Source organism: Streptomyces sp. NPDC002795, from assembly GCF_042888725.1.
In the GTDB taxonomy this organism is placed as follows: domain Bacteria; phylum Actinomycetota; class Actinomycetes; order Streptomycetales; family Streptomycetaceae; genus Streptomyces.
Window position 1 is genome coordinate 788,667 of record NZ_JBIAQB010000002.1, and the last position, 50,024, is coordinate 838,690.

47 protein-coding genes (1 of these 47 only partly in view) are annotated in these 50,024 nt (G+C 71.4%); 21 read left to right on the plus strand and 26 right to left on the minus strand.

Annotated elements, in window-relative coordinates; translation table 11 throughout:
• Both ACFYWS_RS08260 and ACFYWS_RS08265 read left to right on the plus strand, forming a co-directional pair.
• Nucleotides 1-301: the end of an ABC transporter ATP-binding protein gene (locus ACFYWS_RS08260; protein ID WP_389271131.1), read on the plus strand. Its footprint begins 587 nt before the window's first position; 301 of the gene's 888 nt are visible here — the last part of the coding sequence; its start codon lies beyond the left edge, outside the window; its stop codon occupies nucleotides 299-301.
• Complete coding sequence (locus ACFYWS_RS08265; RefSeq protein WP_389271134.1) at nucleotides 298-1,869, plus strand: transporter; 1,572 nt, start codon at nucleotides 298-300, stop codon at nucleotides 1,867-1,869. The genes ACFYWS_RS08260 and ACFYWS_RS08265 overlap by 4 nt, the downstream gene beginning before the upstream one ends.
• Before the next feature lie 317 nt (nucleotides 1,870-2,186).
• On the opposite strand, the gene ACFYWS_RS08270 is transcribed toward ACFYWS_RS08265, so the two are convergent.
• A complete protein-coding gene (locus tag ACFYWS_RS08270) occupies nucleotides 2,187-2,717 on the minus strand; it encodes a DinB family protein (protein WP_389271137.1) in 531 nt (176 codons plus the stop codon).
• A gap of 138 nt (nucleotides 2,718-2,855) precedes the next feature.
• Here ACFYWS_RS08270 and ACFYWS_RS08275 point away from each other — a divergent pair, with 138 nt between their 5' ends.
• The gene (locus tag ACFYWS_RS08275) at nucleotides 2,856-4,232 is read left to right on the plus strand and encodes a PAS domain-containing protein (RefSeq protein ID WP_389271140.1); all 1,377 of its coding nucleotides are present in this window, start codon (nucleotides 2,856-2,858) and stop codon (nucleotides 4,230-4,232) included.
• A 17-nt stretch (nucleotides 4,233-4,249) separates the two neighbouring features.
• Here ACFYWS_RS08275 and ACFYWS_RS08280 read toward each other — a convergent pair whose 3' ends face one another.
• Nucleotides 4,250-5,014 carry an SIS domain-containing protein gene (locus tag ACFYWS_RS08280; protein WP_389271143.1) on the minus strand — a complete coding sequence of 255 codons (765 nt, stop codon included), beginning with the start codon at nucleotides 5,012-5,014 and terminating at the stop codon, nucleotides 4,250-4,252.
• Between the two features lie 255 nt (nucleotides 5,015-5,269).
• Here ACFYWS_RS08280 and ACFYWS_RS08285 point away from each other — a divergent pair, with 255 nt between their 5' ends.
• Together ACFYWS_RS08285 and ACFYWS_RS08290 are read left to right on the plus strand one after the other, a co-directional pair.
• On the plus strand, nucleotides 5,270-5,962 hold the full coding sequence (locus ACFYWS_RS08285; protein ID WP_389271146.1) for a metal-dependent transcriptional regulator: 693 nt from the start codon (nucleotides 5,270-5,272) through the stop codon (nucleotides 5,960-5,962).
• A 514-nt stretch (nucleotides 5,963-6,476) separates the two neighbouring features.
• On the plus strand, nucleotides 6,477-7,340 hold the full coding sequence (locus ACFYWS_RS08290) for an alpha/beta fold hydrolase (protein ID WP_389271149.1): 864 nt from the start codon (nucleotides 6,477-6,479) through the stop codon (nucleotides 7,338-7,340).
• A gap of 79 nt (nucleotides 7,341-7,419) precedes the next feature.
• Here the strand turns inward: ACFYWS_RS08290 and pdxH are convergent, their stop codons facing one another.
• On the minus strand, nucleotides 7,420-8,061 hold the full coding sequence (gene pdxH, locus ACFYWS_RS08295; RefSeq protein WP_389271802.1) for a pyridoxamine 5'-phosphate oxidase: 642 nt from the start codon (nucleotides 8,059-8,061) through the stop codon (nucleotides 7,420-7,422).
• Between the two features lie 257 nt (nucleotides 8,062-8,318).
• Here pdxH and ACFYWS_RS08300 point away from each other — a divergent pair, with 257 nt between their 5' ends.
• Nucleotides 8,319-9,431, plus strand: coding sequence for a citrate synthase 2 (locus ACFYWS_RS08300; protein ID WP_389271152.1), 1,113 nt, complete (start codon nucleotides 8,319-8,321; stop codon nucleotides 9,429-9,431).
• Between the two features lie 305 nt (nucleotides 9,432-9,736).
• On the opposite strand, the gene ACFYWS_RS08305 is transcribed toward ACFYWS_RS08300, so the two are convergent.
• The 11 genes from ACFYWS_RS08305 to ACFYWS_RS08355 form a co-directional block, all read right to left on the minus strand.
• Nucleotides 9,737-10,315 carry a TetR/AcrR family transcriptional regulator gene (locus ACFYWS_RS08305; RefSeq protein WP_389271155.1) on the minus strand — a complete coding sequence of 193 codons (579 nt, stop codon included), beginning with the start codon at nucleotides 10,313-10,315 and terminating at the stop codon, nucleotides 9,737-9,739.
• Nucleotides 10,303-11,046: an enoyl-CoA hydratase family protein gene (locus tag ACFYWS_RS08310; protein WP_389271158.1), complete on the minus strand. Its 744-nt coding sequence runs from the start codon at nucleotides 11,044-11,046 to the stop codon at nucleotides 10,303-10,305. Before ACFYWS_RS08310 ends, ACFYWS_RS08305 begins: the two co-directional genes overlap by 13 nt.
• Nucleotides 11,046-12,608, minus strand: a complete 1,563-nt coding sequence (locus ACFYWS_RS08315) for a 4-coumarate--CoA ligase family protein (RefSeq protein WP_389271805.1) — start codon at nucleotides 12,606-12,608, stop codon at nucleotides 11,046-11,048. The genes ACFYWS_RS08310 and ACFYWS_RS08315 overlap by 1 nt, the downstream gene beginning before the upstream one ends.
• Nucleotides 12,609-12,654: 46 nt before the next feature.
• Nucleotides 12,655-13,833, minus strand: coding sequence for an acyl-CoA dehydrogenase family protein (locus ACFYWS_RS08320; RefSeq protein WP_389271161.1), 1,179 nt, complete (start codon nucleotides 13,831-13,833; stop codon nucleotides 12,655-12,657).
• Nucleotides 13,830-15,692 carry an acetyl/propionyl/methylcrotonyl-CoA carboxylase subunit alpha gene (locus ACFYWS_RS08325; protein ID WP_389271807.1) on the minus strand — a complete coding sequence of 621 codons (1,863 nt, stop codon included), beginning with the start codon at nucleotides 15,690-15,692 and terminating at the stop codon, nucleotides 13,830-13,832. The genes ACFYWS_RS08320 and ACFYWS_RS08325 overlap by 4 nt, the downstream gene beginning before the upstream one ends.
• Nucleotides 15,693-15,709: 17 nt before the next feature.
• Nucleotides 15,710-17,308: an acyl-CoA carboxylase subunit beta gene (locus ACFYWS_RS08330; protein ID WP_389271163.1), complete on the minus strand. Its 1,599-nt coding sequence runs from the start codon at nucleotides 17,306-17,308 to the stop codon at nucleotides 15,710-15,712.
• Nucleotides 17,305-18,981, minus strand: coding sequence for an acyclic terpene utilization AtuA family protein (locus tag ACFYWS_RS08335; RefSeq protein WP_389271810.1), 1,677 nt, complete (start codon nucleotides 18,979-18,981; stop codon nucleotides 17,305-17,307). The genes ACFYWS_RS08330 and ACFYWS_RS08335 overlap by 4 nt, the downstream gene beginning before the upstream one ends.
• A gap of 59 nt (nucleotides 18,982-19,040) precedes the next feature.
• Nucleotides 19,041-19,856: a TIGR03084 family metal-binding protein gene (locus tag ACFYWS_RS08340; RefSeq protein ID WP_389271166.1), complete on the minus strand. Its 816-nt coding sequence runs from the start codon at nucleotides 19,854-19,856 to the stop codon at nucleotides 19,041-19,043.
• Between the two features lie 90 nt (nucleotides 19,857-19,946).
• On the minus strand, nucleotides 19,947-20,648 hold the full coding sequence (locus ACFYWS_RS08345) for a glyoxalase (protein WP_389271169.1): 702 nt from the start codon (nucleotides 20,646-20,648) through the stop codon (nucleotides 19,947-19,949).
• Nucleotides 20,649-20,653: 5 nt separating this feature from the next.
• A complete protein-coding gene (locus ACFYWS_RS08350) occupies nucleotides 20,654-21,175 on the minus strand; it encodes a helix-turn-helix transcriptional regulator (protein WP_389271172.1) in 522 nt (173 codons plus the stop codon).
• 10 nt (nucleotides 21,176-21,185) lie between these two features.
• Complete coding sequence (locus tag ACFYWS_RS08355; protein ID WP_389271175.1) at nucleotides 21,186-21,596, minus strand: VOC family protein; 411 nt, start codon at nucleotides 21,594-21,596, stop codon at nucleotides 21,186-21,188.
• A 292-nt stretch (nucleotides 21,597-21,888) separates the two neighbouring features.
• On the opposite strand from ACFYWS_RS08355, the gene ACFYWS_RS08360 reads away from it, so the two are divergent.
• On the plus strand, nucleotides 21,889-22,521 hold the full coding sequence (locus ACFYWS_RS08360) for a DUF4232 domain-containing protein (RefSeq protein WP_389271178.1): 633 nt from the start codon (nucleotides 21,889-21,891) through the stop codon (nucleotides 22,519-22,521).
• A 79-nt stretch (nucleotides 22,522-22,600) separates the two neighbouring features.
• Here the strand turns inward: ACFYWS_RS08360 and ACFYWS_RS08365 are convergent, their stop codons facing one another.
• Entirely contained in the window at nucleotides 22,601-23,557 is a 957-nt protein-coding gene (locus tag ACFYWS_RS08365) for a DMT family transporter (RefSeq protein ID WP_389271181.1), read from the minus strand.
• A gap of 207 nt (nucleotides 23,558-23,764) precedes the next feature.
• Here ACFYWS_RS08365 and serC point away from each other — a divergent pair, with 207 nt between their 5' ends.
• Complete coding sequence (gene serC, locus ACFYWS_RS08370) at nucleotides 23,765-24,883, plus strand: phosphoserine transaminase (protein ID WP_389271184.1); 1,119 nt, start codon at nucleotides 23,765-23,767, stop codon at nucleotides 24,881-24,883.
• Between the two features lie 96 nt (nucleotides 24,884-24,979).
• On the opposite strand, the gene ACFYWS_RS08375 is transcribed toward serC, so the two are convergent.
• Complete coding sequence (locus tag ACFYWS_RS08375; protein ID WP_389271187.1) at nucleotides 24,980-25,777, minus strand: ABC transporter permease; 798 nt, start codon at nucleotides 25,775-25,777, stop codon at nucleotides 24,980-24,982.
• Entirely contained in the window at nucleotides 25,777-26,727 is a 951-nt protein-coding gene (locus tag ACFYWS_RS08380) for an ATP-binding cassette domain-containing protein (protein WP_389271813.1), read from the minus strand. The genes ACFYWS_RS08375 and ACFYWS_RS08380 overlap by 1 nt, the downstream gene beginning before the upstream one ends.
• Nucleotides 26,728-26,831: 104 nt before the next feature.
• Between ACFYWS_RS08380 and ACFYWS_RS08385 the strand changes: the two genes are divergently transcribed.
• Together ACFYWS_RS08385 and ACFYWS_RS08390 are read left to right on the plus strand one after the other, a co-directional pair.
• On the plus strand, nucleotides 26,832-27,611 hold the full coding sequence (locus tag ACFYWS_RS08385) for a TetR/AcrR family transcriptional regulator (protein WP_389271190.1): 780 nt from the start codon (nucleotides 26,832-26,834) through the stop codon (nucleotides 27,609-27,611).
• Nucleotides 27,612-27,642: 31 nt separating this feature from the next.
• Entirely contained in the window at nucleotides 27,643-28,053 is a 411-nt protein-coding gene (locus tag ACFYWS_RS08390; protein ID WP_389271193.1) for a PPOX class F420-dependent oxidoreductase, read from the plus strand.
• A gap of 1 nt (nucleotide 28,054) precedes the next feature.
• Here ACFYWS_RS08390 and ACFYWS_RS08395 read toward each other — a convergent pair whose 3' ends face one another.
• Nucleotides 28,055-29,044: a WD40 repeat domain-containing protein gene (locus ACFYWS_RS08395; protein ID WP_389271196.1), complete on the minus strand. Its 990-nt coding sequence runs from the start codon at nucleotides 29,042-29,044 to the stop codon at nucleotides 28,055-28,057.
• Between the two features lie 68 nt (nucleotides 29,045-29,112).
• On the opposite strand from ACFYWS_RS08395, the gene ACFYWS_RS08400 reads away from it, so the two are divergent.
• Complete coding sequence (locus tag ACFYWS_RS08400) at nucleotides 29,113-29,805, plus strand: SGNH/GDSL hydrolase family protein (RefSeq protein WP_389271816.1); 693 nt, start codon at nucleotides 29,113-29,115, stop codon at nucleotides 29,803-29,805.
• A gap of 30 nt (nucleotides 29,806-29,835) precedes the next feature.
• Entirely contained in the window at nucleotides 29,836-30,825 is a 990-nt protein-coding gene (locus ACFYWS_RS08405; protein ID WP_389271199.1) for an aldo/keto reductase, read from the plus strand.
• A gap of 315 nt (nucleotides 30,826-31,140) precedes the next feature.
• Here ACFYWS_RS08405 and ACFYWS_RS08410 read toward each other — a convergent pair whose 3' ends face one another.
• Both ACFYWS_RS08410 and ACFYWS_RS08415 read right to left on the minus strand, forming a co-directional pair.
• On the minus strand, nucleotides 31,141-32,481 hold the full coding sequence (locus ACFYWS_RS08410; protein WP_389271202.1) for an MFS transporter: 1,341 nt from the start codon (nucleotides 32,479-32,481) through the stop codon (nucleotides 31,141-31,143).
• A 48-nt stretch (nucleotides 32,482-32,529) separates the two neighbouring features.
• A complete protein-coding gene (locus ACFYWS_RS08415) occupies nucleotides 32,530-32,967 on the minus strand; it encodes a MarR family winged helix-turn-helix transcriptional regulator (RefSeq protein WP_389271205.1) in 438 nt (145 codons plus the stop codon).
• Nucleotides 32,968-33,143: 176 nt separating this feature from the next.
• On the opposite strand from ACFYWS_RS08415, the gene ACFYWS_RS08420 reads away from it, so the two are divergent.
• Nucleotides 33,144-33,332 (plus strand): ribbon-helix-helix protein, CopG family, encoded by a 189-nt coding sequence (locus ACFYWS_RS08420; protein ID WP_266712647.1) that lies wholly within the window; start codon nucleotides 33,144-33,146, stop codon nucleotides 33,330-33,332.
• On the opposite strand, the gene ACFYWS_RS08425 is transcribed toward ACFYWS_RS08420, so the two are convergent.
• The gene (locus tag ACFYWS_RS08425) at nucleotides 33,325-34,779 is read right to left on the minus strand and encodes an NCS2 family permease (RefSeq protein ID WP_389271214.1); all 1,455 of its coding nucleotides are present in this window, start codon (nucleotides 34,777-34,779) and stop codon (nucleotides 33,325-33,327) included. The two genes, ACFYWS_RS08420 and ACFYWS_RS08425, sit on opposite strands and share 8 nt — an antisense overlap.
• A gap of 241 nt (nucleotides 34,780-35,020) precedes the next feature.
• Here ACFYWS_RS08425 and ACFYWS_RS08430 point away from each other — a divergent pair, with 241 nt between their 5' ends.
• Entirely contained in the window at nucleotides 35,021-35,314 is a 294-nt protein-coding gene (locus ACFYWS_RS08430) for a DUF2530 domain-containing protein (protein WP_389271217.1), read from the plus strand.
• A gap of 30 nt (nucleotides 35,315-35,344) precedes the next feature.
• A complete protein-coding gene (locus ACFYWS_RS08435; protein WP_389271220.1) occupies nucleotides 35,345-37,774 on the plus strand; it encodes an HAD-IC family P-type ATPase in 2,430 nt (809 codons plus the stop codon).
• A gap of 185 nt (nucleotides 37,775-37,959) precedes the next feature.
• Here ACFYWS_RS08435 and ACFYWS_RS08440 read toward each other — a convergent pair whose 3' ends face one another.
• Both ACFYWS_RS08440 and ACFYWS_RS08445 read right to left on the minus strand, forming a co-directional pair.
• Nucleotides 37,960-41,130 carry a sacsin N-terminal ATP-binding-like domain-containing protein gene (locus ACFYWS_RS08440; RefSeq protein ID WP_389271223.1) on the minus strand — a complete coding sequence of 1,057 codons (3,171 nt, stop codon included), beginning with the start codon at nucleotides 41,128-41,130 and terminating at the stop codon, nucleotides 37,960-37,962.
• 162 nt (nucleotides 41,131-41,292) lie between these two features.
• Entirely contained in the window at nucleotides 41,293-42,222 is a 930-nt protein-coding gene (locus ACFYWS_RS08445) for a DUF3027 domain-containing protein (protein WP_389271226.1), read from the minus strand.
• Nucleotides 42,223-42,524: 302 nt separating this feature from the next.
• Here ACFYWS_RS08445 and ACFYWS_RS08450 point away from each other — a divergent pair, with 302 nt between their 5' ends.
• The 4 genes from ACFYWS_RS08450 (at nucleotide 42,525) to ACFYWS_RS08465 (ending at nucleotide 46,024) form a co-directional block, all read left to right on the plus strand.
• On the plus strand, nucleotides 42,525-43,931 hold the full coding sequence (locus tag ACFYWS_RS08450; RefSeq protein WP_389271228.1) for an MFS transporter: 1,407 nt from the start codon (nucleotides 42,525-42,527) through the stop codon (nucleotides 43,929-43,931).
• A 79-nt stretch (nucleotides 43,932-44,010) separates the two neighbouring features.
• The gene (locus ACFYWS_RS08455; RefSeq protein WP_389271231.1) at nucleotides 44,011-44,487 is read left to right on the plus strand and encodes a DUF2771 domain-containing protein; all 477 of its coding nucleotides are present in this window, start codon (nucleotides 44,011-44,013) and stop codon (nucleotides 44,485-44,487) included.
• A complete protein-coding gene (locus ACFYWS_RS08460; protein ID WP_389271234.1) occupies nucleotides 44,457-45,155 on the plus strand; it encodes a futalosine hydrolase in 699 nt (232 codons plus the stop codon). The genes ACFYWS_RS08455 and ACFYWS_RS08460 overlap by 31 nt, the downstream gene beginning before the upstream one ends.
• Nucleotides 45,152-46,024 carry a 1,4-dihydroxy-6-naphthoate synthase gene (locus tag ACFYWS_RS08465; protein WP_389271238.1) on the plus strand — a complete coding sequence of 291 codons (873 nt, stop codon included), beginning with the start codon at nucleotides 45,152-45,154 and terminating at the stop codon, nucleotides 46,022-46,024. The genes ACFYWS_RS08460 and ACFYWS_RS08465 overlap by 4 nt, the downstream gene beginning before the upstream one ends.
• Before the next feature lie 4 nt (nucleotides 46,025-46,028).
• Here the strand turns inward: ACFYWS_RS08465 and ACFYWS_RS08470 are convergent, their stop codons facing one another.
• Nucleotides 46,029-46,412, minus strand: coding sequence for a cold-shock protein (locus ACFYWS_RS08470; protein ID WP_323179557.1), 384 nt, complete (start codon nucleotides 46,410-46,412; stop codon nucleotides 46,029-46,031).
• Between the two features lie 206 nt (nucleotides 46,413-46,618).
• On the opposite strand from ACFYWS_RS08470, the gene ACFYWS_RS08475 reads away from it, so the two are divergent.
• Nucleotides 46,619-46,879 carry a hypothetical protein gene (locus ACFYWS_RS08475; RefSeq protein ID WP_389271241.1) on the plus strand — a complete coding sequence of 87 codons (261 nt, stop codon included), beginning with the start codon at nucleotides 46,619-46,621 and terminating at the stop codon, nucleotides 46,877-46,879.
• Here the strand turns inward: ACFYWS_RS08475 and ACFYWS_RS08480 are convergent.
• Nucleotides 46,858-47,508 (minus strand): HAD family hydrolase, encoded by a 651-nt coding sequence (locus tag ACFYWS_RS08480; protein ID WP_389271244.1) that lies wholly within the window; start codon nucleotides 47,506-47,508, stop codon nucleotides 46,858-46,860. The two genes, ACFYWS_RS08475 and ACFYWS_RS08480, sit on opposite strands and share 22 nt — an antisense overlap.
• Nucleotides 47,509-47,565: 57 nt before the next feature.
• On the opposite strand from ACFYWS_RS08480, the gene ACFYWS_RS08485 reads away from it, so the two are divergent.
• The gene (locus ACFYWS_RS08485) at nucleotides 47,566-48,513 is read left to right on the plus strand and encodes an ABC transporter substrate-binding protein (protein WP_389271247.1); all 948 of its coding nucleotides are present in this window, start codon (nucleotides 47,566-47,568) and stop codon (nucleotides 48,511-48,513) included.
• 23 nt (nucleotides 48,514-48,536) lie between these two features.
• Here ACFYWS_RS08485 and ACFYWS_RS08490 read toward each other — a convergent pair whose 3' ends face one another.
• On the minus strand, nucleotides 48,537-49,601 hold the full coding sequence (locus ACFYWS_RS08490; RefSeq protein WP_389271250.1) for a hypothetical protein: 1,065 nt from the start codon (nucleotides 49,599-49,601) through the stop codon (nucleotides 48,537-48,539).
• Nucleotides 49,602-50,024 lie beyond the last annotated feature (423 nt).

Genomic DNA, 50,024 nt, shown 5'->3' on the forward strand with positions numbered 1-50,024 from the left:
CTCCCACGTCATGGAACTGGTCGAGTCGCTCTGCGACTGGGTCGCCGTCATGGCAGCGGGCCGCATCCGGGCACAGGGCCCGCTGGCGGAGGTCCGGGGCGAGGCGGCGTCCTTGCAGGAGGCGTTCCTGGAACTGGTGGGGGCGCAGGGGCGGGACAGTGGGGGAACTCTGGACTGGCTGGGCAACACCCGGGACCCGGCGCAGGCAAATCAAGCCCCGCCGGCGATTGAGGCGCGGGGTCCGGGGCAGAGCCCCGAGGCGTCAACCCCGCCGCAGCGCAACAAGCGGACCCACCCATGACCACCACCCTCGTCCAACTAAAACTCGCGCTACTGCGCAACGGCCTCCGCCAATCCCCCGGCCGCCGAGCCGCCTACATCGCCTCCCTCCTCGCGGCCACGCTCCTCGCCGCGATCCAACTCCTCGGCCTGATCCTCCTCCACGGCAACGCACACGCCGCAACCATCGGCATCCCCCTCACCACCCTCCTCGCCCTCGGCTGGGCATTCCTCCCGCTCTTCTTCCCCAGCGGCGACGAGACCCTCGACCCCACCCGCCTCGCGATGCTCCCGCTGCGCCCCGACCCACTCGTCCGCGGCCTCCTCGCGGCATCCCTGGTCGGCATCGGCCCGCTCTTCACGCTGTGCCTCGCGTTCGGCGCGGCGTACGCGGTGGCGCACGGAGCAGCCGCAGCAGTCGTCGCGGTGCTGGCGATCCCCCTCACCGTCCTCACCTGCGTCGCCCTCGCCCGCACCGTGGCAGCCGCCAACATCCGCCTGCTCACCAGCCGCAAGGGCCGCGACCTCGCCGTCCTGAGCGGGCTCGTCATCGCCGTCGGCGCACAGCTGGTCAACTTCGGGGTGCAGCGGCTCGGCGCGGCCGGCGGGGTCGACGCGCTCGACCCGGTGGCGAAGGTCCTGGGCTGGATCCCCCCGGCGTCGGCGATCGCGGCGGTCGACGCGACGAGCAAGGCGTCGTACGGCACGGCACTGGCCCAACTCGCCCTGTGCGCAGCGGCGCTCCTGGCACTCCTGACCCTGTGGCGCCGCGCCCTGACCCGCCTGATGACCGCGCCGGACGGCTCCACGATCGAGGCGGCGAGCCCCGGCCGCCGCCGCACGCGCACGGGTCCCCGGCTGCTCCCGGAGGGCCGCACCGGCACGGTCATGGAACGCAGCCTCCGCTACGTATGGCGCGACCCGAAAACCAAAGCGGCCTGGGTGACATCCCTGGCGATCGGCCTGATCGTCCCCGTCTTCAACGCCCTCCAGGGCACCGGCACCGTCTACTTCGCGTGCTTCGCCTCCGGGATGCTCGGCATCCAGATGTACAACCAGTTCGGCCAGGACACGTCGGCGTTCTGGATGGTGGCGATGACGATCGCGTCACCGAAGGACGCCTACACCGAACTACGCGCGCGTGCGTACGCCCTGCTCCTGATAACCCTCCCGTACGCCACGCTCGTCACTGTCATCACGACGGCGATGCTGGACGCCTGGCCCGACCTCCCCGAAGTCCTCGGCCTGTCCTACGCCCTGCTCGGCGCGATGCTCGCCACCGGCGCGTGGACCTCGGCGCGCTTCCCGTACTCGATCCCGCAGGAGGGCTACAAGAACGTCGCACCGGGCCAGGCGGGCCTGGCGTGGATCTCCATCTTCGGCGGCATGGTCGCGGCGGCCCTCCTGTGCACCCCGGTCCTGGCCCTCACCATCACCCTGCACGCGACGGACTCGGCGTCCTGGACGTGGATCCTGCTCCCGATCGGCGCGGCCTACGGAGCGGCGGCGACGTTCCTCGGCCTCCACCTTGCAGCCCCTCGCACGGCGGACCGCCTGCCGGAGATCCTGCTGGCGGTGAGCAAGGGCTGAGGCCCCTGCGGGCCCGGAAAACGCAGACGACCCGCGAGCCTGGTTCCTCCCGCCCCTGAGGACGGTCGGAAGCCGGCCGGACGTACCGGCGGCTCGCGGGTCGGGTGACTGCTTGGGATTGGGCCGGCTGCGCGCACGTATCGCGCACTGGTCCGGCGCCGAATTCGAAATGCGACGTCGGGCCGCTAGCCCGCAGTCACCTCACGCGTCCGGGATTCATACATCTGCCGAACCACCTCCCTTCGATGTGTCTCCCACTGTAGGAAGGTCCCTCGCGCCCTTCAACCGGTTTTACGCGACCTTGAGGAGGCCGGGGGTCACGCCCCCGCCGTCCCGTCGATCGCCTCCCGGAGGAGGTCCGCGTGGCCGTTGTGGCGGGCGTATTCCTCGATCATGTGGGTGAGGATCCAGCGGAGGGAGACCTTGGGGTCGCCGGTGAAGGCGGCTTCCTGGGGGGAGAGGGTGCCGGTCGCGTCGAGGGAGGCTGTCGCGGTGAGTTCGCGGGCGCGGGTGACCTCGGTGCGCCATTGGGCGAGGGCGTCGGGCAGGGTGCGGTCCTCGGTGAGGGTGAAGGCGTCCGGGCCCCCCGTGTCGTGGACCGGTGGAGTGGTGGGGGCGCCCGCGAAGACGCGTTGGAACCAGTTGCGTTCGACCTCGGCCAGGTGTTGGACCAGGCCGAGGAGGGTGAGTGCCGACGAGGGGATCGCGCGCGTGCGTGCCTGTGTGTCCGTCAGGTTCGCGCACTTGAGGGCCAGCGTCTCGCGGTGGAAGTCCAACCAGCCTTCGAGGGTGGTGCGTTCGTCGGAGGCCGGGGGTGGGACGGGGCGGCCGTCGGGCAGTGTCGTCATGCGTGCATGCTGGTTGTATGTGCTCTTCGGTTTCTCCGAACTTGCGTGAAGTCCGTGTGGGATGCGTCACGTTCGAGTTGAATGATCTGGAGCGGTACGAGGAATTCGTCGCGCCGACACAGCCTGCAGGGGGTCCAGGTGAGTGCTTCCCGGCGTAGTGGGACCACTGATGCGCTCGGGCCCGAGGAGGAGCCGGAGCCGGACGGGGCCGATCTGTTGGCCGCGTTGTTGGACGGCATGGACGCCGCGTTGTGCGCCTTCGACGCCGATGGGGTCGTGACCCATTGGAACCGGGAGGCCGAGCGGGTGCTCGGCTGGTCGGCCGAGGAGGCCGTGGGGCGGCAAGGGTTCGCGGGATGGGCCGTGCGGCCGGCGGACGCGGAGGAGGTGCAGGGGCGGCTGCTGGCCTCGATGCACGCTCCGGGGCGGCAGGTGAACGAGTTCGCGCTGCTCACCAAGGACGGCGGGCGGGTGCTCGTACGGACGCAGTCAGCTGCTGTGCGGGGCACCGACGGAAAGCCTGCCGGGGTGTACTGCGCCTTCAGTGAGGTGCACGCGCAGATCGATCTGGAGCGGTCCATCGCGCTGAGCGAGGCGCTGTTCGAGGACGCCGCGTGGGGTGTCGTGCTGGTCGACGCGGATCTGCGGCCCGCCGTGATGAACGGGTATGCCGCGCGGGCCATGGGGACCGGGCGCACCGCCGCGCTGGGCCGCCCGCTCGGGGATCTGGTCGGGCAGGGCGTGGAGGAGCTGGAGAGCGCGCTCGCCCATGTGCTCGCCGAGGGTGCGCCGCCGTCTCCTACGGAGGTGTGGGTGACGCTGCGGCGTCCCGGTGAGGGCGGCGGGCGTACGGAGCGCAGGTGCTGGCGCAGCGGCTTCGTACGGCTGGCGTCGCCGCTCGCGGAGGAGCCGGTGCCGCTGGGGGTCGGTTGGCTGTTCCAGGACGTGACCGAGGCCAAGCAGAACGAGCAGGAGGCGGCGCAGCTCCGTTTCCGGTCGCAGCAGTTGCACCGCGCGGCGCGGGCTGCCGCCGAGTGCGAGAACCCGGCCGAGGCGGCGACGGTGCATCTGGACTTCGCGCTGGCCGGGTTCGCGGATCACGCGGTGATCGACCTGGTGGCGAGCGAGGAGCCGCTGCGTCTCGTGCGGGCCGCGGCGACGCCGTCCGGAGCGCCGGGGCCGAGCCTACTGGTGTCGCGGGGTGCTCTTCCGGTGCGGTACGCGGCGGGGCATCCGGCGCTGCAGTGCGTGGAGCGGACGGGGGCGGTGCGGGCCGCGGCGGAGGGCGGCGCGGTGCGCGGGGACTGGGCCCTGGACCGGCAGTGGCCGGAGGGCACGGTGTTCGCGTTGTGCGTGGTGCTGCGCAGCCGGGGCCGGACGGTGGGTGTGGTGACGTTTCTGCGGGGCGCCAGCAGGGTCGGGTTCGAGCGCGGGGACGCCGTGTACGCGGAGAGTGTGGCGGTGCGGATCGCCGGTGCGGTGGATCTGGCGTGGGCGCTGGCGGCGGACCAGTAGGGCCGGGCCCGGCACCTTCAGCGCCGGTAGTAGATCCGGTCCCCGTACTCGGCGAAAACCTGCGCGTTCCACTCCAGGCCGCCGTCGACGTTCCCGGAGCGCAGCAGCGGGGGCTGGATGCCGCGGTCGGCGAGGGTCGCGGCGCAGGTCGCGAGGGTCGCCTGCATGAGGGCGCTGGCGGTGACCGTGGAGGCGGGCGCGAAGGGGGTGTCGACGCCTTCGTGGGTGAGCTCGGCGTCACCGATCGCGATCTTGGAGTCGAGGACGACGTCGCAGTGGTCGCGCAGGTAGCTGCCGGAGACGTGGCGGGAGGTGGGGGCGTCGGGGCCGGTCGCGTACGACAGGGAGGTGACGCCGATGACCTTGATGCCTGCCGCGCGGGCGCTGAGGGCCATCTCCACGGGGAGCGCGTTGCGCCCGGAAAGGGAGATGATGATCAGCGCGTCGCCCGCGCGCGCGGGGCTGGCCTCCAGGACCGCCGCCGCGAGCCCGTCGACCCGTTCGAGGGCGGAGCCGAGCGTCGCGGGCATGACGTCGATGCCGACGGTGCCGGGCACCGACAGCAGGTTCATCAGGGCGAGGCCGCCGGCGCGGTAGACGACGTCCTGGGCGGCGAGACCGGAGTGGCCGGCGCCGAAGGCGAAGAGGCGGCCCCCGTCGGCGACGGTGTCGGCGAGGAGGGTGCCGGCGGCGGCGATGTTGTCGGCTTCCTCGTCCCGGATCCTGGTGAGGAGCCCGATGGAGGCGTCGAGGTACTGCTCGGCCGGCCTGCTCTCGCTCATCGGCGTGCCCCCTGGGTCCTGGTGGGTCGGGTCGGATCTCGGTGGTGCGTGGCGCGTTCGCGGATCACGGTGCGGTCTGGACCAGTGCTCTGTCAATACGGTTCGCGGCCCCTCCTGGCCCGGCGTTTCCCTGGCGCGTCACGGTTGTCAGCGGTATGCGTCAGAATTGAGTTCTGGGTTCCAGGGCCAGCGCACACGCTGCGCGGTCAGCCAGCGGAGCTGTCGCGAAGCTAGAGAGCTACACGAGGGGCACGTATGTCCGGACTGATCGACACCACGGAGATGTACCTCCGCACCATCCTCGAGCTGGAGGAGGAAGGTGTGGTCCCCATGCGCGCCCGGATCGCCGAGCGGCTCGACCAGAGCGGGCCGACGGTGAGCCAGACCGTCGCCCGCATGGAGCGGGACGGCCTGGTCGCGGTGGCCGCCGACCGCCATCTGGAGCTGACCGACGAGGGCCGGCGGCTCGCGACGCGCGTGATGCGCAAGCACCGGCTCGCGGAGTGTCTGCTCGTGGACGTGATCGGCCTGGAGTGGGAGCAGGTGCACGCGGAGGCCTGCCGCTGGGAGCACGTGATGAGTGAGGCGGTGGAGCGCCGCGTGCTTGAGCTGCTCCGCCACCCGACGGAGTCGCCGTACGGGAACCCGATCCCGGGCCTGGAGGAGCTGGGCGAGAAGGACGGGGCGAACCCGTTCCTCGACGAGGGGATGGTGGCGCTGTCCGACCTCGACCCGGGCGCCGACGGCAAGACGGTGGTGGTGCGCCGCATCGGCGAGCCGATCCAGACGGACGCGCAGCTGATGTACACGCTGCGGCGGGCGGGTGTGCAGCCCGGTTCGGTGGTCAGCGTGACGCAGTCGCCGGGCGGCGTGCTCGTCGGCAGCAGTGGTGAGGCGGCGGAGCTGGAGGCGGAGATCGCCTCGCACGTCTTCGTGGCGAAGCGCTGAGCCGAGCGGCTGCCTGCGGGCCGGGCGTCAACTTCCGTGGCGTGCGGTTAAGTTGACTTGTATCCGCACATGCTGCACTTCCGCGCAGAAATCAAGATTCACTGTGCGGAACGGCAGCGATCGGACGCTCGCCGTGCAAGGCTGTCGCGTGAGGCATATGACCAGAGGGGGCCGCATGGACCGGCCGATCGGGGTGCGACGGGCCTGGGGGGCGCGGGAGGCGACGCCGAGCGCCGCGCCACATACAGAGGGCCCCGGCGCCGCAAGGCGCCGGGGCCTGTCCTCCCCTGTTCCGACCCGGAGCCCCGAGCTCCCAGGGTCGATCCCCTCGGACCGTTTTCCCCGAGCGGTCCGCCTCCCGCTGAAGAGATCCCCTCGACAGCGCCGGTCATTCCTTGAGTGCTGTCACTCAAATGAGGGGTGTTGTCCGAGAGCGCCGCGCTTTCGAAAACAGGTTCGATAGCGTGCGCGGGTACGCGACTGCAGGCGCGACCACGAGGGGGTGCCAGGGCCTATGGCACGACGCATCGACGTGACCGGAGCAGGCGGGGTCCACCTGGCTGCCTGGGAGTTCACCGACCCGCCCAAGACGGGCGAGGTCGGCCACAATCCCGGAGTGCTGCTGCTGCACGGGCTCATGGGGCGGGCGTCCCACTGGGCGGGGACGACGCGCTGGCTGGCCGATCGCCATCGCGCGGTCGCCCTCGACCAGCGCGGGCACGGACAGAGCGACAAGCCGCCGGAGGGCCCGTTCGACCGGGAGGCGTACGTCCTGGACGCGGAGGCGGCGCTCGTACAGCTGGGCTTTGAACCGGCCGTCCTCATCGGGCACTCCATGGGAGCGCTCACGGCGTGGCAGCTCGCCGCCCGCCGGCCCGATCTCGTCCGTGGCCTGGTCATCTGCGACATGCGGGCCTCCGCGCTCGGGGCGGCCTCCCAGCGGGAGTGGGAGGACTGGTTCAAGGCGTGGCCGCTGCCGTTCGCGACGCTCGCGGACGTACGGAAGTGGTTCGGGGAGGACGACCCCTGGGTCGAGCGGCCCAATCCGGCGCGCGGGGAGTTCTACGCCGAGGTGATGGCGGAGACGGCGGACGGCTGGCGGCCGGTGTTCTCGCGGCAGCAGATGCTTCAGGCGCGCTCCACGTGGGTGTACGACGCGCACTGGGAGGAGCTGGCGGCGGTCCAGTGCCCGGCGCTTGTGCTGCGCGGGCTCGATGGGGAGTTGGGGCGGGCGGAGGCGCAGGAGATGGTGCGGGTGTTGCCGCGGGGGGTGTACGCGGAGGTGGGTGACGCGGGGCATCTTGTGCATTACGACCAGCCGGAGGCGTGGCGCTCCGCGGTTGAGCCGTTTCTTGACGGGGTGTTGGCGGAGTTGTGACCGGTGGGGCGGGGTTGACGTTGCGGGGCTCTGCCCCGGGCCCCGCGGGCTCTCGTACGCAAAGCGGGGCTTGATTTGGTCACGGGCTCAGTCGCTCCACGAGCCAAGAACCCGGCACCGGGCCCCGCACGTATCGCAGGCGGTCGTGGAGGCGGTTTTCGCGGCCTTGCCAGAATTCGATGGTGTGGGGGGTGATCCGGTAGCCGCCCCAGTGCGGGGGGACCGGGACCTCGGTGCCCTGCGGGTAGCGGGCGGACAGGTCCGCGTAGTGGGCGTCGAGGTCCTCGCGGGAGGCGACCACGGACGATTGCGCGCTGGCCCACGCGCCCAGCTGGGAGCCGTGCGGGCGCGTGTGGAAGTACGCGTCCGTCTCGGTCCGCGACGTGCGCTCCGCCGTCCCGGCCACCAGGACCTGGCGCCCCATCGGGTGCCAGGGGAAGAGCAGCGCGACGTGCGGGTTCGCGGAGAGGTCCTGGGCCTTGCGGGAGTCGTAGTTGGTGTAGAAGACGAAGCCCGCGTCGTCGTACGACTTGAGCAGCACCGTGCGGGAGCTGGGGCGGCCCTCGGCGTCGGCGGTGGAGACGACCATGGCGTTGGGCTCGGACAGCGGGGAGCCGGGAGCCGCCGCCTGTTTGAACCAGCGCGTGAACTGTTCCATCGGGTGCGGGGCGAGGCCCCCCTCCAGCAGGCCGCCGTCCTGGGCGCGGTACTGCTCGCGCATGTCGGCGAGGTCGAGTTCGGGATCGTCGTGGGCGCTCACGGCGTCATCCTGCCGGACAGACGGGCACAGACGCACCCAGGACGAAACATGGCACTGAGTGCCGCGAGCCCTCGCCAACTGTGGCACGGAGGGTTATGTTCCAGGGGCCGAAACGGTTCAGCCCCCTGCCGTACGGGGCATCACGGGTGTACCCCCGTCCGGACCACGGGTGTTCCAGCACCCTGACCCACCGTCCACGCATCCAGAGGAGCCGCCCGATGTCCGACCTGACCCCCGGCTTTGTTCCAGGCCTCGAAGGTGTCGTCGCGTTCGAGACCGAGATCGCCGAACCGGACAAGGAAGGCGGCGCCCTGCGCTATCGCGGCGTCGACATCGAGGATCTGGTCGGCCACGTGTCGTTCGGGAACGTCTGGGGGCTGCTGGTCGACGGCGCCTTCAACCCGGGCCTGCCGCCGGCCGAGCCGTTCCCGATCCCCGTCCACTCCGGTGACATCCGCGTCGACGTGCAGTCGGCGCTCGCCATGCTCGCCCCCGTGTGGGGCCTGAAGCCGCTGCTCGACATCGACGAGCGGCAGGCCCGCGACGACCTCGCGCGCGCCGCCGTCATGGCCCTGTCGTACGTCGCGCAGTCCGCGCGCGGGCCGGGCCTGCCGATGGTGCCGCAGCGGGAGATCGACAAGGCGGACACCGTCGTCGAGCGGTTCATGAAGCGCTGGCGCGGGGAGCCGGACCCGAAGCATGTCGCGGCCGTCGACGCGTACTGGACGTCGGCCGCCGAACACGGCATGAACGCCTCTACGTTCACGGCCCGCGTCATCGCGTCCACCGGGGCGGATGTGGCGGCGGCGCTGTCCGGGGCGGTCGGGGCGATGTCCGGGCCGCTGCACGGCGGTGCGCCGTCCCGGGTCCTCGGCATGATCGAGGAGATCGAGCGGACCGGGGACGCGGAGGCGTATGTGCGCCGGGCGCTCGACAAGGGTGAGCGGCTGATGGGCTTCGGGCACCGGGTATACCGGGCGGAGGATCCGCGGGCGCGGGTGCTGCGGCGGACGGCGCGGGAGCTGGGGGCGCCGCGGTTCGAGGTGGCGGAGGCGCTTGAGAAGGCGGCGCTGGCGGAGCTGCACGCGCGGCGGCCGGATCGGGTGCTGGCCACGAACGTGGAGTTCTGGGCAGCGATCGTGCTGGACTTCGCGGAGGTGCCGGCGCACATGTTCACGTCGATGTTCACGTGTGCGAGGACCGCCGGTTGGAGCGCGCATGTTCTTGAGCAGAAACGTACGGGTCGGCTGGTCCGGCCTTCGGCGCGCTACACGGGGCCGGAGTCGCGTCCGCCGCGGGACATCGGGGGTTACGCGGACATCGCCCGGTAGTCCGTGGCACGCGGCGCCGTGGCCCAGCCCGTCGCCCCGACACGCGGCACCGGGGCGCCGCCTTGCCCACCCTGCCGCCCAAGGCGGCAGATTGCCCAAGGCCGTGACGGCATCGACCGCAACGGGCGGCACCCCGTGAGGAACGGGCCGGGCAAAGAGGGCCCGGTGGGGCGGTGCGGGTAGGTATTTCAAGCCCCTGCGGCGATTGAGCAGCGGGGCCCGGGGCGGAGCCCCGAGGCGTCGGCCACGGCTCCCGGGGCCAGGCCCCGGGGCGGAGCCCCGAGGCGTGGGATCGGGTGCCGGGGTCAGGCCAGGGCACGGTCCACCAGCACCGCCCACTCCGCCACCACCCGCACCCGCCGCGCCCTGTCATCCGTGAGGAGATTCGCGAGGCCGAGGCCACGGGCCATGTCGAGGAACCCCTGGACGACCTCCCGCGCCCCCGGCACCGACTCGTCCGCCCCCAGCAGCTCCACCGCGATCCGATGGGTCTCACGGCCGACGCGCGCCTCCAACTCGGTCACCCGGCCCCCCAGTTGCGGCTCGTTCGACGCGGCCACCCACAGATGCAGCGCCGCCCGGAACAACGGCCCCGTGTAGAGGTCGACGAGCGCCGCGACCGCCTCCGCCCGCCCCTGCGGACGCAGCGCACGCAGCGCGGTCGAGCGCTCCTCGGCCACGTACTCGACGGCCGCGGTGAACAGGTCCTCGCGGGTCGGGAAGTGGTGCTGGGCGGCGCCGCGCGAGACACCGGCGTGCTCGGCGACGACGGAGACCGTGGAACCGGCCCAGCCGTGCGCGGCGAGGCAGGCGACCGCGGACTCCAGGAGCCGTTGCCGCGTCACCCGCGAGCGGTCCTGCTTCGGCAGCGTCACAACACCCATGCGGCATCCCGTCGTTCGAGAAAGGCGGTCATGCCCTCGCGGGCCCGCGCGGAGCCGAACAGCCGCGCGGACAGCGCCGTCAGAGACTCCGCGTCCCGGTCGAAGGCCTCCAGGACCTTAACCGTGAGCAGCTTCTTCGTCTCGGCCAGGGCCTCGGGGGACGCCTTCCGCAAGCCGCCAAGGACCGGCTCCAACGCCTCGTCGACGTCGTCGTCCGCCATCGTGACCAGCCCGATCCGCGCCGCCTCCGCCGCGTCGAAGCGCTCGCCCGTCAGGTAGTAGCGGGCCACCGCGCGCGGATCGAGGCGCGGCAGCAGCGGCATGGAGATCACGGCGGGCGCGACCCCGATGCGTACCTCGGTGAAGGCGAAGGACGAGGCCGCGGAGGCCGCCGCCATGTCGCACGCGCCCAACAGGCCCAGGCCGCCCGCCCGTACGTGCCCGTCGACCCGCGCCAGCACCGGCTTGCCGAGCTCCACGAGCTGCCGCAGCAGTCCCACCAGCGCGTCCGGGTCCGGAGGGTCGCGCAGGTCGGCGCCCGCGCAGAAGGTGCCGCCGGTGTGGGTGAGGACGACGGCGCGTACGTCACGGTCCTTGTCCGCGTCCCGCAACCGGTCCCCCAGCTCGCCGACGAGGGCAGCGGAGAGCGCGTTTCTGTTGCCGGGCGAGTCGAGGGCGAGGGTGGTGACGCCGCGCTCGTGGGCGTGCGTCACCAGGTTCCCAACTGGCATCAGATCTCCCTGAGTTCGCGGCGCAGTATCTTCCCGGAGGCCGCGCGCGGCACCCCTTCGATGAACGCGACGCGGCGGATCTTCTTGTGCGGGGCGACACGTTCGGCGACGTACGCCAGCACGTCGACTTCGCCGAGTGCCGGGTCGGCGCGTACGACGAAGGCCTTGGGTACCTCGTTGCCGTCGTCGTCGAGGACGCCGATGACCGCCGCGTCGGCGATGCCCTGGTGGGTGAGCAGCACCGCCTCCAGGTCGGCGGGGGCGACCTGGAAGCCCTTGTACTTGATGAGTTCCTTGACCCGGTCGACGACGAACAGCCAGCCGTCCGCGTCGACGTGCCCGACGTCCCCGGTCCGCAGCCAGCCGTCGCAGTCGATCATGTCGGCGGTGGCGTCGGGGCGGCCGAGGTAGCCCTTCATGACCTGCGGCCCGCGGATCAGGACCTCTCCCGGCTCGCCCGGCGCCACGTCCTTCGCCGGGGCGTCGAGGGACACGATCCGCATCTCGGTCGAGGCGATGAGCCTGCCCACGGCGCCCGGCGGCGGGTTCTTCGCGTCGTACGGGACGACGTGCGTGCCGGGCGAGAGTTCCGTCATGCCGTAGGCCTGGCCGACGGGCGGCAGACCGAGGCGGCGCCCGCAGGCGCGGGCGAGTGCGCCGTCGAGGGGCGCGGCGGCGCTGATGACGTGCCGCAGCGACGACAGGTCGTAGCCCTCGACGGCCGGGTGCTTCGCGAGGGCGAGGACGATCGGCGGGGTGACGTACAGGTGGGTGATGCGGTGCTTCTCGATCGTGGCGAGGAACGTGTCGAGGTCGAAGCGGGGCAGGACGACGACGGTGGAGCCCTGCCGCAGCGGGCCGTTCATGAGCGCTGTGAGGCCGTAGATGTGGAAGAAGGGCAGGACGGCGAGGATGCGGTCGCCGGGGCCCGTCGGGAGGACCGGCTGGAGCTGTTCGAGGTTCGTGGCGATGTTGCGGTGCGTGAGCATGACGCCCTTGGGCGTGCCGGTGGTGCCCGACGAGTACGGGAGGGCCGCCACGTCCTGCGCCGGGTCGATGTCGACGCGCGGCTCGGGTGCGTCCGTGCCGAGCATGTCCATCAGCGAGCGATGACCCGAGTCCCCCGCCGGGTCGCAGACGAATATCTCCCGTACGCCGCCCACGAGTTCGGCCGCCGCGCGGGCCACCTCGACGAACGGCGTGAGGGTGACGATCCAGTTCGCTGACGAGTCGCGCAGCTGTTTCGCGAACTCCTCGGGCGTCGACAGCGGGTGCACGGTGGTCACGGAGGCGCCCGCGCGCGTGGCTCCGTAGAACGCCACCGGGTAGGCGATCGTGTTCGGGCTGTGCAGCGCCACCACGTCGCCCTTGCGGACGCCCGCGTCGGCGAACCCCGCTGCCACCTTCCGGTGGAACTGATCGAGCGCGGCGTACGAGAGGGTGCTGCCGGCCACCCCGTCGACGAGGGCGGGGGCGTCGCCGCGGGCGGCCGCGCCCCCGAGCACGGCGTCGTGGATGGGCTCGTCGACGACCGCGACGTCCGCGTACTCACTCACGTACACCATGTCGAACTCCTCGCTGAAGAGCGGCAGTTGGGTTCGTGCGACTTCAGTACGACTTGGGGAGGCCCAAGCTCTGGTGGGACACGTAGTTGAGGATCATTTCCCGGCTGACCGGGGCGATGCGCGCCACCCGTGAGCCGGTGATGAGGGAGGCGAGGCCGAACTCGCGGGTCAGTCCGTTGCCGCCGAGGGTGTGCACGGCCTGGTCGACGGCGCGCACACAGGCCTCGGCGGCGGCGTACTTGGCCATGTTGGCGGCCTCCCCGGCGCCCATGTCGTCGCCCGCGTCGTACAGCCGGGCCGCCTTCTGCATCATCAGGCGGGCCAGCTCCAGCTCGATGTGGACCTGCGCGAGCGGGTGGGCGACGGCCTGGTGGGAGCCGATGGGGGCCTGCCACACGGTGCGTTCCTTGGCGTACTCGACGGCCCGCTTCAGCGCGTACCTGCCCATGCCGATGGCGAACGCGGCGGTCATGACGCGCTCCGGGTTGAGCCCGGCGAAGAGCTGGAGCAGTCCTGCGTCCTCGTCACCCACGAGAGCGTCGGCGGGAAGGCGCACGTCGTCAAGGGTCAGTTCGAACTGCTTCTCCGGAGCCTGGAGTTCCATGTCGATCCGGCGCCGCCCGAAGCCGGGGGTGTCGCGGTCGACGATGAACAGGCAGGGCTTGAGCTTGCCGCTGCGGGCGTCGGAGGTACGGCCGACGATCAGCGTCGCGTCGGCGATGTCGACGCCGGAGATGAACACCTTGCGCCCGTTCAGCACCCACGAGCCGTCGTCGTCCTTGCGGGCGGTGGTGGTGATGCGGTGCGAGTTGGATCCGGCGTCGGGTTCGGTGATGCCGAAGGCCATGGTGCGGCTGCCGTCGGCGAGGCCGGGCAGCCAGGCCCGCTTCTGCTCCTCGGTGCCGAAGCGGCAGATGGCCGTGCCGCAGATCGCGGGCGAGACGACCATCATCAGCAGCGGCGACCCGGCGGCCCCCAACTCCTCCAGCACGATGGAGAGTTCGGCTATACCACCGCCCCCTCCGCCGTACTCCTCGGGCAGGTTGACGCCGAGGTAGCCGAGCTTCGCGGCCTCCGCCCACAGCTCCTCCGGGTGCCCCTCGGCGGCGGTGATCCTCGCCATGTAGTCGCGGCCGAACCGCTTGCCGAGTGCGGCGACGGCGGCGCGCAGGGCCTGGTGCTCTTCGGTTTCGAGGACGGGAGCGGCGGGAGCGGTACTCATGCGGGTGTCTCCTCCTGTACGACGGCGAGCAGCGCGCCCACCTCGACCTGGCGGCCGACGGCGGCGTGCAGGGCGGTGAGCGTTCCGGAGGCGGGGGCGGATATGCGGTGCTCCATCTTCATCGCCTCCAGCCAGATCAGGGGCTGTCCTGCGGTGACGGCGGCGCCTTCGGTGAGCCCTTCGGCGACGCGGACGACGGTGCCGGGCATGGGCGCGAGCAGGGAGCCGGGAGCCCGCTGCTCGCTGGGGTCGGTGAAGCGGGGAAGGGCGGTGAGGGTGACGCCGTTGACGTGGACGCGGTCCCCGTAGGTCGCTACGTCGAACTTCCGGCGTACGCCGCCGACTTCGAGGACGACGCGGTTCGGTGCGGCGTGCACGACCCGCACCCCGTCGGCTTCGAGGCCTTCGCGGGTGTGCCGGTAGCGGGCCTCGTGCTCGGTGCCGTCCGGTTCGGTGCGGTAGCGCCCCAGCTGGGGCTGGGAGGGGACGTTGCGGAAGCCGCCGAAGCGGTGGCCGTGCGCGGCCTGGGCGAGAGCGGCGGCGAGCGGCGCGTACGGGTCCGGGTCCGGGGCCGTCAGCTCGTCGAGGTGCCGCTCGTAGAACCCGGTGTCCATGCGGGCGTCGGTGAACTCGGGGTGGCGCAGGGACCGTACGAGCAGGTCCCGGTTGGTGACCGGCCCGTGCACCTCGGCGCGTTCCAGGGCGCCTGCGAGGGCGCGGACGGCGGCGGGGCGGGTGGGGGCGTGGGCGACGACCTTGGCGAGCATGGCGTCGTAGTGCACGCCGATGGTGTCGCCGTCGGTGTACCCGGTTTCGAGGCGGACGCTGTCGGGGACGGTGAGGCGGTGGAGCGTGCCGGTCTGCGGGGCGAAGGAGGCGGCGGGGTCCTCGGCGTAGAGGCGGGCCTCGACGGCGTGGCCGCGCGGGGCCGGGGGTTCGGGGTCGAGGGCCTCGCCCTCGGCGACGCGGAGCTGAAGCGCGACGAGGTCGATCCCGAACACGGCCTCGGTGACGGGGTGTTCCACCTGGAGGCGGGTGTTCATCTCCAGGAAGTGGGCGGTGTCGCCGTCCGCCACGAGGAACTCGACGGTGCCGGCGCCGACGTAGCCGGTGGCCCGGCAGGCCCGCTCCGCCATCTCGTATATGACATCTGATACGCCGCGTATCAGATCCGGCGCGGGCGCCTCCTCGATCACCTTCTGGTGCCGCCGCTGGAGCGAACAGTCCCGCGTCCCGAGGACCCATACGGTCCCGTGGGCGTCGGCGAGCACCTGCACCTCCACATGCCGCCCGCCCTCCACGTACGGCTCGACGAAGACCTCGCCGTCACCGAAGGCGGACAGCGCCTCCGCGCGCGCGGCCTCCAACTCCACGTCCAGCTCGGCTAGTTCGCGGACTACCCGCATCCCGCGCCCGCCACCACCGGCGGACGCCTTGACCAGGACGGGCAGGTCGGCGGCGGTGATGTCGGAGCCGAGCGGCGCGACGCCCATCAGCTCCTTGGCCCGCGTCTTGGACGCCATCGCCTCGATCGCCGCGGGCGGCGGCCCGATCCAGACGAGCCCGGCGTCGGTGACGGCGCGCGCGAACGCCGCGTTCTCGGAGAGGAAGCCGTAGCCGGGGTGCACGGCGTCGGCGCCCGCGTCGAGAGCGGCCTTCACGACGAGGTCGGCGCGCAGATAGGTGTCGGCGGGCGTGGCGCCCGGGAGGCGTACGGCGAGATCGGCCTCGCGGACGTGGAGCGCGTCGGCGTCCGGATCCGAATGCAGGGCAACCGTACGGATACCCAGGTCACGGCAGGTGCGGAAGACGCGGCAGGCGATCTCGCCACGGTTGGCGACGAGAATCGAGTTGATCACTGAAGTCATGGAAGGGCTCACATCCGGAAGACGCCGAAGCCGCCGCGGGCGCCCTCGTACGGTGCGGTGTGGATCGCGGACAGGCAGATGCCGAGGACGGTGCGGGTGTCGCGGGGGTCGATGACCCCGTCGTCGTAGAGCCGCCCCGACAGGAACATCGGCAGCGACTCGGCCTCGATCTGCTGCTCGACCATGGCGCGCAGCCCGGCGTCGGCCTCCTCGTCGTACGGCTGCCCCTTGGCGGCGGCGGACTGCCGCGCCACGATCGACAGCACGCCCGCGAGCTGCTGCGGCCCCATGACGGCGGACTTGGCGCTGGGCCAGGCGAAGAGGAAACGGGGATCGTAGGCGCGCCCGCACATGCCGTAGTGCCCGGCGCCGTAGGACGCGCCCATCAGCACGGACAGGTGCGGGACGCGCGAGTTGGAGACCGCATTGATCATCATCGCGCCGTGCTTGATGATGCCGCCCTGCTCGTACTCCTTGCCGACCATGTAGCCGGTCGTGTTGTGCAGGAAGAGCAGCGGGATGTCGCTCTGGTTGGCGAGCTGGATGAACTGGGCCGCCTTCTGCGACTCCTCGCTGAAGAGGACGCCCTGCGCGTTGGCGAGGATGCCGACGGGATAGCCGTGGAGAGCGGCCCAGCCGGTGACGAGCGAGGCCCCGTACAGCGGCTTGAACTCATCGAAATCCGAGCCGTCGACGATCCGGGCGATGACCTCGCGCGGGTCGAACGGCTCCTTCAGATCGTCGGGGACGATGCCGAGGAGCTCCTCGGGGTCGTACTTCGGCGGGGCCGCCGGAGCCGGATCGGCGTGCGCCTTGCGGTGGTTGAGGCGGGCGACGACGCGGCGGGCCCGGCGGATCGCGTCCTGCTCGTCGAACGCGAAGTAGTCGGCGAGCCCGGAGGTGCGGGCGTGCATCTCGGCGCCGCCCAGCGACTCGTCGTCGCTCTCCTCGCCGGTCGCCATCTTCACCAGCGGCGGCCCGCCGAGGAAGACCTTCGCCTTCTCCTTCACCATGATCACGTGGTCGGACATGCCGGGGATGTACGCGCCTCCGGCGGTGGAGTTGCCGAAGACGACGGCGACGGTGGGGATCCCGGCCGCCGAGAGCCGCGTGATGTCGCGGAAGATCCCGCCACCGGGGATGAAGATCTCCTTCTGGGAGGGGAGATCGGCGCCCCCGGACTCGACGAGCGAGATGGCCGGGAGCCGGTTGGCGTGGGCGATCTCGTTCGCCCGCAGCGCCTTCTTCAGGGACCACGGATTGCTGGCGCCGCCGCGCACGGTCGGGTCGTTGGCGGTGATCAGGCACTCGACGCCCTCGACGACGCCGATGCCGGTGACGAGCGAGGCACCGACGGCGTAGTCGCTGCCCCAGGCGGCGAGCGGGGACAGTTCCAGGAAGGGGGTGTCGGGGTCGACGAGCAGTTCGATGCGTTCGCGCGCGAGCAACTTGCCGCGCTTACGGTGCCGTTCGACGTACTTCTCGCCGCCACCGGCGACGGCCTTCGCGTGCTCGGTGTCGAGCGCCGTGAGTTTGCCGAGGAGGGCGGTGCGCCGGCCGGCGTAGTCGTCGGACCGGGCGTCCAGGGCGCTGGCCAGGACGGTCACAGGAGGGCCTCCGGTATGTCGAGGTGCCGGGAACGGAGCCATTCGGCGAGGCCCTTGGCTTGTGGGTCGAACCGGTGTTGCGCGGCGACGCCTTCGCCGAGGAGCCCGGTGACGTGGAAGTTGAGGGCGCGGAGGTGGGGTAGCTGGTGTCTCGTTACAGGTAGCGGCGTCGCGGTCGCGGGGCTCTGCCCCGGACCCCCTTGGTTGGTTTCCGGCAGAAGCTCACGGAAACGGCCCACCGTCAGCGTGTGAACCAGCCACCGCCACGCCGCATCGCTCTCCACCCACACCCCCACATTCGCATCGCCCCCCTTGTCCCCGCTGCGGGCGCCCGCGACGAGTCCGAGGGGAGCGCGGCGCGTCGGGCCCGGTGGGAGGCGCGGCGGGAGAGGTGGGTCGGCCACCGCCGCCAGTGCGCGCGCGGGGCCCGTTGGCGCGGGGATCCGCCTCCGCTCCCCGTCCGGCAGCACCACGACATGCGGCACCCCCTCGCGCTCCACATACGCCGCCTCGAACACGCCGTACGGGGAGCCCTTGCCGGGCGGCGCCGTGACATGGAAGCCGGGGTACGAGCCGAGGGCCAGCTCGACCGCGGCACCGCTCAGCGCCCGCCCGACGACCTCCTGGTCCTGGTCACGCACGACGAGCCGCAGTAGCGCGCTCGCCGTCTCCTCGGTGTCGGCGTCGGGCCGGTCGGTACGCGACAGCTCCCAACGAACGTACGCAGGCGTCGACTTGGCACCCCGCAACGCGCCCTCCATCTGATCCCGCACCAGCTCCGCCTTGGCCTCGATGTCCAGGCCGGTGAGCACGAAGACGACCTCGTTGCGGAAGCCGCCGAGCCGGTTGAGTCCGACCTTGAGGGTGGGCGGTGGGGCCTCGCCGCGTACGCCGTGGATGCGCACGCGGTCGGGCCCGTCCGGTTCCAGGCGGACGGTGTCGAGGCAGGCGGTGACGTCGGGTCCGGCGTACCGGGCGCCCCCGGTCTCGTACAGGAGCTGCTCGGTGACGGTGCCGGGTTCGACGAAGCCGCCGGTGCCGGGGTGCTTGGTGATGACGGCGGAGCCGTCCTCGTGGATCTCGGCGAGGGGGAAGCCGGGGCGGCCCAACTGTGCGGCGCGGTCGGCGAACCGGGAGTAGTTCCCGCCGGTCGCCTGCGTCCCGCATTCGAGGACGTGCCCGGCGACGACGGCCCCCGCGAGCCGGTCGTAATCGTCCGCCACCCACCCGAAGTGCCAGGCCGCGGGCCCGGTCACCAGTGCGGCGTCGGTGACGCGCCCCGTGACCACGATGTCGGCGCCCGCGTCGAGGCAGGCGGTGATACCGGCGCCGCCGAGGTAGGCGTTGGCGGTGAGGGCGCCGGGGAAGCGGCCGGTGCCGATGAGGTCGTCGCCCTCGACGTGGGCGACGCGTACGGGCACGTCCAGCCGGGTCGCCAACTCCCGTACGGCATCCGCGAGTCCACCCGGATTGAGCCCGCCGGCGTTGGCCACGAGTCGTACGCCTCGCTCGATGGCGAGCCCGAGGCAGCCCTCCAACTGGCGCAGGAAGGTGCGGGCGTAGCCGCGGTCCGTGTTCTTCAGGCGGTCGCGGCCGAGGATCAGCATCGTCAGCTCGGCGAGGTAGTCGCCGGTGAGGACGTCGAGTTCGCCGCCGGTCAGCATGTCCTTCATGGCGTCGAAGCGGTCGCCGTAGAAACCGGAGGCGTTGCCGATCCGCAGCGGAGGCCTGCTCAACGCGTCTCCTTCGGCGCGCGCCCCTTCCCCGGTGGCCCGGCGAAGGCCTGCGCGATGTCGAGCCAGCGGTCGGCGTCGGGGCCCTCGGCGCGTACGTCGAGGTCGGCCCGGTGCGCGCGCTGGGTGACGAGGAGGCAGAAGTCGACGGCGGCCCCGGTGACCCGCTGACCGGCGCCCTCGGGCCCGTACGTCCACAACTCGCCACTGGGAGCCGTGAGTTCGAGGCGGAATTCACCCTCGGGGGCGGTCACCCCGTGCACGTCGAAGGCGAACTTCCGGGCGCGTACGCCGATCCGGGCGACGTGCCGGAGCCGGTCGGTGGGTGTTCGTACGATGCCGAGCGCGTCGGCCACGTCCTGGCCGTGGGCCCATGTCTCCATCAGCCGGCCGGTCGCCATGGAGGCGGCGGACATCGGCGGCCCGTACCAGGGGAACCGGGTCTTGTCGGCCGCGGCGGCGCGCAGCACCTTCTGCAACTGCTCGCGCCCCTCCCGCCAGCCGGCGAGCAACGCGGCCGGGTCCTGCCGTGCGCCTTCCTCGGCACCTTCGTCGACGAAGGACTCCGGGGCGGCGATCGCCTTCTCCACCTCGCCCGCGAAGGCGTCGGCGTCGCTCATGGCGAGCAGGGCGGCGCGGTCGGTCCAGGCGAGATGGGCGATCTGGTGGGCGACGGTCCAGCGGGGTGCGGGAGTCGGGGCGGCCCACTGGGCCGGGCTCAACTCCCTGACGATCCGGTCGAGTTCCTCGCTCTCGTCCCGCAAGTCCTCGAACACGGCGGACGGTTCGGACTTGGTGCGCTCCCCTCCGGGCACGACGGTGTGTACGGCGTGCCCGGAGCATGGCAGGGGGCCAAGAAACAAGCAAGCGTGCTTGCATGGAAGTTGAGCCGGGCCTTGAAGAGATCAGGACACCTCGGAGGATGCGGATGTGGGTGTGGATGCGGGTGTGGATGCGGGTGTGGCCGCGGGTACGGATGCTGGTGCGCCCTCCCAGACGAATCCGTCCGGGTCGGTGAAGGGGCCGTCGGCGCCGCCGAGGACGATGCGGTGCGAACCGCTGCCTTCGACGGCGACGCCGAGGATCTTGGCCAGGCCGCGGCGCTTGTAGAGCGCCAGCTTCACGGTGCCGGCCCCGCCGGAGGCGAACTCGGCGTACTTGCCACCGAAGCTCTTGGCCACGGTCAGGCCCCGTTCGACGTAGAACTGCTTGGTGGCCTTCACGTCCTCGACGCCGATCAGCAGGACGAGCCCGTCGATCTCGCCCGTGGCCGGGCCGGTGTCCTTCTTCGCCGAGGTCACGATCTGCCAGATCGTCCCGTCCGGCGCCCGTACGACACCCCCGTAGCCCCACATCGACTTCGCGGCGGGCTTCAGGACCGTCGCTCCGGCGTCCACGGCGGCGCCGAGGAAGCCGTCGACGGTGGCGGGGTTGGACACCGAGAGCGCCAGCGTGAAGCCGCGGAATCCGGTGGAGTGCGCCTCGGACGCCCGCAGGCGGATGTGGGCGTCCACACCGAAGGCGGCGTAGAAGAGGCGGGCGGCCTCGGAGTCGGGCACCTCGATGACGACGGCTTCAAGGGACTTGGTGACTGCGGTGGTTGTCATGGCTCTCACGCTATGGGCCGCTCGGTGGCCGGGGCTTCTCGATTCCTGACCGGTCTTGTCACCTGCTTCGCCACGCACGCAGGCATCCCCTCCACCATGACCACGGGGCCCGCGTCACCGGCCGGACGCGGGGCATCGGCGGGGTCGGCCGCCGCCTCCGCCGCGAGGCGCCTGAAGGCCCCGGGCGGCATACCGACCAGCTCCGTGAAGCGGGTGGTGAACGTGCCCAGCGACGCGCAGCCGACCTGGAAACAGATGTCGGTGACGCTGAGGTCGCCACGCCGCAGCAGCGCCGTCGCGCGCTCGATGCGACGCGTCATCAGATACGCGTACACCGACTCGCCGTACGCGGTCCGGAACTGCCGGCTGAGGTGCCCGGCGGACATGTGGGCGTCGCGGGCGAGCGCCTCCACGTTCAGCGGCTGCGCGTACTCCCTGTCGATGCGGTCCCGGACGCGGCGCAGCCGCGCGAGGTCGGACAGGTGCTGCGCCTCGACGCGTGCGCGTCGCCACTCGGGCTGACACATGCCGCGGTCCTCAGCGGAGTTCCTGGATGCGGATCAGGTTGCCCGCCGGGTCACGGAAGGCGCAGTCACGGATGCCGTAGGGCTGCTCTGTCGGCTCCTGGACGACCTCGGTGTCACCGGCCTGCACCTTCTCGAACGTGGCGTCGAGGTCGGGGGTGGCCAGCAGGATCCAGCCGTAGGTGCCCTTGGCCATCATCTCGGTGATGGTGCGGCGCTCGTCCTCGGTGATTCCCGGGTCGGCGGCGGGCGGCGCCAGCAGGATCGACGTGTCGGGCTGTCCTGCGGGGCCGACCGTGATCCAGCGCATCCTGCCCTGCCCGACGTCGCTGCGGACCTCGAAGCCGAGGACGTCGCGGTAGAAGGCGAGCGACGCGTCCGGGTCGTCGTGCGGAAGGGAACTCGTATGAATGGTGATGTTCATGGCGAAGAGGCTAGAAGCGACTCCGCGCCCGCGCTTCTTGATTCCTGATTCTTGATTCCTGATTGCTCCGCCCGTACATGGCTACATGGCTTGTTCTGCCCACACACGGCGCACGAGTTCAAGATCCGCCGAGTCACGGCTCTGTCCCGGCGGTGACGGCAGAACAGTCGTATGTAACAGCCATGTATAAGGCGGCGGCCGCACGGAACGATCAGCGGACCGGGCGGGTCCTGATCACCAGTAGCCCGAACCGACCAACGGGTTGCCGACCTACGAGTAAAGGACGAAACCCATGCGTGCTCGCAAGCTCACCCTCGCCGCCGTCGCCCTCGCCGCGGGCCTCTCGCTCACCGCCTGCCAGGGGAACGAGGACTCCGCCGCGGACACGAATGACGACTCGCCCGCCGCCTCATCCGCCTCCTCGTCCTCGTCCTCCGGCGGCAACAGCGAGACCTCCGGCAAGAACGTCTCGGACTCCGGCGAGAAGACGGCCGCCGCCGAGGGCAGCGGCGGCGGGCAGATCAACACCGGCCCGTGCAAGACCTCGAACCTCGCGTTCGACTCGGCCCACGGCATGGGCGAGGGCACGCTCATAGTCAGCATGAAGAACACCAGCGACGCCTGCTCGCTCAAGGGCTTCCCCGGCGTGGACCTCCGCTCCGAGCAGGCCTCCGGGCCGCTGAGCGCCCACCGCAGCGGCCTCGCGTCCCCGAGCGTCGTCCTGGGCAACGGCGAGTCGACCCGCTTCACCCTCCACTACCCGCCGAACACCACCGGCGGCTCCGGCGTCGACGTCACGTCCCTCGACATCACGCCCCCGAACGAGACCCACTCCACGAACCTGAAGGTCGGCATCAACCTCCCCGTCTCCGACGGCGCGGACCAGAAGGTCTACGTGGACCCAGTCGGCACCGGCAAGCAGTGACTCCGTCACCCGCCCCACCGTTCAGGACTGTGACGTGAAACTCCAGCTCTATCGAAGTTTCACGTCACAGTCCTGACCGTCAGTCCCGCAGCACAACATCGTTACGCCGCCCCACCTGCGTCCGCACCGCCCCCATGCTCGCCGCGATCACCAGCGCGATGGCGAGGGCCTGTGCCCAGGACAGGGCCTGGCTCAGGACGAGGAAGCCGGAGAGCGCGGCGACCGCCGGTTCGAGGCTCATCATCACCGCGAACGTGGACGCGGGAAGGCGGCGCAGGGCGAGGAGTTCGAGGGTGTACGGGAGGACCGAGGACATGATCGCGACCGCCGCGCCGAGGCCGACGGTCACCGGGTCGAGCAGCTTCGGGCCCGCCGTCACGATGCCGAGCGGCAGGCAGAGGACGGCCGCCACTCCCATCGCGAGCGCGAGCCCGTCGACCTGCGGGAAGCGGCGGCCCGTGCGGGCGCTGAAGACGATGTACGTCGCCCAGCAGGCGCCGGCCGCGAGCGCGAAGCCCACACCGGCCAGGTCCAGACTGCCGAGCCCGTCCCCCGCGCCGCCGAGCAGGAACACGCCGCACAGGGCGAGGCCCGCCCACACGACATTGACGAGGCGGCGGGAGGCGAAGACGGAGAGGGCGAGCGGGCCGAGGACCTCGAAGGTGACCGCGATGCCCAGCGGGATGCGGGCCGCCGCCTGGTAGAAGAGCAGGTTCATGCCGCCCATGGCGATGCCGAAGGCGAGGACCGTGCCCCAGTCGGCGCGCGAGTGCCCGCGCAGCTTGGGGCGGCAGACGACGAGCATCACCACGGCCGCCACGACGAGGCGGAGGGTGACGACGCCGACCGCTCCGGCGCGCGGCATCAGGCTCACCGCGAGCGCCGCGCCGAACTGCACCGAGATGCATCCCGCGAGGACGAGGCCGACCGGGCCCAGCGAGCCGCGACGGCGCGACGGCTCCGCGCCGTCGCTCGCGGTCACGGCCGGGGCGGCATCCTGCGCCACGGCCACGGGTTCGGTCTGCGGGCCGCTCACGGTCCACCCCATCTCAGGTCTCAGCTGTCTCGGCTCAACGATTAGTTCAATGTATTAGACCGCACAGGGCAGCACGGTGGACACCCAAGGGTGGTGTGACCCTCCACGCTAAATCCGGGGGCCCACCACGCGCGGAGGGCGAGATGCCACATCTCACCCAGCGAACACTTCGCGGTCCACCAAACCCCACCGGTTACCCTCCCTCTCGTGGCTGAGATCCAGATTCCCGCTGACATCAAGCCCGCCGACGGACGTTTCGGCGCTGGCCCCTCCAAGGTGCGTACGGAGGCGTTGGACGCCCTGGCCGCCACCGGCACCTCCCTCATGGGCACCTCACACCGCCAGGCTCCGGTCAAGAACCTGGTCGGACGCGTGCGCGACGGCGTGCGCGAGCTCTTCTCCCTCCCCGAGGGCTACGAGGTCATCCTCGGCAACGGCGGCTCCACCGCGTTCTGGGACGTGGCGACGCACGGCCTGATCGAGAACAAGTCGCAGCACCTGAACTTCGGCGAGTTCTCCTCCAAGTTCGCGAAGGCCTCGAAGCTCGCCCCGTGGCTCGCCGAGCCGACCGTGATCGCCTCCGACCCGGGTACGCACCCGGAGCCGGTCGCCGAGGCCGGTGTCGACGTCTACGGCCTGACCCACAACGAGACCTCGACCGGCGTCGCCGCGCCGATCAAGCGCGTGACCGGTGCGGACTCCGATTCCCTCGTCCTCGTCGACGCCACCTCCGGCGCCGGCGGCCTCCCGGTCGACATCGCCGAGACGGACGTCTACTACTTCGCCCCGCAGAAGTCCTTCGCCTCCGACGGCGGCCTGTGGATCGGCATCTTCTCCCCGGCCGCGATCGAGCGCGCCCAGCGCATCCACGCCTCGGGCCGTCACGTCCCGGAGTTCTTCTCGCTGCCGACGGCGATCGACAACTCCCGCAAGAACCAGACGTACAACACCCCGGCGCTCTCCACGCTCTTCCTGCTCGCCGAGCAGCTGGACTGGATCAACGGCCAGGGCGGCCTCGCCTGGTCCACGGCCCGCACGAAGGACTCGTCCTCGCGCCTGTACTCGTGGGCCGAGGAGTCGAAGCTCGCGACGCCGTTCGTCACGGACGCCGCGAAGCGGTCGCAGGTGATCGGGACGATCGACTTCGACGACAGCATCGACGCCGCCGCTGTGGCCAAGGTGCTGCGCGCCAACGGCATCGTCGACACGGAGCCCTACCGCAAGCTGGGCCGCAACCAGCTCCGCGTGGCGATGTTCCCGGCGATCGACCCGGCCGACGTCCAGGCCCTGACGGCCTGCATCGACTACGTCATCGGCCAGCTCTGACCCACTCGGCGTTACGCCCCCGGGGCTCTGCCCCGGACCCCGCGCCTCAATCGCCGGCGGGGCTTGATCTATCAAGCCCCGCCGGCGATTCGCCGTTCAACGGCTCAGCCGCTGGAAGCGTCGGACGGCGAGCGGCAGAAATATCAGCGTGAGCACCACCGGCCACACCACGGCCATGAGCACCGCGTGCTGCTCGATCCAGGAGTCCCCCGCCCCGACCGGCGTCCCGAACAGCTCCCGCGACGCCGCGACCGTCGACGAGATCGGGTTCCACGCCGCCACCACCCCCAGCCAATCCGGCATCAGCTGCGGCGCGACGAAGATGCTGGAGATCATCGTCAGCGGGAAGGCGACCGCGAACAGTCCGCCCGCCGCCTCCGGGTTGGGAACCAGCAGACCCAGCCACACCCCCAGCCAGATCAGCGCGAACCGCAGCCACAGCAGCAGCGCGAACGCGGCAAGGCCGCCCACGATCCCGCCGTCCGGCCGCCAGCCGATCGCCAGCGCCGTGAGCATCAGGATCGCCAGCTCCGCGCAGGCGACGAGCAGATCGGTCACCCCGCGCCCCGACACCACCGCCGAAGGCGCCATCGGCATCGACCGGAACCGGTCGATGACCCCCTTCTCCGCGTCGTGCACGACCAGCGTCGCCGTGTTGATGAACCCGAACGCCATCGTCATCGCGAACATCCCCGGCATCAGGAAGTCCCGGTAGTCCCCGCCGCCCGGCACGGTCATCGCGCTGCCGAACACGTACCCGTACAACAGCACCGACAGGATCGGGAAGCCCAACTGCCAGGCGATGTTGACCGGTTGGCGCTGGTAGTGGGTGAGACCGCGGCGCACCACGTTCCAGCAGTCGGCCACCGCCCAGTACGCGCTCGCACCACTCATCACGCGGCCCTCCCCGTCAGCTGCAGGAACACATCGTCGAGGCTCGGCCTGCGCAGGCCGATGTCCTCGACCGCGACGCCCTCGTCCTGAAGCGTGCGTGCCGCGTCCGTGAGCGCGGCGACCCGGTCCGCGACCGGCGCGTGCACCCGCAGCGCCTCCTCGTCGACAACCGGTTCGGCGCCGCCCCGCGCGACGATCTTCGCGGCGCGGGAGAGTTCGGAGGCCTCGGTGACGACGATCTCTATCCGGTCCCCGCCGACGGACCGCTTGAGCCCCTCGGGGCTGTCCTCGGCGATCGCCCGCCCCTGGTCGATGACGGTGATCCGCGAGGCCAGCTTGTCGGCCTCCTCCAGATACTGGGTGGTCAGCAGTACCGTCGTCCCCGCTGCCACCAATTCCCTTACGCTCTCCCACACTTCGCCCCTGCCGCGCGGGTCGAGCCCGGTCGTCGGCTCGTCCAGGAACAGCACGTCCGGGGTGAGGATCATGGACGCGGCCAGGTCGAGCCGGCGGCGCATTCCTCCGCTGTACTTGCCCACGCCCTTGCCCCCCGCGTCCGCGAGGCCGAACTGGTCGAGCAGTTCGGTCGCCCGCACCCGCGCCCGGCGCCCGCCCAGATGGAAGAGCCGGCCGAACATCTCCAGGTTCTGCCGGCCCGTCAGCACCTCGTCCACGGCCGCGTACTGACCCGCGAGCCCGATGCGGCGGCGCACCTGGCGCGGCCGAGATGCCACGTCCACCCCGCCGACCTCCGCCCGGCCCCCGTCGAACCGCAGCAGCGTGCTCAGTACCCGCACCGCCGTCGTCTTCCCCGCCCCGTTCGGCCCGAGCAGTCCGTGCACCGTGCCGCGCCGCACCGTCAGGTCGAACCCGTCGAGCGCGCGCTTGGTCTCCTTGCCCCCGTACTCCTTCACGAGCCCCTCGGCCCGCACCGCGTGATCCCCGTCCACCACGACCGCTCCTCCTCCGTCGCCCGCCGCCCCAACCGAGTACACCGTACCCAAATGAGAGTACACCGTACCCAGTTTTTCGCCAGAGGTTTACGCTGAGCCCCATGACCAGCGGCAACCAGGGCACGAACAGCAGCGCCGAGACCTCCGGCAGTGGCGACATCCGGCGCAGCATGGAGCTGCTGTGGGGCACGGGGGTCCGGCCCAGCCGGGGCCCGAAACCGGCGCTCTCCCTCGACCGGATCGTCGAGGTCGCGGTCGAGGTCGCCGACGCCGAGGGGGTCGGCGCCGTCTCGATGCGCCGGCTCGCCACCGACCTGGGCACCGGCACCATGTCGCTGTACCGGTACGTGCCGGGCAAGGCCGAGCTGCTCGACCTGATGCTGGACCGGGTCCAGACCCCGTACGAGGACCCGGCCGCGCTCGGCGACGGGACGTGGCGGGACGCGGTCGCCACGATGGCCCGCGAGACGCTCTCGCTCTACCGGCGCCACCCCTGGCTGCTCCAGGTCAACCAGGCCCGGCCCGTGCTCGGCCCCGGCGCGATGTCCGCCATGGAGAAGATGATGGCCCGCATCAAGCCCATGGGCCTTGCCGATCCGGAGCTGCTCTCCGTCCTGGTCATGGTCGACGGATACGTGTCAGGGGTGGCGCGCACCCGCGTCTACGAGCAGGAGGCGGAGAAGACGTCGGGCATGACGGACGCCGCGTTCTGGGAGGCACAGGGCCCCACCCTGGAGGCCGCGATGGCCAGCGGCCGCTACCCGGTGATGGCGTCCCTGTCCGAGGAGACGTTCTCGTCCGGCTTCGACCACTTCGAGTTCGGACTCCAGCGGATCCTGGACGGGCTCGACGTCCTCGTCGCGTCGCGCGGCAACAGGTGACAGAACGCCGAAGCGGTGCATCTATGGACGTATGACGACTGCCAAGCCCGATCCGAGCCCCGCGCTCGCCCCGTTCGTCAAGCAGTACGCCGTCCTGCTCACCACGCACAAGAAGGACGGCACCGGCGTCGGCACTCCCGTGAACATCGCGGTCGAGGGCGACCACGCGTACTTCCGGACCTACGGCAAGGCCTGGAAGGTCAAGCGGATGCGCAACAACCCGGAAGTGGAGATCGCGCCGTCCACGGTGCGCGGCGCGCCGACCGGCCCGCCGCTCAAGGCGCGGGTCCGACTGCTCGACCAGGGCGGCGACGAGGCCCGGCACGCGGCCTCGTTGATCCGCCGCAAGCACCCGGTCCTGCACGGCTTCTCGGTGCCGCTCACCCACAAGGTGCGGCGGGACCGGACGCTGCACTATGAACTACGGGTCCTGGGCGAGTAGTTCAGCGGTTCTTGGGGCGGCGGAGCAGCCGGCCGATTCCGAACAGCAGGATGAGGACGACGGCGGCACCGACCGCGCCGGCCTTGCCGGTGAAGGCGCTGCCGCCGTCCGAACCGCCTTGATCGGAGGTCGAGTTCGAGCCGTCATCGGAGCCGCCCGCGCCCTCCACCTCCACGGGCTCCACCTCGCTGCCCTGCCCCTCGCTTCCGTAGAGCAGCGTCTTCCCGTCCGGTGTGTACGTCACCGACTCGCCCTGCGGCTGCATCGGCACGCTCAACCGGCCCTGGCGCTCGGGCTTCCCGTCGTTCCACGTGTAAGAGACGCCGCCGAAGTAGCCGCGTACGGCGAGCTGTTTGCCGTCGGGCGAGAACGCGCCGTCCGTCGCCCACAGGTCGATGTCGGCGACGCGGCGGAAGGTGTTGGTGGCGGAGGCGTTCAGCGTCGCCGGGCCCTCGTACAGGCCGCCGCCGTCGTCGCCCTTCTCCACGATGTAGACCCGGCCCGTCTTCGGGTGGACCATCATCGCCTCGGCGTTGCGCGGGCCGTCGGCGTACTTCACGTCGTACTGGGTGGCCCGCACCGTCTGGTCGGTGAGCTTCTTCGGCTCGGGCAGCTTGTAGACCCACACGTGGTCCCACTTGCCGCCGAGGTTGTCGCCGATGTCGCCCACGTAGATGTTCCCGTCGGGGCCGATCGAGATCGCCTCGACGTCGCGGGGGGAGCCGACGCCGGTCATCGTGACCGTGGCGACCGTCTTCCCGGTCCTGCCGTCGATCGCGAACAGGTACGCGCCGTCGTCGCTGTCGTTGTGCGTCCAGTAGACGCCGGGGTGGGCGCGCGAGGCGGCCAGGCCGCTGGACTCGGTGATCCGCGGGTCCTTGATCGTGAACCCGTCGGATCCGACGGAGGGAGAGTCGGCGACCGCGGGACCGGAAGCCGCGCCGAGAAGGAGGACTGCGGCGACCCCGGCCGCCCCCAGATACGCACGCATGCCCCCAGCTTGCCAGGCGTGTTGGGGCTCACACGCACGCACCCTGCGTGATCGACGATGATGAGCGGATGCTCAGGTTCATGCCGGTCGGCGACTCGATGACCATTGGGAGCGCCGGGGAGCACACCTGGCGCCTGCGGTTCTGGCAGCACCTGTGCGCCGACGACAGGACCGCGTACGAGCTCGTCGGCCCCCGCACCGCCCTGCACGGCGACAGCCACGCGTACGCGGAGCCGGAGTTCCCGCAGGCCCATCTCGCGGGCTGGGGCGAGGGCTGGCAGCACATGGCGCCCGCGATCGCCGAAGCGGTGACCGCCGCCCGCGCCGACGTCCTCCTCGTCTCCCTCGGCCTGATAGACCTCGGCTTCTACACCGACGCCGAACAGACGGCACAGAACACGCGCCGCTTCGTCGCCGAGGCCCGCCGCGCGAACCCGGCCGTCCGCATGGTCCTGCTCCCCGTGATCCCCAACGTCCGGGCCGAGACGGACGCCCCCTTCGCCGCGGAGGTCGCCCACTTCAACACCCTCCTCGCGAAGGCCGTCGCGGACCTCGACGAGCCCCGCTCGCCCCTCCTGCTTGCCTCCGTCCCCGAGTCGTACGACATCCAGCACGACACGTACGACGGCACCCATCCGAACGCTTCAGGCGAGCACAAACTGGCATCGGCCTTCGCGGACGCGCTGCATCAGGCGTGGGGGGTCGGCGGCGGTCCTTACCGGGCTGTTCAGAGCGACCGGCGGCCCAACTCGCTTGCCTAGAGCGCACTCCACGTCGTTGGCTTGGCCCCCATGAAGTACACACAGCTCGGACGCACGGGACTCAAGGTCAGCCGACTCGTCCTCGGCACCATGAACTTCGGTCCGCAGACCGACGAGGCCGCCAGCCACGCGATCATGGACGCGGCGCAGGCCAGCGGCATCAATTACTTCGACACAGCGAACGTGTACGGCTGGGGCGAGAACAAGGGCCGCACCGAGGAAATCATCGGCACCTGGTTCGCCAAGGGCGGCGAGCGGCGCGACAAGACCGTCCTCGCCACCAAGGTGTTCGGGAACATGGGCGGCGACGGACCGGTCTGGCCCAATCACGACCACCTCAGCGCGGTGAACATCCGGCGCGCCGTCGACGCCAGCCTCAAGCGGCTGCAGACCGACTACATCGACGTCTACCAGTTCCACCACATCGACCGCCGCACTCCCTTCGAGGAGATCTGGCAGGCGATCGACGTGCTGATCCAGCAGGGGAAGATCCTCTACGCCGGGTCGTCGAACTTCCCCGGTTACAAGATCGCCCAGGCCAACGAGCTGGCGAAGGCGCACGGCCGCGTCGGACTCGTCAGCGAGCAGTGCCTCTACAACCTCGCCGAGCGCCGCGCCGAGATGGAGGTCATCCCGGCCGCGCAGGACTACGGCCTCGGCGTCATTCCGTGGTCCCCGCTGCACGGCGGGCTGCTCGGCGGCGTGCTCAAGAAGGAGAGTGAGGGCAAGCGCAGGTCCCAGGGCCGCTCCGCCTCCGCGCTCGAGAACACGAAGGTGCGAGAGCAGGTCCAGCGGTACGAGGACCTGCTCGACAAGCACGGCATCGAGCCCGGCGAGGCGGCGCTCGCCTGGCTGCTCACGCGGCCCGGCATCACGGGCCCGATCGTCGGCCCGCGCACGCAGGAGCAGCTGGACTCGGCGCTGCGCGCGGTCGAGCTGGAGCTGAGCGAGGAGGTGCTGTCCGGCCTGGACGATGTCTTCCCGGGGCCGGGTCCGTCGCCGGAGGCCTTCGCCTGGTAATCGGCCCAGCCGGTACGCGGCGGCCGTCGGTCGACTACTGGCCGACGGCCGCCGCGACAGCCACGACGAAGAACATCAGCACGAGCACACCGGCCATGATCCGGTTACGGGTCTTCGGGTCCACGCCAACGAGGTTAACGCGTCCCCCCGAACGGCCGTCCGGCGACCTTCTCGCAGCGCGGCCGATCAAGCCCCGCCGGCGATTGAGGCGCGGGGTCCGGGGCGGAGCCCCGAGACGTCAAGCCCCTCCGGCGTTGCGGTCCCGGGGCGCTGCCCCGGACCCCGCTGCTCAATCGCCGCAGGGGCTTGATCGGCTCACGCCGCAGCCGCCAGCTCCCGTGGAACGAACTGCACATGACGCTCGCCGCGGCGAAGGTCCACCTTGAGCCGCAGGTTCGCCGCGCGGGCCAGCAGGAGGCCTACCCCGACCGCCGCCACCGCACAGATCACCCCGGCGAGGGCAAAGCTGACCCGCACCCCGTACTGGTCGGCGAGCCAGCCGAAGAGCGGGCCCCCCAGCGGCGTACCACCGGTGAACACCATCATGAACAGCGCCATCACGCGGCCGCGCATCTCCGGGTCCGTGCCCATCTGGACCGTGGAGTTGGCGGTCACGTTCACCGTCAGGCCGAGGATGCCGAGCAGCACGATCAGCGGGGCGAACGCCCAGACGCCCGGCGCCCACGCGGCCGCGACCTCCAGGACACCGAAGCCGATCGCCGCGCCGACCAGGACCCGCAGACGGGTCGAGCGACGCCGGGCCGCGAGCAGCGCGCCGGCCAGCGAGCCGACCGCCATGAGGGTGTTGAACAGGCCGTACTGGCCGACCCCGCCGTGGAACACGTCGTCCGCGTACGCGCTCAGCCAGATCGGGAAGTTGAAGCCGAAGGTGCCGACGAACCCGACGAGCACGATCGGCCAGATCAGCTCGGGGTGCTGCGAGACATAGCGGAGCCCCTCCTTCAGCTGGCCCTTGCCGCGCGGGGAGCGCTTGGTCTCGTGCAGTTCGTGCGTGCGCATGAGCATGAGGCCGGTGAGCGGGGCGAGGAAGGACAGGCCGTTGGCGAGGAACGCCCAGCCGGGGCCGACGGCGGCGGTCAGCGCGGAGGCGACGGCCGGGCCGATGAGGCGGGCGGACTGGAAGTTCGCGGAGTTCAGGGAAACGGCGTTCCGAACCTGATCCGGTCCCACCATCTCGGACACGAACGACTGCCTGGTCGGGTTGTCGACGACCGTGACGAGACCCGTGAAGAAGGCGGCTACGTAGACGTGCCACACCTGGACGTTGCCCGTGAGGGTGAGCGCCGCGAGGAAGAGGCCGGACAGGCTCATCGCTCCCTGCGTGCAGAACAGCAGGTTCCGCTTGGCGAAGCGGTCGGCGATCACGCCGCCGTACAGGCCGAAGAGCAGCATCGGGAGGAACTGCATGGCCGTCGTCACGCCGACGGCGGTGGAGGATCCCGTGAGGGAGAGCACCAGCCAGTCCTGGGTGATGCGGGCCATCCAGGTGCCGGTGTTGGAGACGACTGCCCCCGTCGCGAACAGCCGGTAGTTGCGTACCTTCAGGCTGGCGAACATCGAGGGCTTACGTGGGCGGGCGTTCTGGTTGTGGGCGGCTGGTGCGGGGGCGGAGTCTGCTCCGGATCCCGTACTCAAAGTGCGTTCGCCTCCTCGGCGGTCGTCGTGCGGAGCCGTGTGCCGTGCTCAGAGGTGGGCGAGCTTCTCCAGGACGGGTGCGGCCGCGCGCAGCTTGGCCCACTCGTCCTCGTCGAGCCCCTCGGTGAGGTTGGCCAGCCAGGCGTTCCGCTTGCGGCGGCTCTCCTTGAGCATGGTCTCGGCCTGCTCCGTGGAGGTGACGACCTTCTGCCGGCGGTCCTCGGGGTGGGGTTCGAGGCGGACCAGCTGCTTGGCCTCGAGAAGCGCGACGATCCTGGTCATCGACGGCGGCTGCACATGCTCCTTGCGGGCCAGCTCACCCGGTGTCGCGGAGCCGCATCCGGCGAGGGTGCCGAGCACCGACATCTCGGTGGGACTCAGCGATTCGTCGACCCGCTGGTGCTTGAGTCGACGCGACAGGCGCATCACTGCGGAACGCAGGGAGTTCACGGCGGCGGCATCGTCGCCATGGGAGAGGTCTGGCATGTTCGTTAGCGTAACTCATTACCATGCCTAACGACTACCGGGGGCACAGGGCGTGTCCGTGATCCCCACCACGTCTTCACCCGCGCCAGGAGTGCAGAAAAGTTTCATCACCCATACGAGTGAGCCGGACGCGGAAAGTGACGCAACAGGTCGCGGAGCCCGGCGACCCTGTCCGTATGGGATCGACAGTGCTCAGTCTGCGGATCGACGGTGAGCTGCTCGACCGGCTCAAGGTGCATGCCGCGAAAAGAGGAATGAGCGTCCAGGACTATGTGGTCCGGACGCTCATTCGGGACGACTTCGACGAACGCTTCAAGACTGCCGTCGAGGAGACGGAGCGGTTCTACGGAGACGTGACTACGTAAGGCCGAGTGCCGGCATCAGGTAGTAGAAGACGAACACGCCGGCGACGGCGTACATCGCGGCCGGCACCTCCTTGCCACGGCCCGCGACCACGCGCAGCACGGTGAAGCTGATGAAGCCCATGCCGATGCCGTTCGTGATCGAGTACGTGAACGGCATCATCAGCATCGTGATGAACGCCGGGATGGCGATCGTCCAGTCGTTCCAGTCGATCTCACGGATTCCCCCGGCCAGGATCAGGAAGCCGACCGCGACGAGCGCGGGCGTGGCCGCCTGGGACGGGACCATCGTGACGACCGGCGTGAGGAACAGCGCGACCGCGAACAGCAGGCCGGTGACCACGTTGGCGAGGCCCGTACGGGCGCCCTCGCCGACACCGGCCGTCGACTCCACGAAGCACGTGGTGGCCGAGGAGGACGAGGCGCCACCGGCGGCGACGGCGACACCGTCGATGAACAGGACCTTGTTCATGCCGGGCATCTGACCCTTGTCGTCGGTCAGATGCGCCTCCTCGCTGACGCCCATGATCGTGCCCATCGCGTCGAAGAAGCACGACAGCAGCACGGTGAAGACGAACAGGACGCCGGTCAGGATGCCGACCTTGTGGAATCCGCCGAACAAGCTGACCTGCCCGATGAGCGAGAAGTCCGGGCTGGAGACCGGGTTGCCGGGCCAGGACGGCACGGTCAGGCCCCACGAGGCCGGGTCGATGTCGGCGATGGCGTTGATGATCAGCGCGACGACCGTCATGACGACGATCGAGATCAGGATCGCGCCGGACACCTTGCGCAGAATCAGCGACAGGGTCAGCAGCACACCCAGCACGAACACCAGGACCGGCCAGCCGAGCAGGTGACCGCCGGTGCCGAGCTGCAACGGGACCGTGGTCTGCGCGGCGTCCGGCATGCGCGTCACAAAGCCGGAGTCGACGAGGCCGACCAGCAGGATGAACAGGCCGATGCCGATCGCGATGCCCTTGCGCAGGCCGTACGGCACGGCGTTCATGACCCGCTCCCGCAGGCCGGTGGCGACGAGCAGCATCACGACGAAGCCCGCGAGGACGACCATGCCCATCGCGTCCGGCCAGGACATGCGCGGCGCGAGCTGAAGGGCGACGACCGTGTTCACACCGAGGCCCGCCGCGAGCGCGATCGGCACATTGCCGATGACGCCCATGAGCAGCGTGGTGAACGCGGCGGTCAGCGCGGTCGCGGTGACCAGCTGGCCGTTGTCCAGCTGATGCCCGTACATGTCCTTCGCGCCACCGAGGATGATCGGGTTCAGCACGATGATGTAGGCCATCGCGAAGAACGTGGCGAGGCCGCCACGGATCTCACGCGGGACGGTCGAGCCGCGCTCGGTGATCTTGAAGTAGCGGTCGAAGCCGTTCTTCGGGGCCGGCGGCGGCGAGTCGTTGACATCGACCGGGGCGGTGGCCGAAGTGGACATGGGTGACCTCAGCGGTATTCAGCAGTGAAATGCGGGCGGGGGGCTCGTGATCAAGTCTGGTCGTCGCGTGGTCACCTGCGGGTTTCCCCGAGGTTCCGCTGGTGTTTCATACGAACAGAAGTGGCCAGACTCAGGCTGTTTCAGTATGAACATATGAGGCCGAATTTGCTATCTCCGCGCGTAGACCCTTGCGGTGAGGGGCTTGTACCGGGTTGTCGGTGGGTCCTCGTAAGCTGTGCACATGGCGAAGTGGATCCCGAAGCACGAGGCACCCGAACCCCTTGAGGGGCCCGTGGTCGCCACCATCGTCGGTGGCACGATCCTCTGGTTCGTCCTCTTCCTCGCGCAGCTGCCGTTCTACGGCTGGTTCAAGGACCGCGGGAACACCTGGTGGGTGTGGTGCTGCCTGGCCGGCGCCGGGCTCGGCCTGATCGGGATCTGGTACGTCCGGGGGCGTGACGCGGCGCTCAAGCGGGCCGCCGCCGCGGACTCCGCGGCGGTCACGGACCGTGGGGTTTCCACACCCGAGGGGTAAACCCCCGAAATCGCCCGTACGGTCTTTTTCATGACGCACATCGACGCGGGCGCCGAACTCGACCCGGGCGATCCCGGCGATCCGGGCGACCCGGCACCGATGCCGTCACGGGCGACGGGGCTCACGCGGGCCGAGGTCGCCGAGCGTGTCGCGCGCGGTGAGGTGAACGACGTCCCCGTGCGCAGCTCGCGGTCCGTGACGGAGATCGTGCGCGCCAATGTCTTCACCCGGTTCAACGCGATCATCGGCGTGCTCTGGGTGATCATGCTCAGCGTCGCGCCGATCCAGGACAGCCTCTTCGGCTTCGTGATCCTGGCCAACACCGGCATCGGCATCATCCAGGAGTGGCGGGCGAAGCAGACCCTGGACTCGCTCGCCGTGATCGGCGAGGCCCGGCCCACGGTGCGGCGCGACGGGAACGCCATCGCGGTCCCCACCTCCGAGATCGTGCTCGGCGACCTCATCGAGATCGGGCCCGGCGACAAGATCGTCGTGGACGGGACCTGCGCGGAGGCCGACGGCCTGGAGATCGACGAGTCGCTCCTCACCGGCGAGGCCGACCCGGTCCTCAAGCAGCCCGGCGACGAGGTCATGTCCGGCTCCTTCGTGGTCGCGGGCGGCGGCGCGTTCACCGCGACGAAGGTCGGGCGCGAGGCGTACGCGGCGCAGCTCGCCGAGGAGGCGAGCCGGTTCACGCTCGTCCACTCCGAGCTGCGCAGCGGCATCTCCACGATCCTCAAGTACGTGCAGTGGATGATGATCCCGACCGCGCTCGGCCTGATCATCAGCCAGCTCGTGGTCAAGGACAACGACCTCAAGGACTCGATCGCGCGCACCGTCGGCGGCATCGTGCCGATGGTCCCCGAGGGCCTGGTACTGCTGACATCGGTGGCGTTCGCGATCGGGGTGATCCGGCTCGGCCGCCAGCAGTGCCTGGTGCAGGAGCTGCCCGCGATCGAGGGCCTGGCCCGCGTCGACACGGTCTGCCTCGACAAGACGGGCACCCTCACCGAGGGCGGCATGGACGTCCACGAGCTGCGGCTGCTCGACGACGGTGGCGGTGCCGGCAGCGGTGACGAGGCGTACGTACGGAAGGTGCTCGGCGCCCTCGGCGAGTCCGATCCGCGGCCCAACGCCTCCCTCCAGGCGATCATCGACGCGTACCCGGACAGCGAGGACTGGCGCTGCACCGAGGCACTGCCGTTCTCCTCCGCGCGCAAATACAGCGGCGCCGCCTTCAGCGAGGGCAACGGGACGGACAGCGCGTGGCTGCTCGGCGCGCCGGACGTGCTGCTGCCCGCGAGCGATCCGGCGCTCGCGGCGACCGAGGAGCTCAACCTGCGGGGCCTGCGCGTACTGCTGCTCGCCCGCGCGCCCCAGGGCCTGGAGGGCGCGGGCGTCGTGGAGAGCGCCGAACCGACCGCCCTCGTCGTCCTCGAACAACGCCTGCGCCCCGACGCCGGGGACACGCTCCGCTACTTCGCCGAGCAGGACGTACGGGCCAAGGTCATCTCCGGTGACAACGCGGTGTCGGTGGGGGCCGTCGCCTCCACACTGGGTCTGGCGGGGCAGACCGTCGACGCCCGTACGCTGCCCGAGGACCCGGAGGAGCTGGCCGACGCGCTCGACGACGGCACGGTGTTCGGCCGGGTGACGCCGCAGCAGAAGCGGGACATGGTGGGCGCGCTCCAGGCGCACGGGCACACGGTCGCGATGACCGGCGACGGCGTCAACGACGTACTGGCGCTGAAGGACGCCGACATCGGGGTGTCGATGGGCTCGGGCTCCGAGGCCACCCGCGCGGTCGCCCAGATCGTGCTGCTCAACAACTCGTTCGCGACGCTGCCCTCAGTGGTGGCGGAGGGCCGCCGGGTCATCGGCAACATCACGCGCGTGGCCACCCTCTTCCTGGTGAAGACGGTCTACTCGGTGATCCTCGCGCTGCTCGTGGTCTGCTTCCAGGTCGAATACCCCTTCCTGCCACGGCACTTGACGCTTCTGTCGACGCTGACGATCGGCGTCCCCGCGTTCTTCCTCGCCCTCGCGCCGAACAAGGAGCGGGCCCGGCCGAACTTCGTACGTCGCGTGATGCGGTACGCGATTCCCGGCGGGGCCGTCGCCGGGATCGCCACGTTCGTGATGTATCTGGTCGCCCGGCACTACTACGCGGGCTCGGACGCGCTCGCCGCCGAGACCAGCTCGGCGACGCTGACGCTCTTCCTGATCTCGATGTGGGTGCTCGCGATCGTCGCCCGGCCGTACACGTGGTGGCGGGTGGGGCTTGTCGCGACGATGGGGCTCGGTTTCCTGCTGGTGCTGGTGGTGCCGTGGCTGCAGGAGTTCTTCGCGTTGAGGTTGGTGGGGTCGGTGATGCCGTGGACTGCCGTCGGGGTGGCGGTCGTGGCGGGGGCGGTGCTGGAATTTTTGTGGCGGTGGGTGGGACGCAGGTTTCCGGCATAGGTGTGTCACGGCCTCGGGGCTCTGCCCCGGACCCCGCGCCTCAATCGCCGGCGAGGCTCAATAGGCAACCGCCTGCGGAGCTTGAGAGATCGTTCGCCGCAGGGGCTTGAGTATCAAGCCCCTGCGGCGATTGAGCAGCGGGGTCCGGGGCGGAGCCCCGGGGCCGCGGCGCCGGTGCCGCGCGGCTAGTCGAACCACCGGTCGCGCGCCAGCTCACCCGTGCGGGACGGGTCCTCGATCAGCGCCGCGACCTCGAAGCGCCGGGGCCACTGGCCCGCCGCCCAGGCGAGACCCGCCGCGACGCCCTCAAGCGTCGCCGCGTGCACCACACCGTCGGCCGTCCGGCACCAGTCGACCTCGACGTCGGAGACGTACAGCTCCTCGTGCTCGACGTACGAGGCCGGAGCCGCGGAGCCGAGGAGGACGCGCACCGATTCGGGCACCGCGTGCACATCGCCGCCCTCGACCGCCCCCCTGTCCACCGCCTCGCTCAGGCGCCGCACCTGGAACAGCTCCGCGAGGTTCGCCGCCTTCGACGGGGTGACCGGGAGGAGGGCGCGGCCCTCGGTGAGCGGGATCAGGTCGGGGGCGTCGGCGACGAGGGCGTCACGGGCGTCGACGATCACGACCTCCCCGTCCCGCACGGCGCGCAACTCGTCCGGCAGCGTGACCTGCTCGGGGTCGAGATCGGCCAACCTGCCGTAGAGCGCGTGGAGTTGCGCGGCCTCGACCGGACGATCGGGGTCGGCGAGGCGGTCCAGGAGTTCCGCGGCGCCACCGGGCTCGTCGAGCAGCGCGGCGACGGAGGTGCGGACACCGAGGGCGCGCAGCACCTGCTCGTCGTCGAAGCCGGCGGCGTCCGCGGGCTCGTACAGGCCGATGAGCAGCGGGTCCCCGCCCTCGGCCCGCAGACCGGCGGGCCGGCGCCCACCGAGGACCGGGTTCCCGCGCAGCCACCAGGCCGTGTACGGGCGGACCAGCTCGTGGGTGCCGTCCGGCAGCAGGACGCGGACGGGCTGGGTGAGGGCGTCGCGCAGCGGCGGCTGCGAGAGCAGCGCGAGCGCCTGCGGCCAGCGGTCCTCGTCGACGAGGTCCAGGTCGCGTACGGCGATCAGCTCGGTGGCGACCGGCGGGACGGGGGTGTCGGGCAGCCGGTCGAGGGCGTCCTCGCACCACACGTCGACGGCGTCGAGGAGCCCGGCGTCGTCCGGCTCGGGGAAGTCGCCCTCGCGCGGGTCGAGTTCGTCGGGGTCGAGGACGACGTCGGTGGCGCGGACGAGTGCGAAGGTCGCGAGGACTCCGCAGGCGGCGAGCGGCGCCTGCCCCCAGCGCTCGGCCAGCTCACCGTCCACGAAGGGCAGTTCGTCCTCGTGCAGCACCTCGGCGATCGGGCTGCCGGGGAGCAGAAGCTCGGCGGCCGCGGCGAGTTCACCCTCGTCGTCGGGGAGAGCGAGCGCCCCGAGCCACGGTTCGTCGCCCACGTCGAGGTGGGCGTCGCGTACGAGGGTGAGGACGACGTCGGCCAACTCGTCGGCGTCCAGCGTGGTTTCGTCGTCCCACGCGGACGTCTCGTCGTCGAGTGACGCGGCGACCGCGGCCCGCACCTGCGGGGTGCGCAGGACGGCTCGCGCGGTGGCGGGCAGGGCGCCCAGCTTCTCCAGGAGCGGGTGCGCGGCGTCGGCGTGCGCGACCTTGAGGCCGAGCCGGGCGAGCGCGTCGCCGGGGACCGCGGAGGCCTCCGCGGTGGGGAGCAGCACCTGGCGCGGGCCGATGGCGGTGCGGCCGCCGGCGAGCGGGACGGGCAGCCCGCTGAGCCGGTCCGGGTCGACGCCGGCCAGCGACTCGTACAGCCGCCGCCACCAGCCGGGCTCCTTCTCAAGACCGGCCAGCCGGTCGACCGCCTCGGTCAGCGGGACGCGGGCGACGCCCAACGTCCGCAGTTCCACGCGCCGTTCGAGCCCTGCGGGCAGCAGGCTGGGCAGCACGTCGGCGAGGACCCGCACGGTGTCGGCGCCCGCGCCCTCGACGACCTCGGCGTCGCGGGGCTTGAGGGAGGTCGGGCGGTCGTCCTCCTCAGGGTCTCCCGGTTCGATCGCCGGGGGCAGGAAGGCGGTACGCGGCAGCCGCTCCAGGACGGCGGCGCGCAGGGCCCCGTCCAGCTCGCTCTTGCCGAGCGGACCGGGCACGAGGTCGAGGATGCCGGGGCCCACGGGGCGCCATCCGGCGAGCAGCTCGGCGTACGCGTCGGCGGCGCGCTCGGTGAGGAAGTCGGTGAGCGGCCCGGGGGCGACGTGCCGCCGCGCCGTGTCCAGCGGGAACGAGGCGATGAGCAGGGCCGGCACCCCGAGGGCCTCGTCGCTGGGGGTGGGTGCGTACAGCACGGGTTCGCTGCGCGGCTTCAGCGGCGCCCCCTCGGCGTCGACCGGCACGGCCCAGGTCACGGCCCAGTGCGGCCGCGACTTCTCCTCGACGGGCCGGTCGGCGAGCAGCGCCGCGTCAAGCGGACCGGTACGGGTGAGGGTGCGGTATCGATTCTCAAGCCCCTGCGGCGTTTGAGCAGCGGGGTCCGGGGCGGAGCCCCGAGACCGCAACCCCGTGTCCGTGATCACGACATGGGGCGCGTCCTCCGAACGCCGCAGCGTCCGCTGCCCCGCCTCCGTCGAGATCACGACCTCCGCCAACCCCGGCAGGGCAAGCAGAAGCGTGTCGTCGACCCCGTCGAGCAGCCGCCCGGCAAGCGCCTCCGCCGCGGCATCCCGCAACGGGAGGATGACCACCGTGTCGTACGGGTCGGGGGCGGAGCCCTCCGCCGCGAACGGCAGCCTCAGCAGCGGCACGTGCCCGTCCCGGCGGCGCAGCTCGTCGCCGAGGTCCGGGCTGCGCAGCGCCGTGTCCGACGCGGCGAGCCGCGCGTCCGTCAGGGACCAGCGCACACCCCCGCTCCGGCCGACCACCGCGGGCTCGTCGGAGACGGAGAGCACGGCCGCGAAGCCGACGCCGAACCGGCCCACCGCGCCGCTCGTGTCCTCCCGCTTCGCGGAGGCCCGCAGCGTGGACAGCGATTCGACGCCCGCGGCGTCCAGCGGGGCGCCGGTGTTGGCGGCGGCGAGCACGCCGTCCTTCAGGGTGAGGGCGAGGCGGCCCTCGACACCGGCCCGTGCGGCGGCGTCCGCCGCGTTCTGGGCGAGTTCGACGACGAGGCGGTCGCGGTAGCCGCCGAGTGCGAGGTCCTCCTCGGCGTTGGCGTCCTCCCGGAACCGGGCGGCGCTGCCGGACCATGCCTGGAGCACGGTGTGGCGCAGCCGTGCGGTGCCGAACGGGTCGACGCCCTCCGGTGCGGGGCTGCTGACGCTCACGGGTGGCTCCTCTGGGCGGGGTGGTCGTGACCGGCCGAACCGTATCGCGCAGAGTTCCCCGTACCGCCGTCAGCATGCGGCGGCGCCGTGGTTGACGCCTCGGGGCTCCGCCCCCGCTGGCTCTCGTCCCAAAGCGGGGCTTGATCGGCTGGCGCAGATTGCCTACGAGTGCCCCAAGTCGTCGTCCCCGTTGCCGGAGGCCACCGCTCCGACCGAGCCCGCGTCCCGTTCCACGCGGAGCGGGAACGTGTCGACGACCGTCTCATCGATCACCGGCGGTGCCGGCCTCGGGGCCTTGGGCATGACGGCCGCCTCGGAGTGGCCACCGCAGCCGTACGACAGGGAGACCACACGCCCGTCCGCCGGGGCGAACTCGTTGGCGCAGACGCCGAAGGCCTGGCCGAGGGAGCCGCCGATCTTCGCGAGGAAGCCGCAGGAGACGCAGGTGGCGGGGGCCGCCTGCGCCATGGGGGTCTTCGCCCCGAAGGACTCCTCCCAGCGGTCGGCCGCGACATGCAGCCCGTACCGGGAGAGCACACGCTCCCGGCGCAGGCCCAGCTCCTCCGCGACCGCGGCGATCGAGCCGCGGGACGGCGCGACCGGGAGCGCCGCCACGGGGCCCTCGGTGATCTCGGCGTCCTCCGCCTCGACGAGCTCCGCCATGTCCTCGGACACGGGAGAGTTCGGCGGCGGCGCGTCCTCGCCGGTGTAGCCGGGCTCCAGGCGCAGATCGTCGGACTCGGTCGGCAGCAGATCGCCGGGGCCGAGGTCGCCGGGGCGGAGCCGCTCGCTCCACGGCACCCATTCGGGGGCGCGGAGGGAGTCGGGTCCTGGCAGCAGCACGACCTCGTCGAGCGTGACGTACTTGGCACGGGAGGCGCGGGCCACGGTGGCGGCCCAGCGCCAGCCCCGGTAGCCGAACTCCTTGCACTCGAAGAGGTGCGTGACGACCCGGTCGCCCTCGACGACCGTTTCGACGTGCTCGCCGACCACCCCTGGCGCGGCGGCCTCCTCGGCCGCTGCCCGGGCGATGTCCACCGCCTCGGCGCACAGGCGGTCCGGGGTGCGGCTTCGCGTTGTCGCTGCGCTCACAGGTATCGCTTCTCTCCTACGCCGTCTCACGAGTGCGCCATCCTGTGTGCGGGAGCGCGGACGGAGCGGACCGGAGGACCGCGTCGACGTCCGCGCCCGACGTTCCGGGCGCGCCTACGCCATCCATTCTGCGGGATGGCCGAGAGGCGCGCGGCCGAGAACAACCGCCGCGGGCGCGCTACGCACGCTACCTCCTCCGACGCCCTGCGCCCACACCGACGTACGAGGCGCACCTGGCCGAAAAGCCGACCAGCGTGTCCATAACGGCACTAGTACGCCCGAACAAGGGGCACCATGGCTGCGTGGCTGCCGGTAGGTCGTCGTTCAAGTCGTCGTCGGGTTCGTCGTCGCGCACGTCGGACGCGCCGAACGCCCTTCGCAAAATCGGCCGCGCCCTGCACCTCCCTTTCACCGGCACCGCACGCGGCATCCGCAAGGCGACGCACGCGCACGGCGCGGGCGAGTCGGGGCTCGGGAAGCTGATCGAGCTGCACGCGCTGAACGGCGCGGGCGATGTCATGATCACGGTCGCCCTCGCCTCGACGGTCTTCTTCTCCGTGCCGACGGACGAGGCGCGCGGCCGGGTCGCCCTGTATCTCGCGATCACGATGGCGCCCTTCACTCTCCTCGCGCCCGTCATCGGGCCGCTGCTCGACCGGCTGCCGCACGGGCGGCGCGCCGCGATGGCCGCGTCGATGCTGGCGCGGGCGCTGCTCGCCCTCGTTCTCGCGGGCGCCGTGGCGGGCGGCGGGCTCCAGCTGTATCCGGCGGCGCTCGGCGTCCTCGTCGCGTCGAAGGCGTACGGGGTGGTGCGCTCTGCGGTCGTGCCGCGCCTCCTGCCACCCCGCTTCTCGCTGGTGAAGGCGAACTCGCGGGTCACCCTCGGCGGGCTGCTCGCCACGGGCGCGGCGGCGCCGGTCGGGGCGGGACTACAGGCGATCGGCCCGCGCTGGCCGCTGTACGGGGCCTTCGTGCTGTACGTCTGCGGGATCTTCCTGTCGTACTCGATGCCGCACAAGGTGGACTCGGCGCGCGGCGAGAGCAAGGCGCTGCTCGCGGCGGACGAGGCGCATCTGCACGGGCCCGCACGGGCCAGGGCGCGCAGGCCGGGTCTGCGGACGGTCGGCCCGGCCGTCACCCACGCCCTCGCCGCGAACGCCACGCTGCGCTGTCTGTCCGGGTTCCTGATCTTCTATCTGGCGTTCCTGCTGCGCGAGCATCCGCTGACCGGGCAGAGCGCGGCCGTCTCGCTCGGGATCGTGGGCGTGTCGGCGGGGGCGGGGAACGCGCTGGGCACGGCGTTCGGGGCGTGGCTGAAGGCGCGGGCCCCCGAGGTCATCATCGTGACGGTGCTCGCGGTGGTGCTCGGCGTGGCCGTGTTGTCCGCCCTCTTCTTCGGCGCGCTCATGACGGCGTGTCTGGCCGCGGTCGCCGGGTTCGCCCAGGCGCTGGCCAAGCTGTCCCTCGACGCGACGATCCAGCGGGACGTCCCGGAGGCGGTCCGCACGTCGGCGTTCGCGCGTTCGGAGACGTTGCTGCAGATGGCGTGGGTCGTGGGCGGCGCGATCGGGATCGCGCTTCCGCTGAACGGGGTGCTCGGGCTGAGTGTCGCGGCGGCCATCGTGGCGGCGGGCTGGCTTTCCACGGTGCGCGGGTTGCTGTCGTCGGCACGCCACGCCGGGACCGGCGGCCGGGCACGCGTGGCGTAGGCCGTGTCTTCGAGGCGCAAACGCGACACCCGCTCCCCCACTCGGAGCGGGAGCGGCGCCGCCAGATAGCCTTCCGCCTATGACCTCCCAGCGTTTTGTTGCGCGCCACCGCCGCGCCGTTGCCGCCGTCGGTGTTGTCGGCGCCGGACTGCTCGTCCTGTCCGCCTGCGACAAGCCGACTCCGCTGGCCACCGTCACGGTGGACCGCAACTCGGTGAACTCCGAGGCCAGCTGCTACAACGACGGCGACCCGCTGAAGCCGACCGAGCTGCAGGGCTGCCTGAAGGACAAGGACGCCGAGTCGATCAAGGTTGACGCGGACGCCACGGTCCGCTTCGGCGTCGACCCGGAGATCGCCGAAAAGGGCTGGACGCTCCTGATGAACGGCCAGCCGCTCACGGACTCCAGCAAGAAGACGTACCGCACGGTTCCCGGCAGCGTCTTCTTCAACCAGCAGTACGGCGCCTCCGGCTCGGCGACCACCGTCACGATCCTGTCGGGCGGCAACTCCAAGGCGTACGGCCTGTGGTCGTTCAAGCTCGAGAAGGACAGCTGACGAATACCGCAGCCCCCGCGCGCGTACTGATCGCCACCGCCGTCCCGGCCGAACGGGACGCGGTGGCGGGCGCGCTGCACGACCACCCCTCGCTCGATGTCGTAGCGGTCGGGGTCGGCCCCGCCGCGGCGGCCGCCGGCACCGCGACCGCGCTCACCAGGGCCGAACTCGCGGGCACCCCGTACACGCTGGTCGTCTCGGCCGGCATCGGCGGCGGCTTCACGGCCGCGCCCGGCGCGGTCCTGGTCGCGGACACGATCACCGTCGCCGACCTGGGCGCCGAGACCGCCGAGGGCTTCGTCCCCGTCACCGACCTCGGTTTCGGCACCGTCACCCACACGCCCCCGGAGTCCCTCGTACGGGACCTCGCGTCGGCCGCCTCCGCGATGGTCGGCACTGTGCTCACCGTCTCCACGGTGACCGGCACCGCCGACCGCGCGGCGCTGCTCGCGCAGCGCCACCCCGGCGCCGTGGCCGAGGCGATGGAGGGCTTCGGGGTCGCGGAGGCCGCCGCCGCGCACGGTGTGCCGGTGGCCGAGATACGCGCCGTCTCCAACGCCGTGGGGCCCCGCGACCGCGACGCCTGGCGGATCGGTGACGCGCTCGCCGCACTGGCCTCCGCCTTCGGGAAGACCGCGCCCGTACTGGAGAGTTGGAAGAACACATGACCGACATCGCAGCGGGGGCCGAGCCCACCCGCATCGCCTTCTCGCCCTGCCCGAACGACACGTTCGTCTTCGACGCCTGGGCCCACGGCCGCGTCCCCGGCGCCCCCGCGCTCGACGTGACCTTCGCCGACATCGACATCACCAACGGCGTCGCCGAACGCCGCGAGGACGCCTACGAGCTCCTCAAGGTGTCGTACGCGGTCCTGCCGTACGTCCTCGACGACTACGCGCTGCTGCCGTGCGGCGGCGCGCTCGGCCGTGGTTGCGGGCCCCTCGTCCTCACCCGCGAGCCGGGCGTGGACCTGTCCGACAAGCGCGTCGCGGTACCGAGCGAGACCTCCACGGCCTATCTGCTGTTCCGGCTGTGGGCCGCGGACGTGGTGCCCGGTGGCGGCGTCGGCGAGATCGTCGTCATGCCGTTCCACGAGATCATGCCCGCCGTGCGCGACGGCAAGATCGACGCCGGACTCGTCATCCACGAGGCCCGCTTCACGTACCAGAACTACGGCCTGCACAAGCTCGCCGACATGGGCGAGCACTGGGAGGCCACGACGGGTCTGCCGATCCCGCTCGGCGCGATCATCGCCCGCCGTGACCTCGGCGCCGACACGCTGCGCTCCTACGCGGACGCCGTGCGCACGTCGGTACGGATGGCCTGGGACGAGCCCGAGGCCAGCCGCCCGTACGTCATGGCGCACGCGCAGGAGATGGACCCGGGCGTCGCCGACCAGCACATCGGCCTGTACGTCAACGAGTTCACGGCCGACCTCGGCGAGGACGGCTACGCGGCGATCCGCGGTCTGCTGACCCGGGCCGCCGCGGAGGGCCTGGTCCCTGCGCTCGCGCCGGACGCGCTGAACTTCCCGTAGCGGCTCAGACGTCCAGCTGGTCCGCCACCGCCCGCAGCAGACCGGCGATCTTCGCGCCCGCGGCCTTGTCGGGGTAGCGGCCGCGCTCCAGCATCGGCGTGATGTTCTCCAGCAGCGTCGTCAAGTCCTGGACGATCGAGGCCAGTTCGTCCGGCTTGCGGCGCTGCGCCGCCGCGATCGAGGGGGTCGGGTCCAGGATGGTGACCGAGAGCGCCTGATCGCCGCGCTGTCCTGCGACCACTCCGAACTCGACCCGCTGGCCGGGCTTGAGGGCGTCCACGCCTGCGGGAAGTACGGAGGAATGCACGAAGACGTCGCCGCCGTCGTCGCGGGAGAGGAAGCCGAAGCCCTTCTCGCTGTTGAACCACTTGACCTTGCCGGTAGGCACGTGAAGTCCTCGTCCTCGTACTAGGTGAAAACGCTGGGATACGGGTCTGGGTAGCAGGACGGCGGGCCGTGGCCCGACCCGCCGTCACCAAGACTATGGGTCTCGGGCCCGGTGACAAGATGTCGCCCGAGTGTTCGCTCGCTGGTCTGTACTCGTCTGTGGTCGGCCCGTGTTCGTCTCTCTGCGCTGGGAACTACCCTGGTCGGGTGCGTGACAAAACCAAAGCCAATTCCGCGGTGGCCGAGACCGGCCCCGGCGACGGCCTCGTGAAAGCCGGCGGCATCGTCTTCATCGTGGGGGCGATCGCCACCCTCGTCACGATGGCGCCGCTGTTCCTCGGCACCGACCCGTTCCCGACGATTTCCTATGCCGTGTGCATGCTGATGGGCGTCGGGTTCGTCATCGCCGCGGCCGGGGTGCTGCGCGGTGTGGCCGCGCAGCGCCGTCAGGCGCGCTCGGCGACGTAACCCGCCAGCCAGGCCGGGAACCCGGTCAGGTCCTCCAGCACCACGTCGGCGCCCGCCGCCCGCAGTTCGGCGGCGTCGCACGGTCCTGTCGTCACGCCCACGGACAGGGCGTCCGCGGTGCGTGCCCCGCGTACGTCGCCGACATGGTCGCCGACGTAGACGCTCGCGCCGTGCTCGCGCAGCGCCTGGCCCTTGCCCTCGGCCCACAGGTCGCCGATGACGGCGTCCGCCTCGATGCCGAGGTGCGCCAGGTGCAGCTTGGCGTTCGGCTCGTACTTCGCGGTGACGACTATCGCCCGGCCGCCCGCCGCGTGCACGGCGGCGATGGTCTCGCGCACCCCCGGCATCGGCAGCGTCGGCTCGATGCCGTATGTGGGATACATCTCACGGTAGCGGTCGGCCATCGCCGGGATCCGCTCCGGCGGGCACCAGTAGGCCAACTCCTCGGTCAGCGGCGGGCCCAGGCGCGAGACGATCAGGTCCGCGTCGATCCGCATGCCGGTCTCCTCGGACAGCGCGACCCAGGTGGCGCGGATGCCGGGCCGGGAGTCGATCAGCGTCATGTCGAGATCGAAGCCGATGGTGGGGCCGGTGGGCGTGGGGTCTTCGTGAGGAGCCATGGGGATCATTCTGCCTCCACGGTGACGGCTTCCCCGAAGCCGATCCCAGGGGCACCATGGGCCCCCATGAACCACACCCGCCTCGCCCTCGGCGCCGCCGTCGCCCTCGCGCTCACCCTCTCCGCCTGCAGCTCGGACGACGGTGAGCGCGCCGCCAAGCCCGCCGCCAAGGCCTCCGGCAGCCATACGGTCTCCACCGCCATGGGCGACGTCTTGGTCAAGAACCTCCCCGGGCGCGTGGTCGTCCTGGGCACCGCAGGGCTCGACTCGGCGATCACGCTCGGCATACGGCCGGTGGGAGCCACCCGGTCCGGCGCCGAGCAGCCCTTCCTCTCGTACCTGCCCACGTCGAAGACCGAGGGCATCACCGAGGTCGGCGAGCGCGGCAGCCCCGACCTCAAGAAGATCGCCGGGCTGAAGCCGGACCTGATCATCGGCGACAAGGCCCACGACGGCCGGCGCTACGAACAGCTCGGCGCCATCGCCCCGACCGTCCTCACCGGGTCCTCCGACGCCGCGTGGAAGCGGAACTTCCTCGTGCACGCCGACGCGCTCGGCGAGAAGGCACGGGCGAAGCAGGTCGCGGCCAAGTACAAGAAGCACGTCTCTGCCGTCACCAAGGCCATCGGCGGGGCGGGCGCGGCGGCGCGCACCGAGGTCAACATCGTCCGGTTCGTCGCGGGCTCCGACATCCGCGTCTCCGGCAGGCGGACCCCCGCGGGCACGATCCTGTCCGACGTGGGCCTCGGCCGCCCCGCGATCACGAACTCGTACGACGTGGGGCCCGAGCAGATCGGCCGGGCGGACGCGGACGCCATCTTCACGTCCACGTACGGGAATCCGGGCCTGGCCAAGGTCGCTGAGGCGACTACGAGCGGCCAGTGGCGCGGCATCAGGGCGGTGCGGGACAGCCGGGTCTACAACGTCGCCGACGAACTGTGGGCACAGGGCGTCGGCTACACGGCGGCCGAGCAGATCCTTTCGGAGCTGGAGTCGGATCTGGCGATGGGATAGGCGGTGGGGGGCGGGGTGCGGGCCTAGAGCCTGGGCGAGCGTGCCCGCCACACCAGGTAGAGCGCCGAGGCGAACGCCGCGCAGCGAAGCACCCACGGCCACGTCTCGTCGAGCGCGCCGCTCAGCCGGCCGTCGGCGATCGGATCGCCCCAACGCCCGTCGCCACGCCCCCACAACCAGACGAGGCCGCCGAGCGCGGCGGTCCCCGGCAGGCCGAACACCGCCCACTTCTTCTGCCCGAGGGTCAGCTGCCGCGACAGGTAGATGACGGCCCAGCCGATCAGCAGCACGAGGACGTTGCCGAGTACTGCGCCGACGGCCAGGGCGAGGGCGGCGACCAGCAGGAAGGGCTGGTTGAAGGAGCGGCCGAAGGAGGCGCGGGGGACGCGGCCTGCCGTGCGGCGGGGCCGGAAGAGGCGGCGGGACCAGGCGGAGCCGGACTCCGCGTCTGCCTCTTCGTCGTCCTCGTCCTCGTACTCTTCGTACTCGTATTCGTCCTCGGCGCCGGCCGGTTCGGGGATCGGGCGTTTACGGAGGTCGGGGCCGCGGCCCGTGCCCGGCGGCTTGAGGATGTCGGGGATCTCGATGCCTCCGACGAACCCCGGCACGTCGTCGACCTCGGTGCCCGGTATGCCACCCCCGGCACGCCACCAGTCGGCCGCCTCGATCGTGCCCAGCTCGTCGGTGCCCGCGAGGTGCACGGGCGCCGGTCCTTCGTCCACGTCCACGTCCACGGGCGGCTCGTCGCGCACCGCCTTGCGGCGTACGCGGGGTGCGCGGGCCTTCGGCACGATCCGGCCGAGTGTGCCCCTGCCCTGCTCGGGCTCGTCGCCCGTGTCCGCGAACTCGTAGCTGCCGTCGCCGTCCTTCGCCCCGGCGACGATCTCGTCCGGTGTCCCGATCCGGCCGATCAGCTTGCGCACGGCGGCGGGGCTTTCGGCGCCACCCGCTGCGCGGCGCCGGTCGATCTCCGTGCGCAGGTCGGCGACGAGGCGCATCCGGGCCGATGACGGCAGTTGCCGCGACTGGGCCAGGTCTCCGACCTTGCTCAGGTAGTCGAAGACGATCTGATCACTCTCGATCCCCACGAAGTCCCCTCCGGGGTGGCGCTGTTGACTTGTCGACGGTATCGCGAATGTCCATGGCCGACCGCCCCCCGGTCACGGGGCTCCGCCCCGGACCCCGCGCCTCAATCGCCGGCGGGGCTTGAGAGATCGGCTCGGCGGGCTATATGGATCAGCCCGGCGCATCTTGATGGAGCAAGCCCGGCGGGGCTTGATAGATCGGCCCGGCGGGGCTTGATAGATCAAGCCGCGGGGGTTGATCTATCAAGCCCCTGCGCCGATTGAGCAGCACCGCAGGGGGTTGGTCTATCGAGCCCCTGCGCCGATTGAGCAGCGCCGCGGGGATTGAACTATCAAGCCCCTGCGCCGATTGAGCAGCACCGCAGGGGGTTGGTCTATCGAGCCCCTGCGCCGATTGAGCAGCGCCGCGGGGATTGAACTATCAAG

Bases quoted from the DNA above. Each gene is read 5' to 3' on its own strand.
- ACFYWS_RS08265 (WP_389271134.1), top strand. From the start codon at position 298: ATGACCACCACCCTCGTCCAACTAAAACTCGCGCTACTGCGCAACGGC.
- ACFYWS_RS08270 (WP_389271137.1), bottom strand. From the start codon at position 2,717: ATGACGACACTGCCCGACGGCCGCCCCGTCCCACCCCCGGCCTCCGAC.
- ACFYWS_RS08280 (WP_389271143.1), bottom strand. From the start codon at position 5,014: ATGAGCGAGAGCAGGCCGGCCGAGCAGTACCTCGACGCCTCCATCGGG.
- ACFYWS_RS08285 (WP_389271146.1), top strand. From the start codon at position 5,270: ATGTCCGGACTGATCGACACCACGGAGATGTACCTCCGCACCATCCTC.
- ACFYWS_RS08290 (WP_389271149.1), top strand. From the start codon at position 6,477: ATGGCACGACGCATCGACGTGACCGGAGCAGGCGGGGTCCACCTGGCT.
- pdxH (WP_389271802.1), bottom strand. From the start codon at position 8,061: ATGCGCGAGCAGTACCGCGCCCAGGACGGCGGCCTGCTGGAGGGGGGC.
- ACFYWS_RS08300 (WP_389271152.1), top strand. From the start codon at position 8,319: ATGTCCGACCTGACCCCCGGCTTTGTTCCAGGCCTCGAAGGTGTCGTC.
- ACFYWS_RS08305 (WP_389271155.1), bottom strand. From the start codon at position 10,315: ATGGGTGTTGTGACGCTGCCGAAGCAGGACCGCTCGCGGGTGACGCGG.
- ACFYWS_RS08310 (WP_389271158.1), bottom strand. From the start codon at position 11,046: ATGCCAGTTGGGAACCTGGTGACGCACGCCCACGAGCGCGGCGTCACC.
- ACFYWS_RS08320 (WP_389271161.1), bottom strand. From the start codon at position 13,833: ATGAGTACCGCTCCCGCCGCTCCCGTCCTCGAAACCGAAGAGCACCAG.
- ACFYWS_RS08335 (WP_389271810.1), bottom strand. From the start codon at position 18,981: ATGAAGGACATGCTGACCGGCGGCGAACTCGACGTCCTCACCGGCGAC.
- ACFYWS_RS08345 (WP_389271169.1), bottom strand. From the start codon at position 20,648: ATGACAACCACCGCAGTCACCAAGTCCCTTGAAGCCGTCGTCATCGAG.
- ACFYWS_RS08350 (WP_389271172.1), bottom strand. From the start codon at position 21,175: ATGTGTCAGCCCGAGTGGCGACGCGCACGCGTCGAGGCGCAGCACCTG.
- ACFYWS_RS08355 (WP_389271175.1), bottom strand. From the start codon at position 21,596: ATGAACATCACCATTCATACGAGTTCCCTTCCGCACGACGACCCGGAC.
- ACFYWS_RS08360 (WP_389271178.1), top strand. From the start codon at position 21,889: ATGCGTGCTCGCAAGCTCACCCTCGCCGCCGTCGCCCTCGCCGCGGGC.
- ACFYWS_RS08375 (WP_389271187.1), bottom strand. From the start codon at position 25,777: ATGAGTGGTGCGAGCGCGTACTGGGCGGTGGCCGACTGCTGGAACGTG.
- ACFYWS_RS08385 (WP_389271190.1), top strand. From the start codon at position 26,832: ATGACCAGCGGCAACCAGGGCACGAACAGCAGCGCCGAGACCTCCGGC.
- ACFYWS_RS08390 (WP_389271193.1), top strand. From the start codon at position 27,643: ATGACGACTGCCAAGCCCGATCCGAGCCCCGCGCTCGCCCCGTTCGTC.
- ACFYWS_RS08395 (WP_389271196.1), bottom strand. From the start codon at position 29,044: ATGCGTGCGTATCTGGGGGCGGCCGGGGTCGCCGCAGTCCTCCTTCTC.
- ACFYWS_RS08400 (WP_389271816.1), top strand. From the start codon at position 29,113: ATGCTCAGGTTCATGCCGGTCGGCGACTCGATGACCATTGGGAGCGCC.
- ACFYWS_RS08405 (WP_389271199.1), top strand. From the start codon at position 29,836: ATGAAGTACACACAGCTCGGACGCACGGGACTCAAGGTCAGCCGACTC.
- ACFYWS_RS08415 (WP_389271205.1), bottom strand. From the start codon at position 32,967: ATGCCAGACCTCTCCCATGGCGACGATGCCGCCGCCGTGAACTCCCTG.
- ACFYWS_RS08420 (WP_266712647.1), top strand. From the start codon at position 33,144: ATGGGATCGACAGTGCTCAGTCTGCGGATCGACGGTGAGCTGCTCGAC.
- ACFYWS_RS08425 (WP_389271214.1), bottom strand. From the start codon at position 34,779: ATGTCCACTTCGGCCACCGCCCCGGTCGATGTCAACGACTCGCCGCCG.
- ACFYWS_RS08430 (WP_389271217.1), top strand. From the start codon at position 35,021: ATGGCGAAGTGGATCCCGAAGCACGAGGCACCCGAACCCCTTGAGGGG.
- ACFYWS_RS08435 (WP_389271220.1), top strand. From the start codon at position 35,345: ATGACGCACATCGACGCGGGCGCCGAACTCGACCCGGGCGATCCCGGC.
- ACFYWS_RS08455 (WP_389271231.1), top strand. From the start codon at position 44,011: ATGACCTCCCAGCGTTTTGTTGCGCGCCACCGCCGCGCCGTTGCCGCC.
- ACFYWS_RS08465 (WP_389271238.1), top strand. From the start codon at position 45,152: ATGACCGACATCGCAGCGGGGGCCGAGCCCACCCGCATCGCCTTCTCG.
- ACFYWS_RS08480 (WP_389271244.1), bottom strand. From the start codon at position 47,508: ATGATCCCCATGGCTCCTCACGAAGACCCCACGCCCACCGGCCCCACC.
- ACFYWS_RS08485 (WP_389271247.1), top strand. From the start codon at position 47,566: ATGAACCACACCCGCCTCGCCCTCGGCGCCGCCGTCGCCCTCGCGCTC.